This window comes from Thermaurantiacus sp., from assembly GCF_053487655.1.
The window spans coordinates 1-55684 of the sequence record NZ_JBRCLD010000098.1 but is presented as its reverse complement, the minus strand read 5'-3'; the positions used below and the strand labels follow the sequence as shown (position 1 = coordinate 55684).

The 55684-nt window shown below is 65.0% G+C and carries 56 protein-coding genes and 1 tRNA gene (1 of these 57 cut by a window edge); 24 read left to right on the top strand and 33 right to left on the bottom strand.

The window, feature by feature from the left end:
• The 4 genes from ACWIQA_RS09875 to ACWIQA_RS09860 all read right to left on the bottom strand — a co-directional run.
• Positions 1–1312, bottom strand: the start of a protein-coding gene (locus tag ACWIQA_RS09875) for a hybrid sensor histidine kinase/response regulator (protein WP_448582903.1). The gene continues 2009 nt to the left of window position 1, outside the view; only the first 1312 of its 3321 coding nucleotides appear in the window; it begins with the start codon at positions 1310–1312; its stop codon lies off the left edge, out of view.
• Between the two features lie 330 nt (positions 1313–1642).
• A tRNA-Pro gene (locus ACWIQA_RS09870) sits at positions 1643–1719 on the bottom strand.
• 55 nt (positions 1720–1774) lie between these two features.
• Positions 1775–3079, bottom strand: coding sequence for an FAD-dependent oxidoreductase (locus tag ACWIQA_RS09865; protein ID WP_448582902.1), 1305 nt, complete (start codon positions 3077–3079; stop codon positions 1775–1777).
• A gap of 63 nt (positions 3080–3142) precedes the next feature.
• Positions 3143–3979, bottom strand: coding sequence for a hypothetical protein (locus tag ACWIQA_RS09860; protein WP_448582901.1), 837 nt, complete (start codon positions 3977–3979; stop codon positions 3143–3145).
• A gap of 275 nt (positions 3980–4254) precedes the next feature.
• Here ACWIQA_RS09860 and ACWIQA_RS09855 point away from each other — a divergent pair, with 275 nt between their 5' ends.
• Entirely contained in the window at positions 4255–5316 is a 1062-nt protein-coding gene (locus ACWIQA_RS09855; protein ID WP_448582900.1) for a sigma-54 interaction domain-containing protein, read from the top strand.
• A 19-nt stretch (positions 5317–5335) separates the two neighbouring features.
• On the opposite strand, the gene ACWIQA_RS09850 is transcribed toward ACWIQA_RS09855, so the two are convergent.
• From ACWIQA_RS09850 to panC, 4 genes are all read right to left on the bottom strand, one after another.
• Entirely contained in the window at positions 5336–6508 is a 1173-nt protein-coding gene (locus tag ACWIQA_RS09850; RefSeq protein WP_448582899.1) for a M23 family metallopeptidase, read from the bottom strand.
• Positions 6509–6845: 337 nt separating this feature from the next.
• Complete coding sequence (locus ACWIQA_RS09845) at positions 6846–7307, bottom strand: peroxiredoxin (protein ID WP_448582898.1); 462 nt, start codon at positions 7305–7307, stop codon at positions 6846–6848.
• Positions 7308–7344: 37 nt separating this feature from the next.
• A complete protein-coding gene (glnE, locus tag ACWIQA_RS09840) occupies positions 7345–10083 on the bottom strand; it encodes a bifunctional [glutamate--ammonia ligase]-adenylyl-L-tyrosine phosphorylase/[glutamate--ammonia-ligase] adenylyltransferase (protein ID WP_448582897.1) in 2739 nt (912 codons plus the stop codon).
• A complete protein-coding gene (gene panC / locus ACWIQA_RS09835) occupies positions 10080–10943 on the bottom strand; it encodes a pantoate--beta-alanine ligase (RefSeq protein ID WP_448582910.1) in 864 nt (287 codons plus the stop codon). The genes glnE and panC overlap by 4 nt, the downstream gene beginning before the upstream one ends.
• 93 nt (positions 10944–11036) lie before the next feature.
• On the opposite strand from panC, the gene ACWIQA_RS09830 reads away from it, so the two are divergent.
• From ACWIQA_RS09830 to ACWIQA_RS09820, 3 genes are all read left to right on the top strand, one after another.
• Entirely contained in the window at positions 11037–11795 is a 759-nt protein-coding gene (locus ACWIQA_RS09830) for a division plane positioning ATPase MipZ (protein ID WP_448582896.1), read from the top strand.
• Between the two features lie 296 nt (positions 11796–12091).
• The gene (gene pgmG / locus ACWIQA_RS09825) at positions 12092–13477 is read left to right on the top strand and encodes a phosphoglucomutase/phosphomannomutase PgmG (RefSeq protein WP_448582895.1); all 1386 of its coding nucleotides are present in this window, start codon (positions 12092–12094) and stop codon (positions 13475–13477) included.
• 310 nt (positions 13478–13787) lie between these two features.
• Entirely contained in the window at positions 13788–14282 is a 495-nt protein-coding gene (locus ACWIQA_RS09820) for a phasin family protein (RefSeq protein WP_448582894.1), read from the top strand.
• A 13-nt stretch (positions 14283–14295) separates the two neighbouring features.
• Here the strand turns inward: ACWIQA_RS09820 and ACWIQA_RS09815 are convergent, their stop codons facing one another.
• The 10 genes from ACWIQA_RS09815 to ACWIQA_RS09770 form a co-directional block, all read right to left on the bottom strand.
• Complete coding sequence (locus ACWIQA_RS09815; protein ID WP_448582893.1) at positions 14296–15087, bottom strand: TlyA family RNA methyltransferase; 792 nt, start codon at positions 15085–15087, stop codon at positions 14296–14298.
• A 28-nt stretch (positions 15088–15115) separates the two neighbouring features.
• Positions 15116–17086, bottom strand: coding sequence for a 1-deoxy-D-xylulose-5-phosphate synthase (gene dxs / locus ACWIQA_RS09810; protein WP_448582892.1), 1971 nt, complete (start codon positions 17084–17086; stop codon positions 15116–15118).
• A 66-nt stretch (positions 17087–17152) separates the two neighbouring features.
• Positions 17153–17623 carry a Fur family transcriptional regulator gene (locus tag ACWIQA_RS09805; RefSeq protein WP_448582891.1) on the bottom strand — a complete coding sequence of 157 codons (471 nt, stop codon included), beginning with the start codon at positions 17621–17623 and terminating at the stop codon, positions 17153–17155.
• A gap of 10 nt (positions 17624–17633) precedes the next feature.
• Entirely contained in the window at positions 17634–18164 is a 531-nt protein-coding gene (locus tag ACWIQA_RS09800) for a hypothetical protein (protein ID WP_448582890.1), read from the bottom strand.
• A 27-nt stretch (positions 18165–18191) separates the two neighbouring features.
• The gene (locus ACWIQA_RS09795; protein WP_448582889.1) at positions 18192–19373 is read right to left on the bottom strand and encodes an RsmB/NOP family class I SAM-dependent RNA methyltransferase; all 1182 of its coding nucleotides are present in this window, start codon (positions 19371–19373) and stop codon (positions 18192–18194) included.
• Between the two features lie 33 nt (positions 19374–19406).
• Positions 19407–20891, bottom strand: a complete 1485-nt coding sequence (guaB, locus tag ACWIQA_RS09790; protein ID WP_448582888.1) for an IMP dehydrogenase — start codon at positions 20889–20891, stop codon at positions 19407–19409.
• A 12-nt stretch (positions 20892–20903) separates the two neighbouring features.
• The gene (locus ACWIQA_RS09785; protein WP_448582887.1) at positions 20904–22157 is read right to left on the bottom strand and encodes a tetratricopeptide repeat protein; all 1254 of its coding nucleotides are present in this window, start codon (positions 22155–22157) and stop codon (positions 20904–20906) included.
• An 88-nt stretch (positions 22158–22245) separates the two neighbouring features.
• Entirely contained in the window at positions 22246–22668 is a 423-nt protein-coding gene (locus ACWIQA_RS09780; RefSeq protein WP_448582886.1) for a hypothetical protein, read from the bottom strand.
• Positions 22665–23687 (bottom strand): phosphotransferase family protein, encoded by a 1023-nt coding sequence (locus tag ACWIQA_RS09775; protein ID WP_448582885.1) that lies wholly within the window; start codon positions 23685–23687, stop codon positions 22665–22667. The genes ACWIQA_RS09780 and ACWIQA_RS09775 overlap by 4 nt, the downstream gene beginning before the upstream one ends.
• Positions 23680–24774 carry a hypothetical protein gene (locus tag ACWIQA_RS09770; RefSeq protein ID WP_448582884.1) on the bottom strand — a complete coding sequence of 365 codons (1095 nt, stop codon included), beginning with the start codon at positions 24772–24774 and terminating at the stop codon, positions 23680–23682. Before ACWIQA_RS09770 ends, ACWIQA_RS09775 begins: the two co-directional genes overlap by 8 nt.
• 173 nt (positions 24775–24947) lie before the next feature.
• Here ACWIQA_RS09770 and nusB point away from each other — a divergent pair, with 173 nt between their 5' ends.
• The 3 genes from nusB (at position 24948) to ACWIQA_RS09755 (ending at position 28623) form a co-directional block, all read left to right on the top strand.
• Complete coding sequence (nusB, locus tag ACWIQA_RS09765) at positions 24948–25463, top strand: transcription antitermination factor NusB (protein WP_448582883.1); 516 nt, start codon at positions 24948–24950, stop codon at positions 25461–25463.
• A complete protein-coding gene (gene thiL, locus ACWIQA_RS09760; protein ID WP_448582909.1) occupies positions 25442–26404 on the top strand; it encodes a thiamine-phosphate kinase in 963 nt (320 codons plus the stop codon). Before nusB ends, thiL begins: the two co-directional genes overlap by 22 nt.
• 122 nt (positions 26405–26526) lie before the next feature.
• Entirely contained in the window at positions 26527–28623 is a 2097-nt protein-coding gene (locus tag ACWIQA_RS09755) for a sodium-translocating pyrophosphatase (RefSeq protein WP_448582882.1), read from the top strand.
• A gap of 72 nt (positions 28624–28695) precedes the next feature.
• On the opposite strand, the gene ACWIQA_RS09750 is transcribed toward ACWIQA_RS09755, so the two are convergent.
• Positions 28696–29163: an outer membrane protein assembly factor BamE gene (locus ACWIQA_RS09750; protein ID WP_448582881.1), complete on the bottom strand. Its 468-nt coding sequence runs from the start codon at positions 29161–29163 to the stop codon at positions 28696–28698.
• Between the two features lie 80 nt (positions 29164–29243).
• Between ACWIQA_RS09750 and ACWIQA_RS09745 the strand changes: the two genes are divergently transcribed.
• A complete protein-coding gene (locus ACWIQA_RS09745) occupies positions 29244–29753 on the top strand; it encodes a ubiquinol-cytochrome C chaperone family protein (protein ID WP_448582880.1) in 510 nt (169 codons plus the stop codon).
• Positions 29750–30280 carry a YceD family protein gene (locus ACWIQA_RS09740; RefSeq protein ID WP_448582879.1) on the top strand — a complete coding sequence of 177 codons (531 nt, stop codon included), beginning with the start codon at positions 29750–29752 and terminating at the stop codon, positions 30278–30280. The genes ACWIQA_RS09745 and ACWIQA_RS09740 overlap by 4 nt, the downstream gene beginning before the upstream one ends.
• Positions 30281–30556: 276 nt before the next feature.
• Here the strand turns inward: ACWIQA_RS09740 and ACWIQA_RS09735 are convergent, their stop codons facing one another.
• Positions 30557–30718 (bottom strand): DUF1674 domain-containing protein, encoded by a 162-nt coding sequence (locus ACWIQA_RS09735; RefSeq protein WP_448582878.1) that lies wholly within the window; start codon positions 30716–30718, stop codon positions 30557–30559.
• A 57-nt stretch (positions 30719–30775) separates the two neighbouring features.
• Between ACWIQA_RS09735 and ACWIQA_RS09730 the strand changes: the two genes are divergently transcribed.
• From ACWIQA_RS09730 to ACWIQA_RS09715, 4 genes are read left to right on the top strand one after another with little or no spacing between them, the layout of a single operon-like run.
• Positions 30776–31603 carry an SDR family NAD(P)-dependent oxidoreductase gene (locus tag ACWIQA_RS09730; protein WP_448582877.1) on the top strand — a complete coding sequence of 276 codons (828 nt, stop codon included), beginning with the start codon at positions 30776–30778 and terminating at the stop codon, positions 31601–31603.
• Between the two features lie 31 nt (positions 31604–31634).
• Entirely contained in the window at positions 31635–32549 is a 915-nt protein-coding gene (gene htpX / locus ACWIQA_RS09725) for a zinc metalloprotease HtpX (protein WP_448582876.1), read from the top strand.
• Between the two features lie 59 nt (positions 32550–32608).
• On the top strand, positions 32609–33793 hold the full coding sequence (locus tag ACWIQA_RS09720; RefSeq protein WP_448582875.1) for an RsmB/NOP family class I SAM-dependent RNA methyltransferase: 1185 nt from the start codon (positions 32609–32611) through the stop codon (positions 33791–33793).
• The gene (locus tag ACWIQA_RS09715) at positions 33790–34899 is read left to right on the top strand and encodes an esterase-like activity of phytase family protein (RefSeq protein WP_448582874.1); all 1110 of its coding nucleotides are present in this window, start codon (positions 33790–33792) and stop codon (positions 34897–34899) included. Before ACWIQA_RS09720 ends, ACWIQA_RS09715 begins: the two co-directional genes overlap by 4 nt.
• On the opposite strand, the gene rpmB is transcribed toward ACWIQA_RS09715, so the two are convergent.
• Positions 34823–35107 (bottom strand): 50S ribosomal protein L28, encoded by a 285-nt coding sequence (gene rpmB, locus ACWIQA_RS09710; protein ID WP_448582873.1) that lies wholly within the window; start codon positions 35105–35107, stop codon positions 34823–34825. The genes ACWIQA_RS09715 and rpmB overlap by 77 nt on opposite strands.
• Positions 35108–35294: 187 nt before the next feature.
• On the opposite strand from rpmB, the gene ACWIQA_RS09705 reads away from it, so the two are divergent.
• Positions 35295–35597: a YciI family protein gene (locus tag ACWIQA_RS09705; RefSeq protein ID WP_448582872.1), complete on the top strand. Its 303-nt coding sequence runs from the start codon at positions 35295–35297 to the stop codon at positions 35595–35597.
• On the opposite strand, the gene ACWIQA_RS09700 is transcribed toward ACWIQA_RS09705, so the two are convergent.
• Complete coding sequence (locus ACWIQA_RS09700) at positions 35545–36186, bottom strand: HAD family hydrolase (RefSeq protein ID WP_448582871.1); 642 nt, start codon at positions 36184–36186, stop codon at positions 35545–35547. The two genes, ACWIQA_RS09705 and ACWIQA_RS09700, sit on opposite strands and share 53 nt — an antisense overlap.
• Positions 36187–36209: 23 nt before the next feature.
• Positions 36210–36335, bottom strand: coding sequence for a type B 50S ribosomal protein L36 (gene ykgO, locus ACWIQA_RS09695; protein WP_448582870.1), 126 nt, complete (start codon positions 36333–36335; stop codon positions 36210–36212).
• Between the two features lie 114 nt (positions 36336–36449).
• On the opposite strand from ykgO, the gene ACWIQA_RS09690 reads away from it, so the two are divergent.
• The 7 genes from ACWIQA_RS09690 to ACWIQA_RS09660 all read left to right on the top strand — a co-directional run bounded on the left by ACWIQA_RS09690 (position 36450) and on the right by ACWIQA_RS09660 (position 41521).
• A complete protein-coding gene (locus ACWIQA_RS09690; RefSeq protein WP_448582869.1) occupies positions 36450–37019 on the top strand; it encodes a DUF4136 domain-containing protein in 570 nt (189 codons plus the stop codon).
• A 24-nt stretch (positions 37020–37043) separates the two neighbouring features.
• Positions 37044–38183 (top strand): M14 family metallopeptidase, encoded by a 1140-nt coding sequence (locus ACWIQA_RS09685; RefSeq protein WP_448582868.1) that lies wholly within the window; start codon positions 37044–37046, stop codon positions 38181–38183.
• Between the two features lie 10 nt (positions 38184–38193).
• Positions 38194–38880: a 2,3-diphosphoglycerate-dependent phosphoglycerate mutase gene (gpmA, locus tag ACWIQA_RS09680; protein WP_448582867.1), complete on the top strand. Its 687-nt coding sequence runs from the start codon at positions 38194–38196 to the stop codon at positions 38878–38880.
• A 59-nt stretch (positions 38881–38939) separates the two neighbouring features.
• Positions 38940–39413, top strand: coding sequence for a 5-(carboxyamino)imidazole ribonucleotide mutase (purE, locus tag ACWIQA_RS09675; protein ID WP_448582866.1), 474 nt, complete (start codon positions 38940–38942; stop codon positions 39411–39413).
• Positions 39410–40474 carry a 5-(carboxyamino)imidazole ribonucleotide synthase gene (locus ACWIQA_RS09670; protein ID WP_448582865.1) on the top strand — a complete coding sequence of 355 codons (1065 nt, stop codon included), beginning with the start codon at positions 39410–39412 and terminating at the stop codon, positions 40472–40474. The genes purE and ACWIQA_RS09670 overlap by 4 nt, the downstream gene beginning before the upstream one ends.
• 59 nt (positions 40475–40533) lie before the next feature.
• A complete protein-coding gene (locus ACWIQA_RS09665; RefSeq protein ID WP_448582864.1) occupies positions 40534–41106 on the top strand; it encodes a tetratricopeptide repeat protein in 573 nt (190 codons plus the stop codon).
• A gap of 64 nt (positions 41107–41170) precedes the next feature.
• Positions 41171–41521: a SnoaL-like domain-containing protein gene (locus ACWIQA_RS09660; protein ID WP_448582863.1), complete on the top strand. Its 351-nt coding sequence runs from the start codon at positions 41171–41173 to the stop codon at positions 41519–41521.
• Here the strand turns inward: ACWIQA_RS09660 and ACWIQA_RS09655 are convergent.
• Positions 41515–42588, bottom strand: a complete 1074-nt coding sequence (locus tag ACWIQA_RS09655) for a DUF2855 family protein (RefSeq protein ID WP_448582862.1) — start codon at positions 42586–42588, stop codon at positions 41515–41517. The two genes, ACWIQA_RS09660 and ACWIQA_RS09655, sit on opposite strands and share 7 nt — an antisense overlap.
• A gap of 96 nt (positions 42589–42684) precedes the next feature.
• Complete coding sequence (locus tag ACWIQA_RS09650; protein ID WP_448582861.1) at positions 42685–43152, bottom strand: Hsp20 family protein; 468 nt, start codon at positions 43150–43152, stop codon at positions 42685–42687.
• A 194-nt stretch (positions 43153–43346) separates the two neighbouring features.
• On the opposite strand from ACWIQA_RS09650, the gene alaS reads away from it, so the two are divergent.
• Both alaS and ACWIQA_RS09640 read left to right on the top strand, forming a co-directional pair.
• Positions 43347–46022: an alanine--tRNA ligase gene (gene alaS, locus ACWIQA_RS09645; RefSeq protein ID WP_448582860.1), complete on the top strand. Its 2676-nt coding sequence runs from the start codon at positions 43347–43349 to the stop codon at positions 46020–46022.
• A gap of 5 nt (positions 46023–46027) precedes the next feature.
• Positions 46028–47569: a Ppx/GppA phosphatase family protein gene (locus tag ACWIQA_RS09640; RefSeq protein ID WP_448582859.1), complete on the top strand. Its 1542-nt coding sequence runs from the start codon at positions 46028–46030 to the stop codon at positions 47567–47569.
• Here ACWIQA_RS09640 and rnd read toward each other — a convergent pair.
• Complete coding sequence (rnd, locus tag ACWIQA_RS09635) at positions 47463–48731, bottom strand: ribonuclease D (RefSeq protein ID WP_448582858.1); 1269 nt, start codon at positions 48729–48731, stop codon at positions 47463–47465. The two genes, ACWIQA_RS09640 and rnd, sit on opposite strands and share 107 nt — an antisense overlap.
• A 67-nt stretch (positions 48732–48798) precedes the next feature.
• Between rnd and aspS the strand changes: the two genes are divergently transcribed.
• Positions 48799–50613: an aspartate--tRNA ligase gene (gene aspS / locus ACWIQA_RS09630; protein ID WP_448582857.1), complete on the top strand. Its 1815-nt coding sequence runs from the start codon at positions 48799–48801 to the stop codon at positions 50611–50613.
• Between the two features lie 110 nt (positions 50614–50723).
• Here aspS and ACWIQA_RS09625 read toward each other — a convergent pair whose 3' ends face one another.
• The 7 genes from ACWIQA_RS09625 to ACWIQA_RS09595 all read right to left on the bottom strand — a co-directional run.
• Positions 50724–51161: a nuclear transport factor 2 family protein gene (locus ACWIQA_RS09625; protein WP_448582856.1), complete on the bottom strand. Its 438-nt coding sequence runs from the start codon at positions 51159–51161 to the stop codon at positions 50724–50726.
• A gap of 21 nt (positions 51162–51182) precedes the next feature.
• Complete coding sequence (locus ACWIQA_RS09620) at positions 51183–51788, bottom strand: thioredoxin family protein (RefSeq protein ID WP_448582855.1); 606 nt, start codon at positions 51786–51788, stop codon at positions 51183–51185.
• 10 nt (positions 51789–51798) lie between these two features.
• Positions 51799–53886 (bottom strand): protein-disulfide reductase DsbD family protein, encoded by a 2088-nt coding sequence (locus ACWIQA_RS09615; RefSeq protein ID WP_448582854.1) that lies wholly within the window; start codon positions 53884–53886, stop codon positions 51799–51801.
• 75 nt (positions 53887–53961) lie between these two features.
• Positions 53962–54447, bottom strand: a complete 486-nt coding sequence (rpsI, locus tag ACWIQA_RS09610; protein WP_448582853.1) for a 30S ribosomal protein S9 — start codon at positions 54445–54447, stop codon at positions 53962–53964.
• Position 54448: 1 nt separating this feature from the next.
• Entirely contained in the window at positions 54449–54922 is a 474-nt protein-coding gene (rplM, locus tag ACWIQA_RS09605) for a 50S ribosomal protein L13 (protein WP_448582852.1), read from the bottom strand.
• 95 nt (positions 54923–55017) lie between these two features.
• Positions 55018–55341 carry a divalent-cation tolerance protein CutA gene (gene cutA, locus ACWIQA_RS09600; RefSeq protein WP_448582851.1) on the bottom strand — a complete coding sequence of 108 codons (324 nt, stop codon included), beginning with the start codon at positions 55339–55341 and terminating at the stop codon, positions 55018–55020.
• Positions 55338–55684 (bottom strand): COX15/CtaA family protein (locus ACWIQA_RS09595; protein ID WP_448582850.1); only part of this gene is annotated, 347 nt, incomplete at its 5' end. The genes cutA and ACWIQA_RS09595, both read right to left, overlap by 4 nt.

The following is a 55684-nucleotide window of genomic DNA, read 5'->3' as shown; positions in this document are numbered from 1 at the left end:
AGAGGGTGTAGAGCCACACGAAGGCGCCACCGAGAATGCCGGCGTGCGCGGCACGGGGATTGTCGAGGCGGAACCACATCGAGGCGAGGAGCGCTGGAGCGAACTGGGCGACGCCGGCAAAGGCGACAAGGCCGATGGCAGCGAGGGTCTCCCGGTCATCGACTGCCTCGGCATAGAGGAAGGCGGCAGCGATGATGATGGCAATGACCGCCCGCCGCCAGAAGCGCATGCGCTGGCCAATGTCGGAACCGGCGCCGCGCCGCAGAAGGAGAGGGCCCAGGAGGTCGTTCGTCACCATCGTTGAAAGCGCGAGCGTTTCGGTGATGATCATGGCGGTCGCAGCCGAGAAGCCGCCGACGAAGGCAAGAAGCGCAAGGCCATGCCGCGCCTCGTCCATCGGCACGGCAAGCACATAGAGATCGGGGCTAACCGCTCCTCCCACGCCAGTGATACCTGCTGCCGCCAGTGGCAGAGCAACCAGGGAGACGAGCGCGAGGAAGCCAAGGAAGGGCCAGCGCGCGTTTGTGACCGCCTGCGGAGAGGGGGCTTCGACGAAGCCGACATAGAATTGCCGCGGCAAGCACAGGACCGCGAGTCCGGCCGCAAGCGTGGCAGCAGCGAAGTCGACACCTGGACCACCAGCGAAGGCGGGTTGAAGCGCTTCGACCGTGGTTTCGATCGGCGCCGGCGAAAGGAGAAGGAGGGCGAACAGGCCAAGGGCGGAGAGCGCCATGAACTTGACCAGCGATTCAAGAGCGATGGCAGCGAGCAGGCCCTCGTTGCGCCGTGCCACTTCGATGCGCCGGGCGCCAAAGTTGATTGCAAAGGCGGCAAGCAGCACGGCGGTTGCAAAAGCGACGCCAACCGTCCGCTCCTGGCCAGTCAAGACTGCGAAGCTCGCAGCGACCGAGCGGAGCTGGAGGGCAATGTAAGGGATCGACGCAACGAGCGCGACGATGGCAATGATGGCTGCAAGCCCGCGGCTTCTGCCGTAGCGTTGGGCGAGGAAATCAGCGAGCGAGAGCGCGCGTGCCTCGCGGACGGCGCCAGCGAGCCGGCGCAGGAACGACGGCAAGAGCAGGAAGACGAGCGCTGGACCAACGTAGATGGCAAGATAGGGCCAACCGCTGGTGGCTGCAGTGCCAACGGCGCCAAAGAAGCTCCAAGACGTGAAATAGACGGCGAGCGAGAGCGGATAGACGAGATGCCCAAGGCGCTCCGGAAGCCCTCGCCGATCGACATGGCGAGCAACGAGGACCAGCATGGCCCCGTAGCACAGCACCGTCAGTGCCGGCATCAGTGCAGCCGTCATCCCTCCCCTCCGGGCTCCCTTCCATTGCCCAAGCTGCGTCGTAACAGATGAGAGGTCAAGTCTTGGCAGGGCGGCTGCGGGTAGATGATGCCATCACCTCCTGTCGCGACGGTCTGGGATCCGGATATGCAGCCCCAACATCTGGGCGCGGCTGCCGAGGAGGCGGGCTTGCCGCGCCGACTTCCGGGAGAGCGCGTTTGGGGCTGCCTCGCTTTAAGGGGAAGGTGCGCCGGCTTCGGCGTTGGGGGGCGAACCGTGCGAGCCTCGGCCGCGCTTTCCCGGGCCGGTTCAAGGGAGGCCGCCAGGCGGCGCTGGGCCGCCTGCGGCCGGTGGTCGGGGAAAGAGGATTCGAACCTCCGGCCCCCGCCTCCCGAAGACGGTGCTCTACCAGGCTGAGCTATTCCCCGGACCCAGGGTGGCCAATAGGTGCCTGAGCGGGCGGGCGTCAACCCGCTTGCTTGCTCAGGCGCTGCACAATGCTCGCAGTTTGGCCATCTCGACGATCTTCTCGCGTGGTGCCCCTGGCCGCGCCGCCGCCACTTCCGCTCGGTCGATTGCTTCCCAGTCGGCAAAGGTCGTGGGCTTGATGCCGCGCTGTTTGAGCATAGCGAGAAGCCCAGCTCGCCCTGCCTTCCCGCTGGCGGGCAGACCTTCCGTCTTGATCCGGTCGATGACGGCAAAGCCATCTGGCCGGTTGGTGCCGATGGTGCCTGATGGCCCCCGCTTCGCCCAGCCGACGCACCAGAGCCCATCGTCGATCCGGCCGGCGTCGTTGGCGAAACGGCCCCCCCGGGTGTCGAAGGGGGCGCCTTCGAGAGGTGAAGACCGGTAGCCGACTGCGGCGATGACCAGCCCGCAGGAGAGGATCCGCTGCTCGCCGGTGTCGGTCGGGTTTCCGGCCGCGTCGACTTGGGTTCGTGCCACTTCGATGCCTTCCACCCGATTGGTTCCGAGGATCCGCACAGGTCGGTGGAAGAAGTCAAAGTGAATTTTCACCGGCTTAGCCGGGTCCGGGCCGGCAGCTGCGAACCGCCGCAGCACCTCGACCACTCGCCGCTGTCCGGTCTCGAGGGCGGCATCGCCTTCTGCATCCGGCAGGTCCGAGGGCTGGACTATGGGAGTTGCACGCTCCAGCTCGCCAAGCTCGCCGATCTCCTTCAGGGTAAAGCTGGCCTGATAGGGTCCGCGCCGCCCGAGGATGTGCACGTCCGTTAAGGCTGAGTTGGCGAGCGCGGAGAGGGCATGGGCTGCGATGTCGCTTGAGGCGAGCTCGGCCGCCGTCTTCGCCAGCACCCGCGCGCAATCGATTGCGACATTGCCGTTGCCGATGACGACAATGGTCGGGGTGTCGAGCGGTGGGGAAAGCTTGGCGAAGTCGGGATGCCCATTGTACCAGCCGACGAAGGCGCCCGAGCCGAAGACGCCAGGAAGCTCCTCGCCGGAAATGCCAAGCTTGCGGTCTTCGGGCGCTCCAACCGCCAGCACCACGTCATCGTAGACGCTCCGGACTTCGGAAAGCGGAATGTCCCGGCCGACTTCGACGCTGCCGATGAAGGTGACGCGCGGGTCCTTGGCGACTGCCTCATAACGGCGGGAGACTGCCTTGATTGACTGGTGGTCGGGGGCGACGCCGGCGCGGATGAGGCCATAAGGCGTGGGCAGCCGGTCGAGGATGTCAATCCTTACCTCCGGTCCGAAGGCCTTGAGGGCGGCTTCGGCCGCATAGAAGCCACTTGGCCCTGACCCGATGATGGCGATGTGGCGCACCCGTTTCTCCCTTGCCGTTTGGCAAGAGGCTCTAGCGCCAAAGAACGTGGGAGCAAGCAGCTGCTAGAGGCCGGGGAGGTTGAAGCAGGCCTCGAGGCAGCGGTCGAGAGTCTCCGACGTGGCGGGGGCGAGCTCGATGAAGGCACGACGCGCATCGCTGCGGTCTGGGCGTCTTGCCAGCATGCCGGTGTCGACCATTGTCTTGATCCATCGCAGCGCCGTCGTCGTCGGCACGGCGGCGGCGATGCAAAGTGACGAGACGGACACCGGCCGACCTTCCCGTCGCGCTGCGCCAAGGTCCAAGAGAATGTCCCATGCGGGATCAGCGAATAGCCCTGCCGGAAAGAAGCTTTCGCGCAATCGCCGGGCCTTGATGTGGGCCCGGATCCTGCTCGCGGTCACGGGTGGGGGTTGGAGCAAGTCCGTGCCGCGGGCCATGGCAGCGATGGCAGCAGTCATGCGCTCCACCTCCTGCCTTATGGCCTCAAGCCGCGGATCGAGCGGCCGGCTGGTGTCAGCGACTCCGGGGCCCGCTGGTGAAAGTGCGCCGTGCACGAGTGCCTCCAGTTCCGCAGCCTCGAAGTCAGGAGCGAGGAAGCCTGCAATGGCATGCCCGAGCAGCGCGCCGGCCGTGTCAGCGGAGTTGGCGTCTGCGATGATGATGAGCGGCACATCTGCCCATTCTGGCGCTTGAAGCCGGACCAGGTCCGCGCGGTCGAGGGCATCTGCGCGGATGATGGCGACATCCGGCCGTGAAGGCGGAGCTTCCCTGACGTCGCTGCGAAGGCAACGTGCCCGCAGGGCGAGCGATTCCGGGAGCGGAATGTCGCCCACAAGCAGCAGCAGCGGCGTGCTCTTGAGCGAAATCCGGTCCAGACTGGATAGATTCGGCCGGTTCATTGGCTCCTCGTGCAACCAGTTGACGAACCGATGGTTTCCTTGATGCCCGGCAAGCCTCAAAAAGGCCTGGCAGCAATGCCTCCACCGGTCCGGCAGCAGTTCGCAGCGACGCCCTCCGCAAGGCTGCTAGTCTGCAGCTCCGACCTTGGGCGCAAGGATGCAGGGCTTCGGTGCCTAGGTCAACGGTTGTCGAGAGAGCGGCTTGAGGGTGGCGTATGCAGCATAATCTCGAAACAGCGCCTGGCAGAACCGGTCGGCCTGGCCGCTTGCAGGCGTTGCCAAAGTCCTGCGCCGCCTATGCCCAGGATGTGCTCGGGTCTCTGCTGGTTGGTGACAGCCCGCCCATGGCCGAGCTGCGGGAGAAGGTTCGCCAACTGGCCGCATCGGCGGCGACTGTGCTCGTGACGGGTCCGACGGGCTCGGGCAAGGACAATGTTGCGCGCGCCCTCCATGCGCTTTCCACGCGTTCCCATGGTCCGTTTGAAGCCGTAAATTGCGGCGCAATCCCTACCCATCTTGCCGAGAGCGAATTCTTCGGGGCCGAGGCTGGCGCCTTTACGGGCGCATCCAAGCTCCGGCGGGGAAGAATTGAGGCAGCGTCGGGCGGCACCCTGTTTCTGGACGAAGTCGGGGAACTCCCGCTCGAAATTCAAGTCAAGCTCCTGCGCGTTCTGGAAAGCCGCCAAATTGAGCGGCTTGGCGGGCGCGGCGCGATCCCCGTCGATGTCCGGATTGTGGCTGCCACCAACCGCGATCTCGAAGCTATGGTGGCCGACGGCCGGTTCCGCGCAGATCTCTACTGGCGCCTGGCGGTGGTCTCAATCGATGTTCCACCGCTTGTTGCCCGCATGGCGGACCTGGTCCCACTTGTCAGCCATTTCGCGCGCGCAAGGGGCGCGGAGCTTGCGCTTTCGCCTTGCGCTGTCGCCGCGCTTGTCGCCCATGACTGGCCAGGAAATGTCCGCGAACTCCGGAACTTTGTCGATCGGGCCCTGGCCTTTGGCGATCTTGCCCCCGATGCGGCAGCTGTCGCGCGGCTGCTCAGTCCAGCGCGGCGGAGCATGGATAGCTGGCTTCAGAGCACAGCGCCTTCGGCTCCAGCCCAGCTTCGCTCCTGCGATACTGACCACCTTCCCCTTGTCCCTGAGGAGGAGCTGCGGCCGCTGGTCTTGAAGGCCCTGCTCGCAGAAGCCGAAGCTGCGATCATCCGCCAGGCGCTCTCGGCAAGTGGCGGAGCCGTTGCCAAGTCAGCGCGCATGCTGGGGCTCAAGCGGACCACGCTCGTTGAGAAGATGAAGCGCATGGGCCTGTCTCGCTCGGCCCCCGCCGGCACCTGAGCCCCAGCCGCCTTGCTTTCTAGTTTGCGCTGCTTTCCGCGGCGCTTGGCTGCATCGCCAGCACATAGCGGGCGGACTCGAGGAAGGGCCGCGGATTGACTGGCCGGTCGTCGATCCGGACCTCAAAGTGCAGGTGGGTCCCCGTTGATCGGCCAGTCGAGCCCATCCCGCCGATCCGCTGGCCCATGCGGACCTTGTCACCGACCTTCACGTCAATCCGCGACAAGTGAGCATAGCGGGTGAGGATGCCATGGCCATGGTCGATATCGACGGCAAGACCATAGGCACCGAAGTACTCAGCGCGCACCACCCGGCCAGCCGCACTTGCGCGGATGGGCTCGCCGTGGGCGCCGGCGAGATCGATTCCAGCGTGCATTGCTCCGCGGCCGGAGAAGGGGTCGTAGCGGAAGCCGAATCCGGAGGTGAAATTCATGCTTGCTGTCGGTGCGAATGCCGGGATCGCCGCCATTGCGGCCTCGAGATGGGAGACTCGCTGCCAGTTCATGTAAAGTTCGGCAAAGCGCGGATCGGCACCCTGGGCGCCGCCGTTGCTGAACGCGCTTGCAAGCGGGACGAACGGGCCGCCAAGCCCGGCCAGGCTGCTGCTCTGCTGGATGAAGCGGGCGGGATCAAGACCAAGCCGGCGCAGCAAGGCCTGGGCATCTCGCAGCCGCGTCTGTGCCGTTGCCGAGGCTTTCTCAAGCAGCGCAAATTGCTGGGCTTCGAGTTCGGCAAAGGGTGCAAGGACGCCAGCTTCCTGGGCAGCGAGCCCGGTCAGCCGGGCCCGGCCGGCAGGCGGCACCAGTTCCGCCAGTTCGCGGCCCGTCGCCTTGCCAGTCAGCAAAGCATCAAGGAAGCGCTGCCGCGCCTCGATACGTTCGGCGGTGGTCAGCACATGGCCCTTGAGCCTGGCCGTATCGGCCTTGAGCGCTTCGACCTGGGCAGTCATGCGCGCCATCTGAGCGCGCGCCAGCTCCTCGTCCCGAGATTCCCGGGACAATGAATTCGCAGCGCCAAGGCCGATGAAAGCGGCGGCGAGTGCCATCATGGAAGCTGCCATAATCTGCGTCCCCGTCCCGATCCGAAGCTCAACTCGGCGGTCATGGGTCCTGAGCTCCACATGCCAGTCCGGCACACGTCGCTTCAGCCATGCCACCCACTCGCCCGGGGCTCGCGCCCTCTCTTCATTCATTCTCTGACCCTCGGGAACTCGCCCGGCCACTGCAGCCGAACCATTAACCCTACGGAGGGCACCCCATGGCGAGCAGCAGGTCGAAGCGCCAAGGGGGGGATGGCTGTCTTTCGCCAGACCGGCCTTGGCCCGCGCCGAGCCGTTGAATGACCGCGTGCGCGGTGCAGACGGGGGCTGCAAGAAACCAGCGCTTGGAAGGGGCGCGGCCGCCGATTCGCTTGTCCCTTGTTATGAACCAGTGCTTGCCAACCGAAGCGGAGACCGCCTCGCTTGCAGCAATCCGCTCGCCGCTGCCCCGTCTTGGTGAGCTTCGTGCAGTTGCGAACCGCCGTCGTCGTCAGCCTAGGGCTTCCGCCCGTGCCAGCACGTCTTCCGCGTGGCCCTTGACCTTCACTTTGCGCCAGACCGCAGCGATATGGCCATCGCGACCGATCAAGAACGTGGAGCGGTCGATCCCCATGTAGGACTTGCCGTACATGCTTTTTTCAACCCAGGCGCCATAGGCCTCGATGGTCGTGCCATCTGGGTCGCTTCCGAGACGCACGGCAAGGCCGTGCTTGGCAGTGAAACGCTCGTGGCTCTTGAGACTGTCCTTCGAGACGCCGAGGACGGTTGTGTCCGTGGCTGCGAAGCGGTCGGCAAGCGCTGAGAAGTCCATGGCCTCGGTGGTGCAGCCCGGGGTGTCGTCCTTGGGGTAGAAATAGAGCACGAGTTTTTTGCCGGCGAAGTCGGCGAGGCGTACGGGCCCTTCGAGCGTCTCGAGCGTAAAGTCGGGTGCCTTGTCACCAACGTCGGCCATGGACTCACCTCCTCAGCAGTTGCCGACGGCCAAATCCTCAACGTCTCTGGCCGAATGTCTCCTCCCATGCCGCAAGAACCGCTGCCTTTGCCACCCCCAGATCATGACGCAGGGCCTGGATTCCGGATTTGCCGCAGGTGCGTGCCAAAAGGCTAGCCGCTGCCCGATCGGGTGCTGCTGCCGCCTTGGCCGGAAGGATGAGCCGCAACCCCATGAGGACGGACATGAACAGACGGTGCGCCGGAATCAGTTCAGGTGCGACGCGCGCGGCGGCGGCCTCGAGTTCGGTTGGAATCCTCGTTCCTGCGATGAGTGCCCGGGCTGCGATCACGAACTCGAGGTCAACGAGGCCGCCCTTCATGAGCTTGACATCGAACGGGCCCTGGGCCGGCTTGTGGGTTTCCATCAGCCGGCGCATCTCGATCGCACCCCGGCACACAGCTTCTGCCGGCCGTGGCGAACCAAGGAGGCTGGCAATCGCTTGCTTCACGCTTGCCTGCGCCTGCGGTGGGCCGGCGACCGGGCGCGCCCGAGTGAGTGCAAGCGTTTCCCAGATCTCGGCATCCTGCGACTGGTAGCGCACGAAGCTGTCGACACTGACGGCGAGCAGGCCCTGGGCTCCCGAGGGCCGAAGCCTTGTGTCGACTTCGTAGAGCGGCCCCGATGCCGTCGGCGCCGTCAAGGCCCCAATGAGCCGCTGGCCAAGACGGTTGAAGTAGGTCGAGGCACCGAGCGGAACTGGCCCGTCCGAGCGCCCCTCGTGGCTGCCCGAGAACAGCAAGACGAGATCAAGGTCGGACTGGTGGGTGAGTGCGCGTCCGCCAAACCGCCCGAGCGCAAGAACGACCAGGTCCTGGCCGGGGATGCGACCATGCTGGGCTGCAAAAGCGGCAGCAACTGCCTTCGTCAGAACCACGATTGCCGCTTCGGCCATGTCCGAGAGCTCGGCTGCCGCCTCAAGCACTTCGCGCCGGCCTTCCAGGATGTCGACTCCGATTCGGAACCGGCGCTCGGCAGTCCAGCGGCGGGTGCGGTCGAGCAGGGTTTCAAGGTCTGCCCGCCCAGCGTCGGCATAGGCCTCGAGCTCCTCGATGGCCATCTCGATCCTCGCAAGCGGCGGGGGCGGATCGATGACGACGTCGAACAGCTCGGGTCGTGCGGCGAGTGCGTTTGCAAGCAAGGGAGTCGCCGTCAAAAGCCGTGCCAGCAAGGCGGCAAGCGGGGGGTGGGCAAGAAGCAGGCGCCAGAACTGGACGCCCGAGGGCAGAGCGCCGATGAACTGGTCGAGCCGGACCAGGCCCGCGCGGCCGGCCCGGCCGGTGCCGACGGCGCGCACCAGCGATGGCGCAAGTGTCTCAAATGCTGCCCGCGATTCCGGTGCACGCAGGGAGCGCGGCCGGCCGCTGCGCCAATGGCCGGCTGCCTGCACCAGGACTTCTGGGTCGGCGATGCGGGCCTCTCGCGCCCACTGGCGGATATCATCGGGCCGGTCTGGCAAGCGTGCGCGCGGTTGGCGAACCTTGTCCGTATTGAGCAGCTCGTCGTAAAGCTTGGCGACGGTTTTCACATGGCGCTCCGTCGCCCGTGCCAGCGCATTCCAGCTGTGCGCGCCTGCCAGCCCGGCGACTTGGGCCCGATCTGCTGCCAGCCTTGGGATCCTGTGGGTCTGCTGGTCGTCGACCATCTGCAGCCGGTGTTCGAGCGTCCGTAGCGCCCGGTAGGCCCCGGCAAGCCGTGTTTGTGCATCACGCGTAATCCGGCCAGCTTCTGCGAGCGCCGCCAAGGCGTCGAGCGTGGCGGGCGCGCGCAAGGCGGGGTCTCGCCCGCCGAAGATCATCTGGTGCACCTGGGCGAAGAATTCGACTTCGCGGATCCCGCCGCGGCCTCGTTTCACATCGTAGCCGGGTCCGAAATTCTGCCGCTCATGGAAATGATCGCGGATCCGGAGCGTGATATCGCGGATTTCTGCCAGCGCCGAATAATCGAGACTGCGTCGCCACACGAACGGCGCGATGGTGGTCAGGAAAGCGCTTCCCATGGCGCGATCGCCAGCGACAGCGCGAGCCCGGATGAACGCCGAGCGCTCGAACGCGAGAGCCTGGCTCTGGTAATAGGCTTCGGCTGCTGCGAGGCGCAAGGAGGGTGGCGTTGCATCGGGGTCCGGACGAAGGCGCAGGTCAACCCGGAGCGCATAGCCCTCGGCGGTTCGTTCCGACAGCAGGGCGCCCATGCGGCGGACGAGCCGGGCGGCTGCTTCATCTGGATCTTCAGCGCGCATGCGCGGCAGCTGCGCAGGATCATGGAGCACGATGAGATCGACATCGGATGAATAGTTGAGCTCCCGGCTGCCGAGCTTGCCGAGACCGAGGATGGTGATGCCACGCCGGTCTTCGCTTGGTACGCCGACGGCAGCAAAGGCGGCATCAAGCGCCCGGTCGATTGCGGCATCTGCAAACTCGGAAAGGGCAGCGGTGACTTCCTCAAGACTCCAGGCGCCGGCAAGGTCTGCAAGTGCCACGACAAGCGCCACACCCCCACGCGCCCGCCGCAGCGCGACCGCTGCGTCTTCATGCACAAGCCGGGCCGCGGCTTTGGCCAAGGCGCCGCTGAAATCTCCATCACGCACCTGCCCGACGAGCGCGTCCTCGTTCCGGATGAGCATCCGCAGGAAGGGGGAATGGCGTTCGGCCCTGGCGAGTGCCTCGGCGATGGCGGTTACAGCATCCATCCCCCCGCAGCCAGTGCGGCTGTTGCCGAGCGGGTCGGGCATGGTCATTCGTGGCAGCCGTCCGGCTCCGGGCGGACTTCGAGATTGTCGATAAGGCGGGTCGTGCCCAGTCGCGCGGCTGCAAGCAGCCGGGCAGGCCGGTCAAGCACCAGAAGCGGTGCGAGCGTCTCCGGGTCGACGAGGGCCACATAATCGACTGCTGTAAAGCCGGCAGTCCGCATGGCCCGTTCGGCCTCGGCCAGAGCGTCGCTGACTTCGCGGCCAGAGGCGATTGCAGCGGCCGCCTTCGCGAGCGCATCCGGAAGGGCGCCTGCGACCTCCCGTTCGGTGGGCGTCAGATAGGCGTTGCGCGACGACATGGCGAGACCGTCCGCTTCCCTAACGGTCGGGCCCGAGCGGATCTCGACGGCAAGGTTGAGATCGGCGGTCAGCTGGCGGATGATCGCCAGCTGCTGCCAGTCCTTTTCGCCGAAGATGGCGACATCGGGTTGGACCATTCCGAACAATTTCGTGACCACGGTTGCAACCCCGGCGAAGTGCCCCGGCCGTGCCTTGCCCTCCAGCCGTTCGGAAAGGTCGGCGACTGTCACTTGTGTTCTGAAGCCGGCTGGATAGACCGTGGCGACCGAGGGTGCGAAAAGGAGGTCGCATCCGGCCTGCTGGAGGAGGTCGCGATCGCGTTTCTCGTCGCGCGGGTAGCGGGCGAAATCCTCGTTTGGGCCGAACTGGGCCGGGTTCACGAACAGTGAGGCGACGACGAAACCGGCATTGGCTCTGGCAAGAGCCACAAGCGAAAGATGGCCTTGGTGGAGGGCTCCCATGGTGGGTACCAAGGCAATGCGCTTGCCTGCTGCCCGCGCGGCTGCGACTTGCAGGCGCAGCTCGGCCACATCGCGGACAAGCGCCAAGTCGGTCATGCTCGCCCTTGTCTTGGTGCCATGATTGCGAATCCCCCCGCCTGTCTGCAAAGGAGCAGTCTCAACACCCGCAACGGGGGCAGCATGTCAACGCGCCCGATCATTGTGGTCTTGGCAAACGAGAAGGGCGGAACTGGCAAGTCCACGGTGGCTGTGCACGTGGCCGTTGCGCTGGCAGCCCATGGGCGCCGCGTGCGGCTTTTGGACCTGGACCATCGCCAGCGCACGTCTGCACGCTATCTTGAGAATCGCGCTGGACATGCCCGGAAACACGGCCTCGACGTGCCGCAGCCGGCCTTCGACGTGCTCGCCGAGGGGAGCGACCCGGCAGCGGCAGTCGCAGCGCAGGATGCTGATGTCGTGATCCTTGATACGCCAGGCCGGGATTCTGCCGAAGGTCGCCGTGCCCTCACGCTTGCGGACATCGTGGTCACGCCGCTGAACGACAGTTTCGTCGACTTCGACCTCATCGGTCGCGTCGATCCAGAGACCTTCCGGCTGCAACGTCCCTCCTTCTATGCTGAGACCATCTGGAAAGCCCGCCAGGCCCGAGCGCGCCTTGACGGCGGCAGCGTGGACTGGGTGGTGTTGCGCAACCGCTTGTCAGCGCTTGAAGCTCGCAACCGCCGGCGTGTTGGCACCGCGCTTGCGGAACTTGCGCCCCGGGTCGGCTTTCGCGTGGTGCCGGGGCTTTCTGAGCGAGTCATCTATCGGGAATTGTTTCCAAGTGGCTTGACCTTGCTCGATCTCGCCCACATCGACGGGCCGTCGATGAGCCACGTGGCAGCACGGGCCGAGCTGCGCGACCTGCTTGCCGCCCTGTTTCCCAATCAGCACGCGTGATTGCGATGCACGAGCTTGTGAGCGAGGACCTGGTCCTTGAAACCCCGTTGCTTGGGCTTGGCGCGAAGCCCCTCTCCTGCCAGCGCAAGCGCGTCGGCCAAAGGCGTCAAGGCTTAGCACGGGCGTCCTTGGTGGCTGAAGACGCGCCCGCCCAGAGGATCCAGCTTGCCGATTGCAGCCGCGTCGTCCAGGTCCAAACAGGTGACAAAGGCGAGCTCGCTCGCCTGGTCAACGCGCCCAGATATGATGCCCGCGGCCATTCTCGCAATGATTCGTGAATGCTAAAGGACAAGTAAATGGAACGACATTGCTTTCCGCCCTCGAGTCTGCGTGAATATGACATCCGCGGGATTGTCGGGGAGACGCTTGGCGAGGCCGATGCGCATGCTCTTGGCCGCAGCTTCGGGAGCGTGGTGCGGCGTCGGGGGGGCTTGTCAGTTGCCGTCGGGCGGGATGGCCGGCTATCGTCGCCGGCGCTCGAGGCAGCACTTGTCGACGGGCTGATGGCGGCGGGATGCGACGTCATCCGGATCGGGCTGGGGCCAACGCCCATGCTCTATTATGCCGTAAAGGCGCTCGCAACTGCTGCTGGCGTGATGGTGACCGGAAGCCACAACCCCCCCGACTACAATGGCTTCAAGATGACGCTTGCTGACCGGCCGTTCTGGGGCGAAGACATCCGGGCGCTTGGTGCTCTGGCCGCGTGTGGCGACTGGGAGCAGGGTGCGGGCACTTGCCGCGATGCGGATGTCAAGGCGCGCTATGTTGCCCGCCTGCTCGAGGATGTCCGGCTGCCAGCGCTCAAGGTCGGCTGGGATTGCGGCAATGGTGCAACAGGCGAAATCGTCGCCGAGCTGGTCCAGCGCCTGCCGGGCACGCACCATGTGCTGTTCGCCGATATCGATGGCCGTTTCCCCAACCATCATCCTGATCCGACGGTCGAGGCCAATCTTTCTGACCTCAAGGCCCTTGTCTGTGCCCAAGGGCTCGATCTCGGCTTTGCCTTCGATGGTGACGGTGACCGGATTGGCGCTGTTGATGGCACGGGGCGGGTGGTCTGGGGCGACCAGCTGCTTCTCATCCTTGCAACTGCGTTGCTGCGCCAGCTGCCCGGCGCGTCCGTCATTGCTGATGTCAAGGCCAGCAAGGTCTTGTTCGATGGTGTCCAAGCCCTTGGTGGGACGCCCATCATGTGGAAGACGGGACACTCGCTCATCAAGGCGAAAATGCTCGAAACCGGAGCGCCGCTCGCAGGGGAGATGAGCGGGCACATCTTCTTTGCACACCGTTGGTACGGATTTGACGATGCGATCTACGCTGCCCTGCGCCTTCTCGAAGCACTGGGTGATCTCAATAGCTCGCTTGCCGATCTCCGCAGTGCGATGCCAGCGCTGGTCAACACGCCGGAACTCCGCTTCCCCTGCCCGGAAGAGCGGAAGTTTGCAATCGTGGCTGAAGTCCTCGACCGGCTCCGGGCTGAGGGTGCAGACGTGGACGCAACCGACGGCGCACGCGTGACCACCGCGGATGGCTGGTGGCTTCTGCGTGCATCCAACACCCAGGCCGTTCTGGTTGCACGGGCGGAATCTTCGACGACGGCAGGGCTTGAGCGGCTGGTCGCTGAGATCGACTGCCGGCTGGCTGCCGTCGGGATTGTCCGGGCTGAGGCAGCGCACGGCTAGGAGCAGCCGCTCGCGCTGCTGCCGATTCCCCCTTGCACTCCGGGCCCGGAACGCTTATGTTGCACTGCAGCAAGAACGGTTGGTGCAAGCCGACATGGTTCTTGCGGCAGGCATGTCCTGCGTAATTGCCGAGGAGTTCGGACCCGTGAAAGATTCGTCCGACACGAGAGAGGAGCTGCGCACGCCGGTTGCCGTGCGCCGGGGCAAGGGTTCGCGGGCCGCGTCGTCGCCGCGGGCGTCTGCTGCGACTGCGGCATCGACTGACATCGATCTCGCGACCATTCCTGAAACCATCCGAAAGGAGATGTCCATGAACGCTGAAACCGTCCTGAAGTCGCTTGAAGCCATTACGCCGGCGGTTGAGAAGGTGACTGCTGATGCGCTCGCGCAAGGCAAGGCTAACCTCGAAACCGTGGTCGAGAAGGGCCAGGAGCTTATGGGAACTGCCGTCAAGTCGGTCACGGAAATGTCGGAATTCGCCAAGGGCAATGTTGATGCCCTGATGGTGTCTGCCAAGGCGGCGACCAACGGCTTTGAAACTCTTGCGAACCTGCTTGTCGAGCATTCGAAGAAGAGCTTTGAGGAAGCCACCACGGCGATGAAGTCGATGGCGGCGGCCAAGTCCCCTGCCGAGCTGTTCCAGCTCCAGAACGACTTCGCCAAGGCCCGCTTCGACCATGCGGTGTCCATGTGGTCGACCATGTCTGAGACCATGCTCAAGGTGGCAGGCGAGATTGCCCAGCCGGTTTCCACCCGGGTGGCGCTCGCTGGCGAGACCATGAAGGGTCTGGTTTCGGTCAAGTAAGGGCCGAGACCCCTCATCCTTTGCCGGCAGTTGCGCCGGACATGGGAGGCGGTGGAGCTGGCTCCGCCGCCTCCACGCTTTTTCTGGCAGCGAGCAGAAACTCGACATTGCCGTCAGCGCCTGTGATAGGAGAGGGTAGGGTGCCAAGATGGGCCCAGCCATGGGCGGCAATCCATGCTGCCGCTTGCGCGCAGACGCGCGCTTGGACTTGTGGATCGCGCACGATGCCGCCTTTGCCGACTTCGGCACGCTCGGCTTCGAACTGTGGCTTGATGAGCGCAACAAGAAAAGCCCCGGAGCGGGCAAAGCGCAGGGGCACCTCGAGCACCTTGGCAAGCCCGATGAAGCTTGCATCGCACACGATTCCGGCCACTGGCTCCGGAATGTGGGCGGCCGTCAGGGCACGCGCATTCACCTTCTCAAGAACCACCACGCGCGGGTCGCACCGAAGCTTCCAGGCCAGCTGGCCAGTGCCGACATCGACAGCATAGACCCGCTCGGCCCCACGGGCGAGGAGCACATCGGTGAAGCCACCGGTGGCGGCGCCAACGTCCATCCAGGCCCCTTCTGGTGCGATTGCAAAGGCATCGAGTGCGGCGGCAAGCTTGAGCCCGCCGCGCGAGACCCAAGGATGGTCACGCCCGCGGACATCAAGGGGGGAGGTGTCTGCCAGCATTTCGCCGGCCTTGGCCACTCTGCGCTCGCCCGAAAAGACAAGCCCCGCCAGGATGAGCGCCTGCGCTCGCGCTCGGCTTTCGACAAGACCCCGGGCAACGAGCAACTGGTCGGCCCGGACTTTTGCCATCAGCCCGCCCTCGGGCGAGCAGCTGCCCTCACGCCCGCGCGCCCTCGCTCACTTCGACATTGTTATGGCGAAGTGCAGTCAGGACCGTCTTTACGATCCCGGCTGCGTCAAGCCCTGCTTCCGCATATTGCCTCTCGGGCTTGTCATGATCCTGGAAGATGTCGGGCAGGCGCATGGTGCGGACCCTAAGGCCGGAGTCGACCCAGCCTTCGTCGGAGGCGAGAGTCAGCACATGGGCCCCAAACCCGCCGATTGCACCTTCCTCGATGGTGACGACGACCTCATGGGTTGCGCACAGCCGGCGGATCAGATCCTCGTCCAGCGGCTTGGCGAAGCGCATGTCGGCAACCGTTGTGGCAAGGCCTCTTGCATCGAGCTCGTCAGCCGCCTTGAGCGCCTCCTGCAAGCGCGTGCCAAGCGAAAGGATTGCAACGGTCTTGCCTTCGCGCACGATTCGGCCCTTGCCGATTTCAAGACGCATGGGGGTTTCAGGAAGCGGCACGCCGACTCCTTCGCCCCTCGGGTAGCGGAAGGCGATTGGCCCACTGTCATGGAGCGCTGCTGTGTGGGTCATGTGGATGAGCTCTGCCTCGTCGGCAGCTGCCATCACAACAAAGTTGGGAAGCGTTGCAAGATAGGTGATGTCAAAGGCGCCGGCGTGCGTGCAGCCATCTGCCCCCACCAGCCCAGCGCGGTCGATTGCGAACCTGACTGGCAGGTTCTGGATCGCAACATCATGGACGACCTGGTCGTAGCCCCGCTGCAGGAAGGTCGAGTAAATGGCACAGAAAGGTCGCATGCCCTGGGCAGCAAGACCGGCTGCGAAAGTGACGGCGTGCTGCTCGGCAATCCCGACATCGAACGTCCGTTCGGGGAAGGCTTCGGCGAACTTATCGAGCCCAGTTCCAGATGGCATCGCTGCTGTTATCGCAACAATGCTGTCATCGCGCTTCGCTTCGGCAATAAGTGCCCTTGCAAAAACGGACGTGTAGCTCGGAGGGCCGCCAGGTGCCGGCTTGTGTTGCTTGCCAGTGACAACGTCGAACTTGACAACACCATGATATTTGTCAGCGGCAGCCTCGGCCGGGGGATAGCCCTTGCCCTTCTTGGTGACCACATGCACCAGACAAGGGCCTTCGGCCGCATCGCGAATATTCTCAAGGATGGGCACGAGATGGGTGAGATCATGCCCGTCGATTGGCCCGACATAGTAGAACCCGAGCTCCTCGAACAGCGTGCCACCAGTCGCGAGCGTGCGGAAATATTCATCCGCCCGCTTGGCCGGCTTTTTCAGCTGCTCGGGCAGGGCCTTCTTGGCCAGCTGGCGGACTGCATCGCGGAACTCGAGGAAGGTGTTGGACGAGTAGATCCGGGCAAGATAGGCTGAAAGCGCACCAACGGGCGGGGCGATTGACATGTCATTGTCATTCAAGATGACCACCAGCCGGTTGCCAGCCTCGCGGGCATTGTTCATTGCCTCATAGGCCATGCCGGCGGACATCGCGCCATCGCCAATGACGGCGATGGCCTTGCCTTCTGCGCCCTTTAGCTTGTTGGCAATGGCAAAGCCGAGTGCAGCCGAGATCGACGTGGAGGAATGCGCAGCCCCAAACGGGTCGTAGACAGATTCCGACCGCTTGGTGAAGCCGGACAGCCCGCCCCCTTGGCGAAGGGTCCGGATGCGGTCGCGGCGGCCGGTCAGGATCTTGTGTGGATAGGCCTGGTGACCCACATCCCAGATGAGCTTGTCGTCAGGCGTATTGAACACATAATGGAGTGCAACGGTGAGCTCGACCACGCCAAGCCCAGCACCCAGATGACCTCCTGTCACACTCACCGCATCGACAAGTTCTGCCCGCAGCTCACTAGCCAATTGAGGAAGCTGATCATGACGCAGCTTGCGCAGATCTGCAGGAACACTGACCTGATCGAGAAGTGGTGTTTCCGGCCGTCTGGCAGGAGTCTTTGGCGCCTCGGCACCGGGGATAGTCGATGTCATAGCCAGTATCTAGCGGCCTGGCGTGAAGGTGAAAAGGCGCAAACCATCTCCCATCTGCCAGGCCGGTCAGCCGTTGCAGCGGCGGCACAGACCTTCGAGTTCGAGCACGGTCCGGCTGGCAATGAAGCCGCGGCTGGTGGCATGCGTGCGCATGGCTTTGGCAAGCTGGTCATCATCGAGATGGTCGATTGCACCGCAGCATGAACAGATCAGAAAAATGCAGTCATGCTGACATTCCGGGTGGATGTTGGCGACATAGGCGTTGCGGCTTTCGATCCGCTTGGCGAGATTGTAGGCAACGAAGAGATCAAGAATACGGTAGACGCTGTTGGCAGCGATCCGCCTGCCAAGCTGCTGCGAGACCGCATCGCTCACCTCATAGGCAGACAGCGGGCGCTTGGCCTCAGCAAGGCTCTGGAATATCGCGGCGCGAAGCGCAGTCCACGCAATCCCCTGGCCTGTGAAAGTGGAGGAGGCGGCAAGTTGCAGACCTTCCGCGCCCGGGTGGGGGTGCTGATGGCTCAAGGATGCGTCCATCGTTGTGCGATCACGGCTTTGCTGGCGCAGGCCGGGCTCGGGCTTCGACCATGGCTGGAGCTGGTTCCGCAAGCGCTGACTGCAGACGATTCACTGCCGGACATGGGGCAGCACAGATCTGGCGCAGCCTCTCGAGATTGGCTTCCGCGCGAGCCCGAGCGCCCCGGTCGATGAAGGCCAGTCCCTGGCCTTCAAGAGCTGCAACATTTGCAGGGTCGATCGACAGCGCTTCCCGGTAGAAGCGAGCGGCCTTGCCCGGGAGCCCCTCAGCGCGGGCAACGGCTGCCAGCCCGAGATAGGCCGCAACATTGCGCGGATCGACTGCAAGCGCCGTCTCAAACCGATCGGTTGCCGCCATGAGCTGCTTCTGGGCCAGAAGCGCTTCGCCCTTGGCCACCAGCGCAACCGAGAGGCTGGCAAGTTCCGAGTCAGCTGTCCCGCGCAGCTTCTGGCCGGGTCGCGCCCCTGCCGCCCCAGCGAAGACAAGCGCCGCCACCAGAATCGCTGGCACCGTCAAGCCGTGCCCAAATCTTGTTCGCATCCGCTCCCTCTTGCTCACATTTCAACCCTAGCACGGCATTTCAAAAGTCGCGATAAAAAAGCCGTCGCAGCCATGAATATGGGGGGAAAGCGCCAGCGTGCGAGCAGGGGCAATCCCGGTTTCCCTGTGCCAGGCGCGGATGATGTCTGGGCCTTCCGAATCAAGAACAGAGCAGACTGCATAGATGAGCCGGCCACCTGGCCGAACGAGGGCGGCGCCGAGCCGCAGGAGGCGCGCTTGCAGCGCCCATAGGCGCTCCAGTCGGAAGGGTGTCAAGCGCCAGCGAAGCTCCGGGTTGCGGCGCCAAGTCCCAGTGCCCGAGCAAGGGGCATCGATCAGCACCACATCCGCTTGGCCGGCCCAGTCGGCAAGCTGTGTTGCTTCACGCCCCGGGTCGAGCAGGCGGGTCTCAATCATGCCGAGTGCACCGGCACGGCGCGCGCGCGGCGCAAGCGCAGCAAGCCGAGACCTGTCAGTGTCGGTTGCAAGGATTCGTCCCGCACCACCAAGAGCAGAGGCAAGGGCCAGGCTTTTGCCACCGGCACCTGCACACAGATCAACAACCGCCATTCCCGGGCGCGCGCCAGCAAGTTCGACAACTGCCTGGCTGCCAGCGTCTTGCACTTCAATGGCGCCGGTCTTGCGCAGCGGATGCCCCTCGAGTCGCGTTCCCGCCGGCAGCCGCAGCGCATCCGCAAGCGTCAGTCCGGCAACATGGACAGGCTCGGCAGCACAGGGCAGCCGTGCTGCCACTTGTGCGCGTGTCATCCCCGTCAGCCGGTTTACTCGGATGTCGAGCGGCGCGCGCGCGCTCAGAGCTGCAAGGGCTTGGGGCAAGTCGTTGCCGAAACGGGCCTCAAGCACGGGGAGAAGCCAGGCTGGTGCAGCCGTAGCGGGAGTTTGTGGCTCCCCCTCCTCCACAGGGTGAGGGGCATGGTCAGAACCGTCAAAGCTGCTGAGCGCTTCAGGGGCAGAGGCCAAAAGATAGCCAAGAAGCGCTGCCCGGCCGGAGACAGGCCGCTCGCCGCTGTGACGGATCGCAGCCCAGACCAAATCGCGGATGGCGGCGCGATCCTTGGCGCCGATGAATCGCCGCGACCGCAAATAGGCCTGGAGGATGGAGTCTGCTGCTGCGCCGCCGTCTCTTGCGGCGGCAAGGACGCCATCGAGGACTTCAATTGCCGCCTGGAGCCGGGCCGGGGGCCGCATCAGCCCCGCCTGCCGGCGGCCGGCACCTGATAGTCAGCGCGTTGGATAGTTGGGGGCCTCGCGGGTGATGGCGACATCATGCACATGGCTTTCGCGCAGGCCGGCATTGGTGATGCGGATAAAGCGCGCCCGGCGACGAAGCTCATCCAGGGTCGAAGCGCCGAGATAGCCCATGGCAGCCTTGAGGCCTCCGACCAGCTGGTGCAAGACGTCCCGGGCTGGCCCCTTGAAGGGCACTTGCCCCTCGATCCCCTCGGGTACCAGCTTTAGCTGGTCTCGGATGTCCTGCTGGAAATAGCGGTCAGCTGAACCGCGGGCCATGGCGCCGACCGAGCCCATACCGCGATAGCTCTTGTAGGCGCGGCCCTGATAGAGGAAGGTTTCCCCAGGAGCTTCTTCGGTGCCAGCCAGAAGCGAGCCGATCATGACGCTTGCTGCCCCTGCGGCAAGCGCCTTGGCAATGTCGCCGGACGTGCGGATGCCGCCATCGGCGATAACAGGCACGCCCGCCTTATCAGCTTCTTCAACGCAATCCATGATGGCTGTCAGCTGGGGCACGCCGACGCCGGCAACGATGCGAGTGGTGCAGATGCTGCCAGGCCCGATTCCGACCTTGATGGCATCGGCCCCGGCGTCGATGAGGGCACGAGTTGCCTCAGCCGTTGCGACATTTCCGGCAACCACCTGGACAGCATTTGAACGCGTCTTGATCCTCTGGACGGCCTCGCTCACCTGGCGCGAGTGGCCATGGGCAGTGTCGACGACAAGAAGATCACATTCGGCATCGATGAGCGCCATGGAGCGCTCATGACCTGCCTCGCCGACGGTGGTGGCGGCGGCTACTCGCAGCCGCCCTGACCCGTCCTTGGTGGCATCCGGGTAGGTGACGGCCTTCTCCATGTCCTTGACGGTGATGAGACCGATGAGCCGGCCGTCATCGTCGATCACGAGCAACTTCTCGATTCGCCGCTGGTGGAGGATCCGCCGCGCTTCCTCCTGGGTGACGCCAGCCCTGACAGTTGCCAGGTTCTGCGAAGTCATCAGCTCGGCGACAGGCTGGTTCAGATTCTCGGCAAAGCGAACGTCCCGGTTCGTCAGGATGCCGACAAGCCGTCCTGGCACACCAGGCGGCGCTGGCTCCACGATCGGAATGCCCGAAATTCCGTGCGAGCGCATGAGGTGGAGCGCCTCGCCCAAGGTCTCGTCTGCCCTCATGGTAATGGGATTGACGACCATCCCGGACTCGAAGCGTTTGACTTGGCGCACGGCCTCGACTTGTTCGGCAATCGAGAGGTTGCGGTGGAGCACACCAAGGCCGCCGGCCTGGGCCATGACGATCGCCATCCGGCCTTCCGTGACTGTGTCCATCGCCGACGACAGCAAGGGGATGGCAAGCTGAATGTCACGCGTCAGCCGTGTGGCGGTCACCGCCTGTGAGGGCAAGACTGCCGATTCTGCCGGCACCAGCAGAACATCGTCGAAAGTGAGGCCGAGGGGAATCGGCGCCTGGTCTCCCATGCGACTGGTCAATCAGCCGCGCTGGCTTGTCCAGATCTGCCAGTAGCGGGCAAGCTGGTTGCGCGGTGACCCCTTGACCGCAGAAAATGCGGCCTCTGCACCAGCCTTGTCGCCCTTGCGCGCAAGCGCGATTCCGATCCGCGTGTTGACGACGTCGGGGTCGACTCCGCCTTTCTGGAGGGCGAGTCGATACATTTCGACTGCCTTGTCATATTGGCCGTAGCCGAGGAAGGCGTCGCCCGTGCCAAGGGCCGGGCGGCCATTCTTGGCTGTCCGCGATTCTTTCTCGGCCACGGGCAGCCCGGCCTTGTCGGCACCAACCCGGCTGGTCGCGGCGGTATTGAGCTCGCGAATGACCGGCTTGGAGAGCTGGAGTGCACCTGCTGCAACCCCCTCGTCGATGACGGCCTTTGCCTCGCCTGGAAGCCCGCGCATCGTCGCGGTTTCGGCAAACTCGAAATAGTCACGCTCGCCAGCAAGCGCCTTGGCAACCCGGGCAAGCCGCAACGCATCGAGGTTGGTCTGGTCGTCAAGGCGCTGGGTCTCGCGAAAGATGAGAAGAACGTCACGCCAGTTGGTCGGGTTTGGATAGGCCTTGACAAGGGCCTCGCTCGCCGCGACGATCTGCGCTCCAAGATTGGCGTCATAGGCAATCGCCAAAGTGCGCCGATACCAGCTTTCGTCTGCCTTGGCGCCCGACACTCGCTCCTTGGTTGCAATGGCCTTCTGGAGGGTTGCGACTGCCCGCACATTGTCATTGGCCCGGCGATGCAACTCTGCCGTCTCGGCCATGACGTCAGCATCCTCTGGGTTCATGGCAAGATAGCGGTCGAACTGCTGGGCTGCCTTGGCGTTGTCGCCGCGCTGTAGCGCAAGGCTGCCAAGGTTACGAATGAACTTGCCCTGGTCTTCGGCAGGGACTCGTCCAGATGCCAGCGCCTGCTCAAGCCCCTTTTCAATGAGGGCATTATCGTTGGTGCCAAGGCCGGAATTGATGCGAAGCATGCCGATCATGTAATTGTCATCGGCGTTCTTGTTTGGCGTGGCGTCCGCCTGGTTCAGGAAGCCGATCGCCGCTGCATGATCATTGGCTTGCTGCGCCTTCTGGGCCTGGGCAAGCAGCGGTTGCACGTCTTTTGAGAACTTGAATCTCTGTGCTGCTGACCCTTTCTGCTGGCGCTGGGCTGCAACTGGCTCGAGCGCTGCACCGGCACTGGCCGCAAGCAGGAGCGCTGCTGCGGCTCGGCCCATCCAACGGATCATCATGCCCTCTCCCGAACTGCCGCGGCCCTAAGGGCCCCATCACTGGCGCGCCCTTTCCACCGCGGCCCACGCGCGTCAAGCGCCCGCGGGCTCAGGCCGGAAGCCCAGGCGGGTCGAGCCGCTCTGCGGCCGCGAAATCGAACAGGAACTCAAGGCAGGCTCGGGCAAGTTCCGGGTCGCGGGCGTCGGCAAAGGCATGGAGCACCTCCAGCCCACCGAGCAGATGATCGAGACGATCGTCGAGCGGGAGGGACTCGACCCGGGCAAGGAGCGCAGCGAGATCGGCCCTGAGCGTAATGTCGTCAGGCGCGGCATCGGCAAGCAATTGGTGCAGCCGGTTGCGGAAGGATGCCCGCCTTTCAGCGTAGAGCACAACATCGCTTGCAGCAAGAAGCAGGATGGCAGCGATGGTCCCGGCGGTCTTGCCTGCATAGCTTTCACCCAGGGCCGGCGCCACCAGCAGTGCCTGTCCCAGCGCCAAGTTGCGCAGAAGATCTGCAGGTGGAATGTTCATGCCGAAACAGCCTTCAGCATGGCAGCAACCTGGTGATTGTGGAAGCGGTAGGGATAATAGGCTGAAAACGCGAGCACAGGATCGACAGCACGAAGACTTGCAACTTCGAACCCGCTTGTGAGCCAAATGGTAAGACCCTGGAAGCCAGCGAAGATGCGCCACCAAGTCCAGCTCGCCTTGTCAAACCGGCGCTTGGAGGCGCGCTCCCAGCACCCGATCGCAGCATCCAGCGGCAGCAGGGCGCCGGCGCGGCCACCATCGCCAAGGCCCCGCTCCCCGTGGCTCCACAGCGGATCAGCCGCCCAGGCGAGATCGGCCATCGGGTCGCCAATATGCGCCATTTCCCAGTCGAGGAGTGCGAGCAGCCGACCCTCCTCGCTGACGAGGAAATTGCCGGAGCGGAAGTCGCCATGGACGATCGCCGGCGGGCCCGATGCTTCGGGGCAATGGGCCCGGAGCCATCGCAGCGCTGCCCGTGCAATCGGCTGCGGCCGCAGCGCGTGGGCTTCGAACTCTGCTGCCCAATGTTCGAGGCGGGTGCGCGGATCCTGCACTGGCAGCATGGCCATGTCTGCAGGCGTGGGGACGAGTGCATGCAGCTCGCCAAGGGCCGTGAACAGCGTTTCGCCTAGCCGCTGCGCGTGGGCGCCGTAGGGGTCGGTTTCAAACAGTCCCGCAGCACGCCCGCCCTCCACCAGCCGCATGAGGAAGCCGGGTGCGCCCAGGCGCTCGCCAGCGGCGTCGAGGAGGAGCGGCTCGGGGACTGGAAGGCCGGCAGCAAATGCGCGGTTTTGCACATAAAATTCCGTCGCACGCGATGTGCGCACGAGGCTGGCAACGGGGTCGCGTCGCATCACCAGCCAGTCGCGACGGTGTCGACCCTCAGCACAGAAGCGCCAGGTCTCCCGCGCGGCACCGCCATGGAAGCGGAACAGGTTGCGGATACGGACATCCTCATTCCAGGCCGCCGAGAGCCATGCCGCCAGGCGTCTCTCGATTCCCTCAAGCCCCTCAAGCAAGGTCGAAAAGCCCGCCAAGACCGGTTGGACGGTGGGGTCCGATCAGCAGCTGTTCGAGCACTCCGCGCCCATGGAGGATCGGCTGCCCCTCCTGGTGCAGTTCGGCCCGGACCAGCGCTTGCACATGGGCGTTCGCTGGCACCGCCGGATCAATGGCGGCCGTCTCGATCCGCTCGCAGCAAACCGAGAGCTCGCCGTGAAAGCTGCCGTGCCCGCGCGTCGGGTGCCCGTAGCCGAGCCCGGACATCTGGAAATGCGTCTCAGGCTGCAACCGCACCTCGAGGGCACGGCCATCTGGCAAGCTGGCGTGAAGGACGCATGCGGCTGCGCGCCGCGTCCCGGGCGCAAGGCGGAGCTCGAACCTTGGCGCGCGCAGGGCGAGAGTTCTGCCGCTCGCATGATCAACGAGAGCGGCGGCACGATTCCAGGGCTGGCCTTCGCCATCCTCATTGGTGTGGGCGAAGAGTGACTGGCCGCCGAACTGGACTGGCGCCCACAGCCAGAAGAACTGCGGTTCCATGGCTGGCGCATGGGGCTGCGGATCAGCGGCACCGATGGGCCGCACTCCCCAGCTTCGATCCCGTGTGCCAATAGAGCCGTGGACATCGCGCGCCTTGCCTTCAACGGTGACAGCGCCTTCCCAGCGGACATTCTGGGTCATGCGGGTGACATCCATGAGCGTGCGCGTGCCCACCCGGCGGAAGAAGCGGGGCTCCTCGATGGGAGGATGAAGACCCGTTGCCAGGAGGTCGGCGCTGATCCCCTCGGTCAGCGCAAGGTGCACGCGCAGCCGCTTGAGCGGTTCCACCACGTCGACGGCAATCGGCCCGACGCGGGTTGCCATCCGCTCATAATGGAGGATGCGCGACGCAAAGACCGATCGCTGCACGCCTTCGGAAAGAACGCTGAAGGCGGCATCGATCACGTTGAGGTGCGGATAGACTCCAAGTGCTGCGGCAAAGAAAAGCTGTCCGTCCGCGCTCTGGCCATTGAAGAAGTAGCGGTCATAGAAGTTGCGATCGGTCCCGGCGAAGGCGATCGGCTCACTGCGCTGGTGTAGCGGATAATCATCACCGGCCGTCAGCACGGCGCAAACTCCCGTCGCGATCTGAAGCGCCTCCCGCGCTGGGTCCGAAGATAGCTTTACGCCTTCTTGGCGCAGCTTGCAGCTGTCGGCAAGGGCCCGCCTTGGCGGCATGCATCTCGGCCGGGCGCAGCCACGCTTGTGAGGCTGCATGGGTCGGCCTATGGCCGCTTGGCATGGCAAATGAGACGACAACCAGCGCCTGTGACCGCGCGCACCATCGCCAGCGCCGGTCGGCAGCGCGGCTGCGCGCGGTCCAGGCTCTCTACCAGCGTGCCATGGCCGGCACACCCGTTGATCGGCTTGTGACCGAGTTTCACTCCCATCGCCTCGAAGCGGACGACCTCGAAGAGGAGGTTGACGGAGGCACGATCGCCTCGGCGGAAGTGGCCTTTTTCGATGATCTCGTGCGCGGAGTCTCGGCGCGACAAGACGAACTGGACCTGCTCTTGGCGCGCTACCTTGCCCCAGGCTGGACACTTGCGCGCCTTGATCCGCTGCTGCTCCAGCTCCTTCGCGCTGGCGCCTACGAGCTTGTCGCGCGCGCTGACGTGCCGCTCGCGGCCATCATCACGGCCTATGTCGATATCGCCCATGCCTTCGTTCCTCGGCAGGAAGCCGGATTCGTGAACGCACTCCTCGACCGGCTCGGCCATGCAGTTCGGGGCGGATCCGAACGGGGCGCTGCCTGACGGGCGCGGCATCCGCGGGGCTGGAGGAGCGGCTGCTTGCCGCCCTGCGGGAGGCAGGCGCGCCAGCGGCCGCGCTGGGATTTGCCGATGATGCCTCCGTCCTGCCCTGGCCGCTTGGGCTTGATCTCGTTCTCACCCATGACATGCTGGCAGAGGGCGTCCACTTTACGTCCACTTGTCCTCCAGCAGATGTCGGCTGGAAGCTTGTGGCCGTCAATCTTTCCGACTTGGCCGCCATGGGCGCACGGCCAGTCGCCGTCTTGCTCGGGGCGGGAATTGCAGCCAGTCGGGACCCCGAGTGGGCGTGTTCGCTGCTCTTGGGCGTCCGCCAGATTCTCGACCGGTTCGGCGGTGTGCTCGTGGGTGGGGATACGATTCGGTCGGGTGCAGCGAGTGTCCTTGCGCTGACGGCACTTGGCAGCCTGCCTCCCGGTGCTGCCCTTCGCCGCAGCGGTGCACGACCAGGAGACGATCTCTTTGTCTCTGGCACCATTGGTGATGCTGGGCTCGGCCTTGAGATCGCCCAAGGCCGGCGCGCGGCGGACGCCTTCCTGCTCAAGCGCTACCGCCGCCCAACGCCGCGCCTTGCGCTCAGTCAGGCGCTAAGAGGGGTGGCCCATGCGTGCATCGATGTCTCCGATGGCTTGCTGCGCGATGCGTCCCGCCTGGCTGCGGCCTCGGGGCTTGCAGCCAAAATCGAGTCTGCGCGGATCCCCCTTTCTCCCAGCGCGCGCGCATCCGGCGTTTCTGTGGCAAGGCTTGCAGCCATGGGAGATGACTATGAATTGCTGTTTGCAGCACCTGCAGCGGCGCGACCGGCCGTCGCAGCAGCGAGCCGTGCCACAGAAACGCCGGTGGCGCGGATTGGCTGCCTTGTCGTCGGCGAAGGCGTGACGCTCGATGGCGCGGTGCCTGCCGACCTTGGCCACCTGCATCGCTGAGCCTTTCGCCAAGGGGCGCCTGCCAGAAGACTTCATTGGTCGGGGTTGCACTGGGGGCCCTGCTTTGCCAAAGGCCCGCGCCAACCGGCCCACGCCTCGGGCTCAGAGTAAAAGGGGTTTGCATGGATTTCGTGCTGGTGGCCATCGCGTGCGGCCTTGCGGCCGTGCTTTACGGGGTGCTGACCTCGCAGGCGGTTCTCCGCGCTTCTCCGGGGAACCAGCGCATGCAGCAGATCGCGGCTGCCATCCAGGAAGGGGCGGAGGCCTATCTCGCCAAGCAATATTCAACCATCGCCATCGTCGGCGCAATCGTCGCAGCGCTGGTGTGGCTGTTCCTTGGCATGTGGCCGGCGCTGGCCTTTGTTGTCGGTGCGCTGCTCTCGGGTCTTACGGGGTTCATTGGCATGACCATTTCCGTGCGCGCGAATGTGCGCACGGCCGAGGCTGCGCGTCGTGGCCTGCAATCTGGTCTCACACTCGCATTCCGCGCCGGCGCCGTCACCGGGCTGCTGGTTGCTGGCCTTGCTCTTCTTGCGATCGCTGGCTTCTACTGGTTTCTCACGCATGCCGGCTTCACGCCGGCAGGCGAGGACCGTGTCATCATCGACAGCCTCGTCGGGCTTGCCTTCGGCGCTTCGCTCATCTCGATCTTCGCGCGGTTGGGTGGCGGGATCTTCACCAAGGCGGCCGATGTCGGCGCCGACCTTGTTGGCAAGGTGGAAGCGGGCATCCCCGAGGATGATCCACGCAACCCCGCTGTCATTGCCGACAATGTGGGCGACAATGTCGGGGACTGCGCCGGCATGGCTGCTGACCTGTTTGAAACCTATGTGGTGACAGTCGGGGCAACCATGGTCTTGACTGCGCTTCTCGTCGGCGGGGACTATCTTGGCAATCTGATGGTGCTGCCCATGCTCGCTGGCGGCTTCTGCATCCTTGCCTCTATTCTTGGCACCTTCTTCGTAAGGCTTGGCAGCAGCAACAGCATCATGGGTGCGCTCTACAAGGGCTTTATCGCAACTGCGCTCACAGCGGTGCCCTTGCTTTATGTGGCGACGCGGCTGCTCTTCCCCGACATGGGGACGACACTTGGGGAGACGGGCGGTGTCGCCTTCAACGCACTCGACCTCTTCCTTTCGATGCTGGTCGGACTTGTGGTAACCGGGATCATCGTCTGGATTACCGAATATTATACCGGCACAGGCTATCGCCCGGTTCGCTCCATTGCGAAGGCCTCAGTGACCGGCCATGGCACCAACATCATCCAGGGTCTCGCGATCGGGCTCGAGGCGACCGCGCTTCCCACGCTCGTCATTTGCATTGGAATTGCGGTTGCCTATGGGCTTGCCGGCATCATTGGGGTCGGCTTTGCGGCAACGGCAATGCTGGCGCTCGCTGGAATGGTGGTCGCGCTTGATGCCTATGGCCCTGTCACGGACAATGCGGGCGGCATTGCCGAAATGTCCGGGCTCGAGGGGGAGGTGCGCGAGCGCACAGATGCGCTTGATGCTGTCGGCAATACGACGAAGGCCGTGACCAAGGGCTATGCCATTGGCTCAGCAGGGCTTGGCGCGCTGGTGCTTTTTGGCGCCTATACGACGGACCTTGCCAAGTTCTTTGGCGATGTCGATGTCGATTTCACGCTCGCCAACCCCTATGTCGTTATCGGGCTTTTGCTGGGAGCACTTCTTCCCAACTTGTTCGGTGCGCTCGGCATGACTGCGGTGGGCCGCGCTGCGGGATCCGTGGTGGAAGAAGTGCGCAGCCAGTTCCGCAACAACCCCGGCATCATGGAAGGCACCGCCAAGCCCGACTATGGCCGGACCGTGAGCCTTGTGACGGGTGCCGCCATCCGGGAAATGATCGTCCCCTCCCTTCTCCCCGTTCTCGCACCTATCCTCGTCTATTTCGTTGTCGCAGCGGTCGCCGGGCAAGCAAATGCTTTTGCGGCGGTTGGTGCACTTTTGCTCGGGGTCATCGTCGGCGGGCTCTTCATCGCCATCTCAATGACGTCAGGCGGCGGCGCCTGGGACAATGCCAAAAAATATATCGAAGATGGCAACCATGGCGGCAAGGGCTCTGAGGCGCACAAGGCGGCAGTCACTGGCGACACGGTCGGGGACCCCTACAAGGATACCGCCGGACCTGCAGTCAACCCGATGATCAAGATTACGAATATCGTGGCGCTCCTCCTGCTTGCGGCCCTTGCCGCGCACTGAGGTGAACCCGGTTGGAGGGGAGGACGGGCCCCGGCGCTAGGCGCCGGGGCCACTTCCGTCTGCGAACGGTCGCTAGCGCGGCCGGCCGCCTGCCGGATCGCTGGCAGGAACACTGCCGAAGCTGCCGATGTTGCCAAAAATGTCCTCAAGCAGGGTGCGTTCGCGGCCGAGCGTTGGCGTCTTGTCGGAATTGGGGCTGATGTCGGCGACCTTCTCAAGCCCTCTGCGCTCCACGCTTGCGACCGTTCCCTTGTCGTCGAAGCGGACGATGAGGATGCTCTGGCCAGTGGGCGTGGGGCGCAGGAATGCCCGTTGCCCAGTGTTGCGCGAAACATAGTACCAGACATTATCCGCCCATTGGGTCACCATTGTCGGGCGGCCGAGCGCCTTGGCGACGGAGTCGCGATTGTCGACGCCAGGCTGCACGCCAGCGATCAGCTCCTCGTCGACAATGTAGCCCATGGTGTTGGGGATGCGGGCACATCCTGTCGCGGCGAGGGCGAGAAGGGCGACTGCGCTTGCGGTAGCGAAGCGGCACATGGGCATTTCTCCGTCGGGGCGCCTGCTTGCGGGGGCCACAGTTGCACTCCATATGCGGGGGGGCTCATCCGGAGGCAAGAATGTCGCTGCTTTCGCGTCTGCTCACACCAAGAGAGCCACCGATGGCAGCGCTGTGGCGCCGGATTACGGCCCTGGCCCGCACGCCCGAGCTCTACGCTCGCCATGGGGTGCCAGATACGGTCGATGGCCGGTTCGACATGGTGGCACTCGTTGCCTCGCTTGTGATGCTGAAGTTCGAGGCGGCAGGTGCCAAGCGCGAAGGCGTCCTCCTGACCGAGCGCTTCGTCGATGACATGGATGCGTCCGTGCGCGAACTCGGCATCGGGGACTTGGTCGTCGGCAAGCATGTCGGCAACATGATCGGCGCGCTTGGCGGGCGGCTGGGGGCATACCGCGCTGCGCTGGCATCCCCACAACCCCGCCAGGCCCTTGCCCAGGCGCTTGCCCGCAACCTGTTCCGGGGCAGCGGGGCTGGGGATCCGGATGCCGTCGCCTGCTGGGCGATCGACCTTTACGAGCGGCTCAAGTCTGCACCCGTTGCCGAGCTGGTCGAGGGGCGTGGGCTATGACTGAGACCGTGCCGGAATTCAGCCATGGGCTGATGGTCGATCGCATCGCTGCAAACGGAATGGTCCTCTATCTCGAAGCGGGTGCGGATTCGCGTTTGCAGCTGGCGGCGCGGTTCGGCCTTGTTGCGCTCGACCGCCTTGAGGCCGATCTTGTCGTCACGCGCGATGCCCGTGGTGTCACGCTTGCCGGCCGGTTCGCAGCCGATGTGATCCAGGCCTGTGTCATATCAGGTGAGCCAGTTCAGGCGCGGATTGCCGAGGAGCTTGCGCTGCGGTTTGAAGAGCTTGCCGAGCCCGTCCCCGACTGCGAGGTCGAATTGTCGCACGAAGCGCTCGACCTGCTCCCAATCGAGGATGGCGCGATCGACGTGGGAGAGGCGCTCGCCCAGTCTCTGGCGCTGGCACTCGATCCCTATCCAAGGGCCGGACCCGAAGTGCTGGCCAAAGCACGGCGGCAGTTCGCAAATGCACAGAAGCTTGCCGAACGCTGCCAACCAAGCCCGTTTGCGATCTTGCGTCAGCAGTGACAGGACGGCCTCAAGTGCCGAGCAGTCTGTCACATCGGGCAGGGTCGGTTCTCGCCGTGCGCGACGCGGGTGACCTTGCGCGGGGACTCCGGGACGCGGAGGGGGCTCAAATGGTTCTGGCCGCCGCCTGCCATCGCGTTGCGGTGCCCCATGGCCATGCATGGGATGCGCAGTCTCGAGCCGAGAGCTGCGGGCGCGCACCACCCGGCGCGTCTGCCAAGGCAGTCCACCCGATCCGATGCTCGCCTTCACGAGGGCCCGGCGCGCCGCGCTCGTTTAGAAGTCGGTACAGACCCCGTTGACTTCCCAGTCGCCGTAGCGCGTGGGTTCGGCGCCGCCGCGTCCGCCGACTTCGGGCACAGCAGGTGGGGGCGCACGGTCCTTGCGCTGCGCCGAATGCGGTTTTTCTTCGCGGATTGCGGGCTTGCGCCTTTCCATGTGCTGGACCTAGGGGCTGTGGGCAAAGAGCGCAAGCGTAGGAAGTGGAGGGACGAATTGGCTGGGCTCGAAGGCGCGGTCATTGCCGTGACCGGAGCGGCAAGTGGCATCGGCCGGGCGCTGGCGCTTGGCCTTGCCCGCCGCGGGGCCCGGCTGGCGCTTGCCGATCGCGATGCCAAGGGTCTTGCCGAGACCCTCGGCTTCATCGGCAACTATCCCGCCATCACGCGCGTATTCGATGTCACGGACCATGCAGCGCTCCGCGCCTTTGTCGAAGATGCTGCAAGCGAATGGGACGGTCTTGACGGGATGATCAACAATGCTGGCCTCTCCGTCGTTGCCCCGTTCGTTGACTGCCCGCGCGCCGATTTCGACCGGGTGATGGCCGTCAATTTCGATGCCGTCGTCGAAGGGACTCGCCTGGCGCTCCCCTACCTGCGGGCGCGCGGGGCCGGCTGGATTGTCAACATCTCCTCCGTCTTCGGGATGATGGGCTACCCGACCCAGAGCGCCTACAATGCCTCGAAATTCGCAGTGCGCGGCTTTACCGAGGCGCTAGCGCTCGAACTGGCCGTGACTGATCCTGCGATCTGCGTCATTCGAGTCCACCCCGGGGGTGTCAGGACCAATGTCGCCCGAAATGCGAAACTGGTCGCGCACCTTCCCGGAACGCCTGCCGACATCGACAGCGCAGCCGAGTTCGAGAAGGCAGCGCGCACCACGCCCGAAGCGGCTGCGGAGGCCATCATCCGGGGCATGGAAAAGCGCCGTCATCGAGTCCTGATCGGGCCCGATGCCCGCTTCATCGACTGGATGGTGCGGCTCTTTCCGGAAACCTATTTCCGCCGCATTGGACTCTTCCTCGGAGGCGGTTCCGCCCGTTGAAATCGGCGCCAGGTGGACCACATTGGTGGCCATGAACCGCACCCGCACCTTCATGCTGATGGCGGCGCTCGTCGCCCTGTTCATGGGCTTCGGCTTCCTGCTGGGTGGCCGCAGCGGCGCCCTCCTCGCTCTCGTCATGGCAGCCGGCATGAACGCCTTTGCCTACTGGAACGCTGACAAGCTGGTCCTGAAGATGCACGGCGCCCGCGAAGTTGGCGCCGACCACCCGCTCCACCGCATGGTTGCCGGCCTTGCGCGCAATGCCGGGATGCCGATGCCCAAGGTCTATCTGGTTGACCAGGCCCAGCCGAATGCCTTTGCAACTGGCCGCAACCCGGAGAATGCGGCGGTCGCGGCAACGACGGGGCTTCTGCAGGCGCTGGACCGGGACGAAATCGAGGCGGTGATGGCACACGAGCTCGGCCATATCCGCAACCGCGACACCCTCATCATGACGATAACAGCGACCATTGCCGGTGCCATCTCCATGCTGGGCAACATGGCGCTGTTCTCGAGCGGAGGGCAGAACCGCAACCCCATCCAGGTGATTGCCGCCGTCGTTCTTGCCCCCCTTGCAGCTGCGCTGGTGCAAATGGCGATCAGCCGCACGCGCGAATATGGGGCGGATGCTGCAGCGGCAGAGATTTCGGGCAAGCCCTTGAAGCTTGCAAGCGCGCTTGCCAAGCTCTCGCAGGCGGCGGCGCGCATTCCCAATCCCGTGGCCGAGCGGAACCCCGCAACAGCACATCTCTACATCGTCAAGCCCGGTGCCGGCGGGGTTGCCGACAGCCTGTTCTCCACGCACCCAGCGCCCGCCAACCGGATCGCTGCACTCGAGGCCATGGCAGGTTCGACCGGGCCAAACCTTTCTGCCCCCGCTGATCCCTGGCCGCGCCGGCGTGGGCCAAGCGCACTCGGTCTTCCCCGTTCTGGCTCCGACGCCTGACCGGCCTTGGCACAGGCCGGGCCGGTGCGCCCTCCTCTGATCCGAATGGACAGCCGGGCGTGGCCGCGCGCGCGGCTGCCGTCCGTCTTCTGCACGAGGTGCTCACCCTTGGGCGAAGCCTAGACGAAGTGTTCGCACGGCAAGTGCAAGCGCTTGCGCCCCCGGACCGTGCGCTTGCCCATGCGCTTGCTGCCCAGGCATTGCGTTGGCTTGTTGACCTCGACCGGCTGATCGACAGCGCCTCAGCGCGCCCGCTGCCAGCCGACGCGCGTGCCCGACAAGTCCTGAGGATTGCGCTTGCCGGCCGGCTTCGGCTCAAGACTCCAATGCATGCGACAATCGCAACCGCGCTTGCCTTGCTTCAAGGAGGACCCCGGCGGCTGTGCCATGCAGTGCTCGCCCGGCTCGACCGCGAGGGCGCCACGCTGCCCGAGCTGCCGACACTGCCAGTGGCTTGGGCGGAGCGCTGGGAATCAAGGTTCAAGCCTTCTGCGCTTGAGGCGATGCGGGCAGCGCTTGGGACAATCCCGCCGACCGACCTTTCGCTGCGCAACCCGGATGAGACGACAAGCTGGGCCACGCGGCTTGCCGGCCAGTCCATCGAGCCCGGTCATGTGCAGATTGCCGGCTCTCAGCGCGTGGAAGCGCTGCCCGGGCTTGCCGAAGGCGCTTTCTGGGTCCAGGACTTGGCTGCTCGGCAGGTTGTCCGCCGGCTGGGGGATGTTGGCGGGCGACCAGTGCTGGACCTTTGTGCTGCTCCTGGCGGCAAGACCTTGCAACTGGCAGCAGCCGGTGCGCACGTGACGGCAGTGGACCGCGCAGCCTATCGCATGGCACGTCTTGAGGCCCATCTCGCGCGGACCGGCCTTTCGGCTCGCACAGTCGTTGCCGATCTCCTCGAATGGGAACCGGACCAGCTTTTCGGCTTCATCCTGCTTGATGCGCCCTGTTCGGCAACAGGGACATTTCGCCGCCATCCGGAAGTGCTTGCCCGACGCCATCCGCGCGAACTGCCGGGCCTTGCTGAACGCCAGCGCCAGATGCTGGCGCGCTCTGCGAACTGGCTCGCGCCGGGCGGACGACTGGTCTACGCGGTCTGCTCGCTCGAGCCCGAGGAAGGCGAGGAGGTGGTCGAACGCACCGCAGGCCAGGGTCTTGCCCTTCTGGCAACCGAGCGGCTCCTACCTGGCACAGGGCCTGGAGACGGTTTCTTCATCGCAACCTTCGCGAAGGCTGGCGCATGACCCATGCCTGGTTGTGGCGACTGCTGCCGCAGGCGTTCTTTCTGGCCGCCTTCGTGGCCGGAGCCGCTTATGCTGCCTATCTGGTCGGTCCTCCGATAGCGGAAGGCGCGATTCGAGCGATTGCGATTGCAACGCATGCCGTGCCACTCGATCGCCGTGAGCCGGAGCGGACCGACTTGGGCCGTCTTCGCTATCTGGGCGGGCTTTCCTTGACTTCGAAGGACAAGGCGTTCGGCGGCCTCTCGGGCCTGTTATTTGAGCATGCCTGCGGTCGGTTGCTGGCTGTCAATGATGTCGGAAGCTGGCTCATCCTGGAGCCGGAAGAGCAAGGCGATCGTCTGGTCGGGGTGCGCACTGCCATCGTTGCTCCGATCCTCGATCCGTCAGGGAAGCCGCCTCCCAGGAAATATTTCGCCGACGCCGAAGCAGTCATGCGGGATCCGGCAACGGGCGATACCCTGGTCTGGTTCGAGCTCGATCACCGTGCCCAGCGGTATCGCGGCGTCTCGGCCTGTAAACCTGCAAGTCTGGCCATGGCTGCACATGCTGTCGAGCGGCCACAGGCCATCCAGAGGTGGAGATCAAACAAGGGAGTAGAAGCTGCCGCCCCAGATGGCCAGGCCATCCTCCTTCTTGCCGAGGGGCAACCGGAAGGGGCTGAGCACATCGCTGCTGTCCGGATTGCGGGTGGCACGGTCACGCACTTCCGCTACCCTGCGGCCGAGGGGTTTCTTGCCACTTCGCTTGCTGAGCTCGCACCGGGCTTGCATGTGCTGTTGCAGCGCTCAAGGTCACCCACGGGCGGATTCTATGCCAGGCTCAGTCTGTTGCGTGTCGCAGCTGAAGGCACCACCGAGCGGTTTGAGGTCGCCCGGCTGGCGCCGCCACTTGTGGTCGATAACATGGAAGGAATAGCGGTTCGCCGCGAGGGCAGCCGAACCTTCCTCTACATCGTGTCGGACAACAATTTCCTGCCGACCCAGCGCACCCTGCTCATGAAGTTCGAGCTGCTGGCCGACGATTTCGGCATCAGCCAGCCGCCTTTTTCTCCAGTTCGCGCTTCAGCCGACGGGCCTTGGGGGAGAGCTCGCAGTCCCGAGTCTTGAGAAGCCAGGAGTCAAGTCCGCCGACATGCTCAACTGAGCGCAGGCCATGCATGGAAACCCGCAGCCGGATCCGGCGGCCGAGGGCATCGGACATGAGGGTCACATTCTGCAAGTTCGGCAGGAAGGTGCGCTTGGTCTTGTTGTTGGCGTGGCTGACATTGTGGCCGATCTGGCGGCCCTTTCCGGTCAGTTCGCAAATGCGCGACATCTCAGCTATCCTCAAGAGATTAGGCGGGTCGCAAGATCGCCCGCGAGAGCGGCGGCCGTAGCGACCGCGCGCACGAGCGTCAAGATTGGCAGGGCCGAGACCCGATGGTGTCAAGAAGGCTTTCCGCTTGCGGGTACGCGCATGCGCTTGCTGGACCTTGCCGAGAGCGAAGTCTAGGGACTGCCAGGTGCCAATCTATGCGATTCACTGCATCGACAAGCCCATGCAGCAGGCCTTGCGCGCCAGCACGCGCGAAGCGCATCTTGCCTATGTGCGGGAACGGATGGACCAACTCCTGGTTGCCGGCCCGCTGCTCGACGAGGCGGGAGAGCCGATCGGTTCGATGCTGCTGATTGAGTTCCCTGACTATCGGTCCGCAGTCACCTTTGCTGCGAACGATCCCTATGCCAGGGCCGGCCTGTTCGCCAGCATTGCGGTTACGGCGTGGCGGCAGGTGCTTCCACCTCGGGAAGAAAACCAAGCCGGCTGAGCTCGGCTTCGAGGCGCACGCAGTCCGTGAAGCGATGGCCGAGCCAGCCTGCAGCTTGAGCGGCGGCCACGTTGGCGGGCTGGTCGTCAACGAACAGGGCCTCCCCGGGGCCGAGCCCGAAACGTGTTGAGGCAAGCGCGAAGATGGCGGGATCGGGCTTCATCAGCCGCTCTTCCCCCGAGACGATGATGTCTTTGAAGTGGTCGAAGACGGGCGCGGTGGGGCGAAACATCGCCCAGAACTCGGCCGAGAAGTTGGTGATGGCATAAAGCGGCACGCCCGCATCGGCGAGGCGGAGCACAAGTTCCGGCATGCCCGGCACTGGCCCTGGAATGGTTTCAAGCCAGCGCGGGCCATAGGCCCTTATCCGTTCCGCCTGGTCGGGGAATTGTTTGACAAGCTCGGCACTGGTCTCAGCAAAGGGGCGGCCGGCATCATGCTGGACGTGCCAGGCGCGGGTGACGACATTGGCGAGGAACCAGTCGAGTTCGGCTGGGTCTGAAATCAGCCTCGCATAAAGGTGGCGGATGTCCCACTCATAGAGCACATGGCCGACATCAAAGACAACCGCGCACGGGCGAGGCGACACAGGAGCCACCCGCAGCGCCAATCTCAGCCCTGGCGGGCCTTGAAGCGCTTGTTGGTCTTGTTGATGACGTAGGTTCGGCCGCGGCGCCGGATGACGCGATTGTCGCGATGCCGCCCCTTCAGCGACTTGAGGCTGTTGCGAATCTTCATGACCGTGAACCCTTGGATGCCGGCGCGCCGGGAGCTGCGGCCCGTAACTGCCGGGCGATTGGAAGTCAACGCCAGGAGATGACGAGCGCTATGGTCCCGGCTATGGACTCCTGCATGACCCGTCTTCTTGCCCTTCTCCTCCTGCCGCTGCTGGCAGCATGCGCTTCCAGCCGCTTTGAAGCGCGTGTGACTCGCTTTCACTTGGGCGCAGCACCGTCGGCAACGACAGTCGCCGTCGTGCCCCTCGATTCGGCGCAGGCTGGAAGCCTTGCCTTCCGGGCCGATGCCGATGCCGTTCTCCCGGCACTTGTTGCTGCAGGTTTCAAACCGGCACCAGCGGAGACGGCCGAAGTTCTGGCGCTCGTTGGCTCCAGCAGGCAGGTGAGCGAAAGAGTCGCCTCGCCTCCCGTCTCGGTCGGGATCGGCGGGGCGACAGGCGGCAATGTCTCGGTTGGTGGAGCCCTGCGCATTCCGATCGGGCGCGGCCGTGTCCTTGAGACCGTTGCATCCGAGATGCAGCTGGTGCTCCGCCGCCGCGCTGACAACGAAGTGCTCTGGGAAGGCCGGGCACGTGCGACGCAGTCGGGCCAGTCGGCATCCTCCAGTTCCGCGCTCCTCGCTCGCGCCCTGCTTGATGGCTATCCTGGCAAGTCTGGCCAGACGGTGCGCTGGGTGGCGAAGTAGCATCGCGGCTGCTAGCCGCGCGCCATGTCGGCCAGCATCGCAAGCGCATTCGATTCGGGGAATATTCGGGTTCTGCGCCAGGATGGGCCGAGCGCCTTCACGCTTTCGATCGTGCCCGACGCCGGAGGCGAATTCTTCCAGTGGTTCCATTTTCGCCTTTCAGGTGCGCGCGGGCAGGAGGCGTGTCTGCGGATCACCGGTCTCAACCGGTCCGCCTATCCGCTGGGCTGGCCGGGCTACAGGGCGCGCATATCTGCCGACCGGCAGATCTGGCGGGCAGCTCCCACAAGCTTTGATTCAAACGAGGAGGAAGGCACGCTCACGATCCGAGTCACGCCCGAGTCCGACCATCTCTGGATTGCCTATTTTGCGCCCTATTCGATCGAGCGTCACCATGACCTTGTGGCGCGCATGGCTATTCTGCCGGGCGTGCGGGCGCGGGTGCTGGGCAGCAGTCTTGATGGCCAGCCGATCGACTGCCTGGAGATGGGGGAGGGTGAGCGGGAAGTCTGGTTCTATGCCCGCCAGCATCCCGGCGAGACCATGGCCGAGTGGTGGATGGAAGGCGCGCTTGAAGCGCTCACTGACCCAGGCTTTGCCCCTGGCGCCCGCCTCCTGGCTCAGGCGCGGTTGCATCTCGTGCCCAACATGAACCCGGATGGCTCTGCCCGTGGCTATCTGCGCACCAATGCCGCTGGCGCCAACCTCAACCGGGAATGGGCGAACCCAACCGCTACCCGCTCGCCGGAGGTGCTGGCGGTCAGGTCTGCGATGGAGGCAACGGGAGTCGATTTTGCGCTCGATGTGCATGGCGACGAAGCCCTGCCGCATGTGTTCATCGCCGGGTTTGAAGGCGTGCCCGGCGTAACAGAGGGGCAGTTGCGCGGGCTGGAGCGCTACAAGGCCCTGCTGCTTGCCCACAGTCCTGATTTCCAGACCAAGGTGGGCTACCCCCCGTCGGCACCGGGCAAGGCCAATCTTTCCATGTCGACAAACCAGCTCGCCAGCCGCTTTGGCTGCATTGCCGCCACGCTTGAGATGCCGTTCAAGGATTGCGCCGACACGCCGACACCTGAGACCCAATGGTCTCCCGAGCGGTCGAAGACGCTCGCCCGGGCCTGTCTTGCAGCGCTTGCCGACCTTTTCGACGAAACCCGCATCTGATGGGAAGCCCATGCCCCAGCTTGTCCTCCTCCGCCACGGCCAGAGCGCCTGGAACCTCGAGAACCGCTTCACCGGCTGGTGGGATGTCGGCCTCACGGACAGGGGCGTGGAGGAGGCGCGAGCTGCCGGCTTTGCGCTCGCTGCTGCCGGCTATGATTTCGACACCTGCTTTACCAGCGTCCAGAGCCGCGCCATCAAGACGCTCCACCTCGTCCTCGAAGCGATGGACCGGCTGTGGCTTCCGGTTGCCAAGCACTGGCGGCTCAATGAGCGCCACTATGGCGGCTTGACTGGGCTCAATAAGAACGAGACTGCGGCCCGCCACGGTGAGGCGCAGGTCCGCATCTGGCGGCGCTCCTTTGCGGTTCCGCCGCCGCCGATGGAGGCTGGAAGCCCCTTCGATGTCAGCAGCGACCGCCGCTATGCTGGCGTGGCAGTGCCGCGGGCCGAGAGCCTTGAGGACACGATCGCACGCGTGCTGCCCTTCTGGGAGGCTGCCATTGCCCCAGCGCTTCGCAGCGGTCAGCGCGTGCTGGTGGTCGCACACGGCAATTCCCTGCGCGGCCTTGTCAAACATCTGTCCGGACTGTCCGATGAGGAGATCCTTGCCTTCGAGATCCCGACCGGCACGCCCATCATCTATGATCTTGCAGCAGATCTATCGCCTCGGGCGCGGGCATTTCTTCCCGTTGGCTGACAAGGTCGCTGCTTGTCGGCTTCCCATTGCGGCCCTTTGCCGCTAGGCGCGGCGGCTTCATGGCAGTGGTCGGCATCATCATGGGCTCTGCATCCGATTGGGAGACGATGCGCCACGCTGCCGAGGTGCTCGCAGCACTTGGCATCGACCACGAAGTGCGAGTCGTCTCGGCGCATCGCACGCCCAAGCGCATGGTCGCCTATGCCGAAGCGGCAGTTGGACGTGGCCTCAAGGTCCTCATCGCTGGCGCCGGCGGGGCGGCGCATCTTCCAGGCATGGTCGCAAGCCTCACGCGCCTTCCCGTGCTCGGTGTGCCGGTTGAGTCGCGGGCGCTGAAAGGCCTCGACTCGCTCCTGTCCATCGTCCAGATGCCTGGCGGCGTGCCGGTTGGAACACTTGCCATTGGCGAGGCTGGGGCGCGCAACGCAGCGCTGCTTGCAGCGGCAATCCTTGCTCTTGCCGACCCGGTGCTTGCCGAACGGCTCGAAGCCTTCCGGGCGGCCCAGACCGGAGCAGTGCCGGAGGCGCCGTGATCCTGCCCGGAAGCACGATCGGGATTCTCGGCGGTGGCCAGCTGGGGCGGATGCTTGCCATCGCTGCAGCCCAACTCGGCTATCGGGCCCATGTCTACGCGCCCGAGGCAGAGCAGCCCGCAGCCGATGTCGCCTTTGCTGCCACCTCGGCTGGCTATGAGGATAAAGCAGCACTCGAGGCCTTTGCGGCTCAAGTCGATGTCGTCACATGTGAATTTGAGAATGTGCCGGCCAAGTGTCTGGCGCTGCTTGCCGCGCGGGTTCCTGTCCGGCCCGGGCCTCGCGCCTTTGCCATTGCCCAGGATCGTCTCGCTGAGAAGCAGTTCGTCGCCGGGCTCGGCGGCAAGCCGGCCCAGCATGCCGCAGTTGACGATGCTGAAACGCTGGCGGCAGCGCTTGCAAGGCTTGGCACGCCAGCGATCCTCAAGACTCGCCGCTTCGGCTACGACGGCAAGGGCCAGGTCCGGATCGAGCGACCCGCCGAGGCTCCCGCAGCCCTCGCCGAGCTCGGCGGCGCTGCCCTGGTGCTCGAAGCGCAAGTGCCGTTTGCAAGCGAATTCTCGATCCTGGTCGCGCGCGGGATGGATGGTAGCGAAGTGCATTATCCCCCCATCGCCAACCGGCATGAGAGCGGGATTCTGGTCGAGAGCGTGGCACCAGCGCCGCGCGTTCCTGCCGCCCATGTGGAGGAGGCAGTCGCACTCGTCATCCGGATTGCCGATGCGCTCGACTATGTCGGGGTCCTGGCGTGCGAATTCTTCGCAACCGCAACGGGCCCCGTCTTCAACGAAATGGCGCCACGGGTCCACAACAGCGGTCACTGGACCATCGAGGGCGCCGAGACCTCCCAGTTCGAGCAGCATATCAGGGCCATTGCCGGCCTGCCGCTGGGTTCTCCGGCGCTGCGCGTACCTGTGGTCTCGATGCGCAATATCCTTGGTAACGAAGTGGCAGGCGCCCATGCGTTCCTCGCCGATCCCCACGCCCGTCTCCACCTCTACGGCAAGCGCGAGGCGGCGCCCGGTCGCAAGATGGGGCATGTGACCTTCCTTCGCGCTTAAATCCGAACTGCGGCCATGCTACGCCGCTCCCCGGTTCTAGGGCAGGACGGGAGAATCGAATGCACAAGTCCCGCGTTGCCGTGGCGGTCCTTGGGGCACTGCTGGTGGCAGGAACCGCCAAGGCGGCAATGACGATCGTTGGCGGTGGCCTTGGTCGCGAATGCTATCTTGCTGCCGAGTTCAAGCGTGAGACCTCAATGAGCCTTGATGTCTGCACGCGCGCACTCCAGCAGGAAACGCTCTCCCGGCGTGACCGGGCAGCAACGCTCGTCAATCGCGGCATCATCCACATGCAGGCCAAGGACTTCGACCGGGCGCTCGCTGACTATGACGCCGCGCTGAGAATTGATCCGCGCCTGGCGGAAGCGCATGTGAACCGGGGCATTGCGCTTCTCTACCGCGGCGGGGCCGATCGCGAGGCCCTAGACGCTCTCTCGACTGGCCTTGCGCTTCGCCCATCGCGCCCTGAAGTTGCCTATTATTCCCGTGCCGTTGCCAACGAAATGCTCGGAAACGTTCGCGCGGCCTACGAGGATTACCAGGCCGCAGCCGCAGCCAAGCCAGGATGGGAGGAGCCGGTCGAACAGCTGAAGCGCTTCTCCGTGGAGCGGCGGCCCGTGAGCCGGGGCTGACCTGCGCCGTCATCGCCCTGTCGCCTGCGGCTGTTGTTCGGCCTAGGTTTGCAGGGAGGGTGCCATGGACGTTCGCGAGATTGCCGAGCATTTCGCCGAACTCTGTGCCGAGGGCCGGCTCGAGGAGGCGGCCGAGACCTACTGGGCCGACGATGTCGCAACCTACAGGGCAGCGCCCGGCGACTATTGGGAGACCCACGGCAAGGCCGAGGCACTGGCCAAGGCCGCCTGGTGGGCGGAGAATCACGAGGTGCACGAATCCGAGGTGGAGGGCCCGTTCGTCAACGGCGACCAGGTCATCCTGTGGTGGGAAATCGAGGTCACGCCAAAGGGTGGCGCACGGGTGGAGATGGAGGAAGCGGTCCTCTACACCGTAGGCGACGGGAAGATCGTCGAGAAACGCTATTTCTACTGAGGCCGCCACACGCCGGCCGTGGCGGGATCAGCGCTGCCGGTAACGAGGGGGTCAAACGCGGCGGCAAAGCCGTCTGGGCCCCGATGCTCGGCGACCGTGAGCCAGGCGGCGGCGCTGGCTGAGAACTGCGCCATCCGCTCGGCAAGGGCCGCCTGAAACGCCGACGAGCCCATGCGCGCGGACAGTTCCGCCATAGTGGTCGGAGCAAAGAACAGCGCAGGTGTGGGGCCGGGAAGCTCCCGGGCAGCCGGGGCCTGCCAGTCGGTATCGCCGACCATGTAGCTCGCCTGCAAGGCGCGCAGGTGGCTGTGGAGGCGCTGCATGGTCGCCCCGTTTCCAGCGAAGTCAACCAACACGGTCGGGCGGTCCGCTGGCAAAGCCTCGATGTCAGCATAAGAGAGGACCTCGTCATAGAGGCCGGTCCGCTCGACAAATGGCCGGTTCGCGGCCGATGTGAGACCGACGACCCGGTGGGTGCCGCGCTCTCTCAGGCACCAGGCCGTGCCCAGCGCGGTCTTGGAAGAAGCGCTGGTGAAAAGGAAGGTATGTGCGCGCGCTGCCGCCTCGGGATCGCCAGCAAGTGCTGCATCGAGTGCGAAGGCAGTGCCAAACAGCGGGCGGAACAGGGCGGCCATCGCCTCGCCCGACCCGGTTTCGGCAACCGCCCGGGCGGGAACATAGTGGTTGTAGACTTGGGCCATCGGCGCGCGGTGCGCGGCCGTGTCGGTGAAGCCGCCGCCGCCTCTTGCCGCGGGCCGCAGCCGCAGATGCGAGGCCGACGGCCAGTAGCCATAGATGCGCAGGCCTTCTGGAACACCATCTGCGCACGAGGCCGTGATGGTGGCAAAGCCCCACAGCGGCACGACCAGCCAGTCTGGTCCAGAGGCGGGGAAGAAATCGCCGTAGTGAAGCGGCGGGCCGTGGTGCACGGCATAGGTCACGTTGTTGGAAGTTATAGCGGCAAGATCAACTCGAGCAATGGCTTCACTTGGCCCGGGGTCGAGCAACTCTGCGTGCGTTTGGTGGCGGGTCAGCTCCGCCTTCGCTGTCTCGATTCGGAACCCCATCCCTTTCTCCCTCGGGCAGCGCCCTAGCGGGGAGACGGTCATGCGAAAAGGGGCCGACGCTGCCGCCGGCCCCCTGGTCAGTTCGTCGCTCGAAGGTCAGGCAGCGGCCTTCTCGCCTTCGATTGCGGCAGTGGCGTTGCCGATCTCGACCTTGCGCGCCTTCTTGTGCTCTGGCACCTCGCGTACGAGCTCGATGTTGAGAAGCCCGTTCTCGAACGTCGCGCCCGTCACCTTGATGACGTCAGCCAGCTGGAAGCGGCGCTCGAACGCCCGCTTGGCGATGCCGCGATGCAGGAAGGTCTGGCCTTCCGTCTTGGTTTCTTCGGCTGCCCGGCCCGACACGATCAGACTGTTCTCCTGGACCGTGATGTCGAGCTCGGAGCGATCGAAGCCAGCCAGCGCCATCGTGATGCGATAGCGGTCTTCGCCCACTTTCTCGATGTTGTAAGGCGGGAATGCCGCATCGGCATCCGTCATGCGGGTTGCAAGGTCAACGAGCCGGCTCAGGTTCTCAAAGCCAATCGACGACCGCAGCAGGGGGGTGAAGTCGAAAGCAGAGCGCATAGTCCATCCTTTCCTAAGCAATGGGTTTGCAGGTCCCGCCCTCGTCCGGGCCGGGGCATCGGCCACCGGCCCCACACGGGCACCGGCTGCCGCCCCTATGAGATAGGAGAGGCCTTCGGCGCTTCAAGGGGCCGCCTTGCAAGGCATTGCGCCCCCGCCCTATGGAATGGCCGCAGCATTGGTCTGGACAGCGGATGACATCGACCGACGACATCAGGCGGGCTTTTCTCGACCATTTTGCAAGCGCAGGCCACGAGGTCGTGCCCTCGGCGCCGCTGGTGCCGCGCAACGACCCGACGCTCATGTTCGTGAACGCCGGGATGGTGCCATTCAAAAATGTCTTCACCGGCGTCGAGCAGCGCCCCTACCGGACCGCAGCCTCCTCGCAGAAATGCGTGCGAGCCGGCGGCAAGCACAATGATCTCGACAATGTCGGCTACACCGCCCGCCACCACACTTTCTTCGAGATGCTTGGGAATTTCTCCTTCGGCGACTATTTCAAGGAGCAGGCGATCCACCTTGCCTGGGACCTGCTCACTCGCACCTTCGGCCTTCCCGCCGAGCGGCTGATGGCAACCGTCTACCATGACGATGATGAAGCGTTTGCGCTGTGGCGGAAGATTTCCGGGCTGCCCGAAGACCGCATCATCCGCATCGCAACTTCGGACAATTTTTGGTCAATGGGCGAAACCGGCCCCTGTGGCCCCTGTTCCGAAATTTTCTACGATCATGGCGCGCATCTTTCGGGCGGCCCGCCTGGCAGCCAGGATTCAGATGGCGACCGGTTCGTCGAGATTTGGAACCTGGTCTTCATGCAGTATGAGCAGCGGGACCAGGCGACCCGAGTGAAGCTGCCGCGGCCCTCGATCGACACCGGCATGGGGCTTGAGCGGATCGCAGCCGTGCTGCAGGGAACCCACGACAATTTCGCAACCGATACCTTCCGCCTGCTGATTGCCGCATCAGAAGACCTGACTTCGATCAGCGCCAGCGACCCTATCCACGCCGCTTCACACCGCGTGATTGCTGACCATCTGCGCGCTAGCGGATTTTTGATCGCTGATGGCGTGCTGCCAGCAAACGAGGGCCGGGGCTATGTGCTCCGCCGGATCATGCGCCGTGCCATGCGCCACGCCCATCTCCTGGGCGCGAAGGAACCGCTCATGTATCGGCTGGTGCCGGCGCTCATCCGGGCGATGGGGGCTGCCTATCCGGAGCTCACGCGCGCCCAGCCCCTCATCGAGGAAACCCTGAAGCTTGAGGAGACTCGCTTCCGGCAGACGCTCGAGAAGGGGCTGAAGCTTCTCGACGACGCGACTGCGGGTCTGGCGCCGGGCGCTGCACTGCCAGGCGAAGTCGCCTTCCGTCTCTATGACACTTACGGCTTTCCCCTCGATCTCACCGAAGATGCGCTGCGCGCGCAGGGCTACGAGGTCGACCGGGCTGGGTTCGAAAGAGCGATGGCCGAGCAGCGCGTGCGCGCCCGCGCGGCCTGGGCAGGATCGGGTGAGCGCGGTTCGGATGCAGTCTGGTTCGATCTTGCCGAGCGTCTGGGTGCGACCGAGTTCGTCGGCTACGCGACCACAGAGGCCGAAGGGGTGATTGTCGCCCTGCTGCAAGACGGCAGGGAAGTGGCCGAAGCCAAAGCGGGCGATCGGGTGATGCTGATATCGAACCAGACGCCCTTCTATGGCGAATCCGGCGGCCAGGTCGGGGATCGCGGCCTCATCTTGAGCGACGGCGGGCTCCGCATTGCCGTTGAGGACACGCTGAAACCGCTTGGTCGGCTTCATGTCCACGAGGGCGTCGTCGAAGCTGGGCAAGTCAAAGTCGGCCAGCCAGTGCGGCTCCTGGTCGACTCCGAACGCCGCGCTGCCATCCGCGCCAATCATTCAGCAACTCATCTTTTGCACGCAGCGTTGCGGGATGTCCTTGGGCCGCATGTCACGCAGAAGGGCTCGCTCGTTGCACCCGACCGGCTGCGCTTCGATTTCTCGCACCCGAAAGCGCTCACAGGCGAGGAACTCGCCGCTATTGAGGATCTCGTCAACGCCGAGATCCGCGCCAATGTGCCGGCGACGACCCGGCTGATGACGCCACAAGCCGCCATCGAGGCCGGCGCTCTTGCCCTTTTTGGCGAGAAATATGGCGAGGAGGTCCGCGTGCTCGGCATGGGGCGGCCGCGCGCGGAAACGGGCAGGCCCTTCTCGGTCGAGCTGTGCGGCGGCACCCATGTTGCAGCCACCGGCGACATCGCCCTGTTCCGGATCGTTTCGGAATCGGCGGTCGCTGCCGGGGTGCGGCGGATCGAGGCCATGACCGGCGAGGGCGCGCGGCGCTTCCTCCTCGCGCGCGAGGAAGCGCTGAAGCGCATTGCCGCCACCCTCAAGGTTGCGCCCGATGAGGCCGAGGCGCGGGCAGCTGCACTTGCCGAGGCCGTGCGCCGGCTGGAACGGGAGCTTCAAGATGCGAAGAGGGCGCTCGCACTTGCGCGCCCGGCAGCGGCAGCTTCCAACTCAATCGAACGGATCGGCGCGGCAGGGTTTCTTGGCCAGATCCTCACTGGTGTCGAAGCGCGCGCGCTCAAGGGACTGGCGGATGAGGCGAAAGCTCGGCTCGGCTCGGGTGTCGTTGCCTATGTCGCAACCGCGGACGGCAAGGCGAGCGTGGTCGTCGGCGTGACCGATGATCTCGTCGGCACCCTCTCCGCTGTTGACCTCGTGCGGCAAGCCGCAGCAGCGCTTGGCGGTCAGGGCGGTGGTGGCCGGCCCGACCTCGCCCAGGCCGGCGGCCCGGATGCAGCCCGCGCAGGTGAAGCGCTGGAGACCATTCGCGCCCACGTCCGCTCGGCACTCGGCGTGCCGGCCTGAAGCCCATGGACGCGCGGCTCGCGGGTGTCGACGAGACAAGGCCTGGCCTTCTCGGCCAGGCAGCGGCACCCCGGATCGCGATTATCGACATCGGCTCGAACTCGATCCGGCTCGTCGTCTATCAGGGCTTGTCCCGCGCTGCTTCCGTCCTGTTCAACGAGAAAGTCATGGCTGGGCTTGGCCGGGGCGTTGCTGCAACGGGCGCCCTTGCGCCTGACACGGTTGAACTGGCGGTGGCAGCGCTCAAGCGGTTCGCAATCCTTGCGCGCGCCATGCAAGTCGACAGCCTTCGTGCCGTGGCCACCGCGGCCGTCCGCGAAGCGTCCAATGGCCCTGCCTTCGTGGCCCGGGTCCGGCAGGAGACGGGTCTCGACGTCGAAGTAATCGACGGCGAGACCGAAGCTCGGGCGGCCGCCTTTGGCGTGATTGCCGGGATTCCCGAGGCCGATGGCGTAGTCGGTGATCTTGGCGGTGGGTCGCTCGAATTGGTGCAGGTGGCTGGCGGAGAGCCGAGGGAGCGCGTCTCCCTCAAGCTCGGCACGCTCCGGCTTGAGGGCGCACGGCGCAAGGGCGGTGCCCGCTCGCTTGCCCGGTTTGTTGCTGATTCGCTTGATGCTGTCGACTGGGAGGCGCTTGGCACCGGCCGCCCCTTCTACGCTGTTGGTGGAAGCTGGCGCGCGCTTGCCCAGCTGCACATGCACCTCAATGATTGGCCGCTTCCCGTGATCCATCACCATGTCATGGAGCCGGAGAGCCCCGCGCGACTGGTGCGCACGCTTGCGCGTATCTCGCTCAAATCGCTCAGGGATGTGCCAGCCATCTCCTCTGCCCGCGTGCCACAGCTTCCCGGCGCTGCCCATCTTCTTGCCGCTGTCACGCAAAGACTGAGCGCAAGCGCCATCATTGCGTCGGCCTATGGCCTGCGCGAGGGGCTTCTCTACCTGGCGCTCCCGCCCGAGGCCAGGCGCGAGGATCCGCTGCTTGCTGCAGCGCGGGCCGAGGCGCACCGCTCGGGCCGTTTTTGCGATGGCAGCGATGCCGAAGTTGGCGATCGGCTGCTTTGCTGGACGGATGGCCTGTTCAGCGAGGAGGCAGCGGCGCTGCGCCGGATCCGCCATGCGGCCTGCCTGCTCGCTGATGTCGCCTGGCGTGCCCACCCGGATCTGCGCGCCGAGCGCGGCTTCGATGTCGCCCTCCATGGCAATTGGGTCGGGATTGATGCTGCAGGGCGCGCGACACTTGCGATGACGCTGTTCGTGCTCAACGGAGGTTCGGTGCCGCACCCGCTCCTTGCCAGCCTCAGCCGGCTTGCGAGCGATGAGGCCCTGGCGCGCGCGCGCCTGTGGGGTCTTGCCATTCGCCTGGCCCAACGCTTGGCTGGCGGAACCGCGGATATCCTTGCCAGGAGCGCAATTGCGATATCTCCCGAAGGCCTTGTTCTCAGCCTTCCCCAACGCGAGGATGCACTCTACGGCGAGGCCGTGGCGCGGCGCCACCGGATGCTGGCGGATGCGCTCCGGCTGGAGCCGGTTCTGCGCTTGCAGTAAGGCGCGTCGCGGGAAGCATTCGAAGCTTGCCATTCTCGACCTGGAAGCAAAGTCGCCCTTCAACGAGGGCGAGTGCATCTTCCCCGAACAACGCGCGCCGCCATCCCTCGAGAATGGGCAGACCCTCGCGCACACCAGCGGCAAGCGCTTCCACGTCCTCACTGCGGGCAAGGAGCCGGGGTGCCACTCCGACTTCCTTGGCCCGCATCTTGAGCAGCAGCTTCAGCACATCTGCCACGAGCGCGGCATTGCCGGCCAGGCCGGGGCGTGTCTCGCGCGGTGGCGAGTCCGCAGGCGTAAACGGGGTGGCAGCAGCGAGCGCCGCCATCAGCCGTTGCCCGATTGCGTTGGTCTGCCAGGCCGGGGAAAGCCCCCGCACACGCGCAAGCTCCGCCTGACATGACGGCGGGTGGGCAGCGAGATCAAGCAGGGTTTCGTCCTTGACGATCCGGCCGCGAGGCACATTCTTGTCCATCGCCTCGAGTTCACGCCAGCGCGCCAGCGCTTTCAAGCGGCCCAAAAGCTCCGGCTTGCGGCTCGGTATTTTCAGCCGCTGCCAGGCCGCGTCAGGGTCGATGCGGTAATTCGTCGGGTCGGCAAGGCGGGCCATCTCGTCATCCAGCCAGGCCCCGCGACCAGTGGTGCGCAGCTCGGCAAGCATGCGCGGGAAGAATTCGGCAAGATAGGTCACATCGCCAATGGCATAGTGAAGCTGCCGCTCGGTCAGCGGGCGGCGGGCCCAGTCGGTAAAGCGCGCGCCTTTGTCGAGCGTGTGGCCAGAAAAATGGGCCACAAGATGAGCGTAGGACGCCTGTTCCCCAAGACCAAGGGCCATTGCCGCCACCTGGGTATCAAAGAGCGGCTGTGGCACCTGGCCAGTTAGGTTCCAGAAGATCTCGATGTCTTGCGTTCCGGCATGCACGACCTTGAGGATCGCCGGATCAAGCAACAGGTCGAGCAGAGGCTTGAGGTCGAGACCCTCTGCCAGGGGATCGATGACGGCTGCGTCTTCGGCCGTCGCCACCTGGATGAGGCAAAGCTCCGGCCAATAGCTGTTCTCGCGGATGAACTCGGTATCAACCGCAACAAACTCGGCCGTGCGCATCCGGTCCATAAGCGCGACGAGCTCGTGCTGGCAGGTGATCAGCGGATGGATCTGCACAAACTGCTTCCTAGCTGCCTGGCAAGCGCTTGACAAAGCCGACAGGCGCCTCCTTGAAGCCCGGCCCATGCCTTCGTCCCCTGCGCGACTGCCACCCTACCGGACGCACCATTGCGCCGAACTTCGCTTGTCGCACGTCGGTCTAACCGTGCGGCTGTCGGGCTGGCTTCATCGCCGCCGCGACCATGGCGGCCTGCTGTTCATCGACCTTCGAGATCATTTCGGCCTGACCCAGCTTGTTGCCATGGCAGGTTCAGATGCGCTTGCTGCACTTCAGCATCTGCGCCTCGAATCGGTGGTGACTGTCACCGGCGAGGTCGTCGCTCGCACGCCAGAGACCGTCAATTTGGCGCTGCCTACGGGCGAAATTGAAGTCCGGGTGCGCGAAGTCGAGGTCCAGTCCGAGGCGGCGGAACTGCCGATGCCGGTTGCGACAGAGGCCGACTATCCAGAGGACATCCGGCTCAAATACCGGTTCCTGGACTTGCGGCGCGAGCGGCTGCACCAGAATATTCTTCTGCGCTCAGCCGTTATCGCATCGCTCAGGCGGCGGATGATCGACGCTGGCTTCACGGAGTTCCAGACCCCCATCCTGACCGCGTCAAGCCCCGAAGGCGCGCGCGACTTCCTGGTGCCCTCGCGCCTCCATCCAGGCAAGTTCTACGCTCTCCCGCAGGCGCCACAAATGTTCAAGCAGCTGCTCATGGTCGCCGGCTTCGACCGCTATTTCCAGATCGCACCCTGCTTTCGCGATGAGGACGCGCGGGCCGACCGGTCTCCAGGCGAATTCTACCAGCTCGACTTCGAGATGAGCTTTGTGACGCAAGAGGATGTGTTTGCAGCCATTGAGCCCGTGCTTGCCGGTGTATTCGAGGAATTCGCCGGGTTCCGGCGGGCGAAGCCGTGGGAGGTGACGCAGCCACCTTTTCCCCGCATTCCCTATGCCGAGGCGCTGCTCTCTTACGGCAGCGACAAGCCCGATCTGCGCAATCCCCTCATCATCCGGGACGTCAGTGATCATTTCCGCGGTTCCGGCTTCTCCCTCTTTGCGCGCATGGTGGAAACCGGCGGCGTGGTGCGTGCCATTCCTGCGCCCAACACCGCTGGCCAGAGCCGCAAGTTCTTCGATGACATGAACGAATGGGCACGCAGCGAAGGCTTTGCTGGCCTTGGCTATGTCACTTGCAGGGGCGGCGTCTTCGGCGGGCCGATTGCGAAGAACCATGGCGAAGCAGCGATGGCTGCCCTCTATGACGCAATCGGTCTCGGCCCGGATGACGGCTGCTTTTTTGCCGCCGGCGACGAAGCCCAGGCTGTGAAACTCGCTGGCCTTGCGCGCACCCGTATCGGCACCGAGCTTGGACTTGTCGAGCAAGGGGCCTTCCGCTTCTGCTGGATTGTCGACTTCCCGATGTATGAGCAGAACCCGGACACGGGCAGAATCGAATTCTCCCATAACCCCTTCTCGATGCCCCAAGGGGGGCTTGAGGCTTTGGAGACGAAGGACCCCCTCTCCATCCTTGCCTATCAGTATGACATTGTCTGCAATGGCGTTGAGCTTTCCTCCGGTGCAATCCGCAACCATCGGCCCGACATCATGTTCAAGGCGTTCGAGATTGCCGGCTACAGCCGCGCCGATGTCGAGCGGGCGTTTGGCGGGATGCTGAATGCGCTGCGCTACGGCGCGCCGCCGCATGGCGGGTCCGCACCGGGCGTGGATCGGATCGTCATGCTGCTGGCTGACGAACCCAATCTTCGGGAAGTGGTGGTCTTCCCCATGAACCAGAAGGCCGAGGACCTGATGATGGGGGCGCCCGCACCCGTTTCCGAGCGGCAGCTCAAGGAGCTCTCGATCCGGGTGGTGGCACCAGCCCGCAGCTGAACCCAACCGCAAGGCACACCAGCAATACCCGTTCTTCAGAGCTTGGCTGAACGGCCGGCGAGAGGCAATCGCTCCTTCCCCTCACAGGGTCTTACGACCAGGAGTTGGCCTCAGCCGGCCGCCAGCTTCGAGAGCTGTTCGGCCATCAGCCGGTGGAGCAGGTTGATCGCCTTCAGCGGCCGGACCATCACCTTGAAATGGATGATCTTTCCCTCGGCATCAAAGCGGATCATATCGACTCCGTTGACGACGAGGCCTTCCACCACATTGGCGAACTCGAGCACCACGCTGTCTGCATTGCGCCATTCCCCAACATAGGTGAAGCCTGGCCCGCCGAGCACCTGGTCGGCACTGGTAAGGTAGCGGAACACGATTTCGCGCCCGCGCTGTGGCGTGTGGACGACGGGGCTTTCGAACACCGAGTCCTTGTGCAGCCAGTCCCACAGGATCGCATGATCATGGCTTGCGACATAGGCGCGCCATTTCGCAACAAGCCAGTCAAGATTGGGCACGGCACGCACATGCACGCCCTTGGTCTCAGGCAACACGCCCAGAAGTGCCAGGTGGCCCTAGTATTTCACAGAGCAGCCATAGGGCCGGCTGGTCGCCGTTGCGACTGGCCGCCCGGCCTGCAGGTCCGCAAGCGCTGCAGTGACGAAATTCCGTGCCTTGGCGATGTCGCTGCTGTTGGCCGACTGGATATCGTCAATCCCGCCTGCATAGACCAGCATGCCCTTGGGATCGATCACAAACATGTGGGGCGTCGTCCGGGCGCCATAGGTGCGGCCGATCGTGCCCGAGGGGTCGGGAATATAGGCAGCCGAGGCAATCCCATTGGCGCGGATATAGGCATTGGCCTGCTCAGGGCTCAGATGTCCTTGCTTGCCGGGTGCGCCGCTGTTGATGGTCAGCCAGACGACACCGGATTTGGCAGCATCCGCCTGGAGCTTCTGCATGGCGCCGGGCTGGTAGAATTTCTGCACAAACGGGCACTCGGGGTTGAACCACTCCAGCACCACGGTGCGGCCGCGGAAGTCCGCAAGGCTCAAGCGCTTGCCGTTGCTGTCTGTGGCCGTGAAGGCAGGTGCTGGCTGGCCGATGATGGCAGAAGCCGCGACGGGGCCAGCGGCGGCAAGGGCGGCTGCAGCCGCCAGGATTGTGCGCAGTTTTGACATCCTTCTCTCCCTAGACGGCCTTGGATGAACTGGAGTTTGCAAGGCCAGTAAGCATCTCAACGGTCAAGATCTGCGGCAATTCGTGAACGGTGCCGTCAGAACTGTAGAAAAGGTAGAGAGGGATGCCAGCGCGGCCGCGGGCTTCGAGGAAGCGGGCGATCTCCGGATTGGGCCGAGTCCAGTCTCCGACCATCACGGTCACGCCTGCCTTACGGAAGCTTTCCACCACACGCGGGCTTGAGAGCACCCCCTTCTCGTTGACCTTGCAGGTGATGCACCAGTCCGCGGTGAAATAGAGAAAGGTCGGCGCTCTCTGCTCGATTCGCTCAGCGAGCGCCTGTGGTGAGAAGGCCACACCAGCAAGACCCGCTGGCACGGCCGCTGTGGCGGCAGCCCCGCCAGCGGCAGCAAGGCGCGGCAGGAGGAGAGGTCCGGCAACCGCCGCGAGGATCGACAGCGCAACCGGCAGTGCTGCCGGCGCCAGCCGGGACTGGCGCAGCCCGACCCACCACAGGCCGAGGGCAACCAACAGCGCTGCGAGCAGGCCAAAGGCAAGGGCATTCACTCCGGCCTGCCGACCCAGCACCCAGGCAAGGGCCACGGCCGTCAGCAGCATCGGTATGGCGAGGAAGCGGCGGAAGGTCTGCATCCATGGCCCCGGCCGGGGTAGCGCCCGGCGCAGCGCTGGCACCAAGCCGATAAGCAGGAAGGGGAGGGCAAGGCCCAGCCCGAGCCCGGCGAAGACAGCAAGGCCCGCCGCTGTCGGCAGCAGGATGGCAGCCCCAAGCGCGCCGGCCATGAACGGTCCAGTGCAGGGCGTTGCGACGAAGGCGGCGAGCATGCCGGTGCCAAACGCGCCCTGCGCCCCTGGCCTGGCCGCGAGGCCGGCGCCGAAATTGGCGCTCCCGACGCGAAATTCGAACAGGCCGGCGAAGTTGAGGCCGATCGCGAGCACCAGCAGGAGGAGCAGCAGGATGACGCGCGGGTCCTGCAGCTGGAAGGCCCAGCCAGCGCCTTCGCCGGCGCGGGCGAGCGCGATGGCGACTGCGCCAAGTGCCATGCAGGAGAGGACGACGCCGGCGGTGTAGGCCAGCCCCTCGGTGCGCGCTGCCTTCGGCGAAGTTCCGGCTTTCGCGAGGCTCATCGCCTTGAGGCTCAAGATCGGGAAGACGCAGGGCATAAGGTTCAAAAGCAGGCCGCCCAGCAAAGCAAGGCCGAGCGCCGACCAGAAGGTCGTGGTGCGCACAGGCCCCGGATCGAGCGGCCGCCCCGGAGGGACCGCACCCTCGATGAGGTTCAGGTCGAAGCCGAGCACGGAGCCGTCGGCCCTCTCGACCCTGAGGACCCCCCGGGCGAGCGACTCCCGTGCGCCGGGATTGGCGGGCGCGTCCGTTTCGATGACGAGCGCGCCGTCGTGCACGCCGAGCCGCTGCGGCGCCGACTGAGCCAGAAGATCATGGCGCAGCGCAAAAAAGTGCGCAGAACGCACGCCTTCGGCTGCGATCGGGGCCTTCATGCGGAACCGGCCGTCCGCCAGCTGGAAGGTGCCGGGCTCCTCGAGTGGCTGCGGCAGGGCAGCCTCGGCTGCTGCAAACCGGGCGGCGACCCCCGGATCGGGCGCGCCATCGCCGATGGTAAGTGGCAGCAAGAGTTCGGCAGATTCGGGCACGCAGACGCTGTCGTCACACACCAGCCAGTCGAGCTTCACGCCTATCGGGAAGGCGCCACGCGCATCAGCGGGGACAGCGACATCGGCAAGGAGCACGGCCTCGCCCTCGAACACATGGTTCATGATCCCGCCGACGAGATAGGTTTTCGGAACCGGGTAGCGGAAGGCGGACACGCTTGCGCCCGCTGGCACCTGCCATTGGGCGCGGGTCTCGATTCCAGCCTCGCCCGGGTTCACCCAGTAAGTGTGCCAGCCCGGCCGCGCTGTCATGGCAACGGCGATTGTCAGCGTTTCCCCTGCGCGCGGGGTGCGCGATTCGGCGAGTAGCTCCACTCGGGTGTTGGGCTGCTGGGAGACGCTGGTTGCCACGGCGGGACCATGGCCGAGCGGCGCGAGCAGCCCAAGAAGGATCAGCAGGCGGAGGACCATCGCGCGCCCACATAGGCCCCCGCGCGACAGCGGCCAAGAGCCCGGTCGCTCCCCCTCCAGCCGCTCGGCGCGCGCCTAGCGCTTCGAGAACTGGAAGCTGCGGCGCGCCTTGGCCTTGCCGTATTTCTTCCGCTCGACCGTGCGACTGTCGCGCGTCAGGAAGCCAGCCTGTTTCACCACGGACCGAAGCGCAGGCTCGTAACGAGTGAGCGCCTGGGCGATCCCATGCTTGACGGCCCCGGCCTGGCCCGACAGCCCGCCACCAGAGACGGTTGCCACCACGTCATACTGGTCCCGACGTCCAGCCACGTCGAACGGCTGGTTGATGATGAGCCGCAGCGTGGGCCTGGCAAAATAGACCGCCTGGTCGCGCCCGTTCACTTCGATCCGGCCAGAGCCGGGCTTCAGCCAGACGCGCGCCACCGCATCTTTCCGGCGCCCCGTTGCATAGGCGCGGCCGAATTTGTCGAGAATCTGCGGGCGCAGCGGACTGGTCTCAGCAGCCGGCCCCGAGGAGTCGGATGGAAGCCCGGACAGGGACGTAAGGGTTTCCTCGCTCATGTCAGATGCTCACCTTGTTCTTGCGGTTCATGGCCGCAACATCGAGCAGCTCCGGGTTCTGGGCGGCATGCGGATGCTCCGGCCCCTTGAAGACCCTGAGGTTACGCATCTGTGCCCGACCCAGTGGCCCGCGCGGGATCATGCGTTCAACGGCCTTTTCGATGACTCGCTCGGGAAAGCGGCCCTCGAGCAGCTTGTCAGCCCGAACGGCCTTGATCCCCCCCGGATAGCCCGTGTGGCGAAAATAGACTTTCTGCACTGACTTGCGGCCGGTAAAGCGGACCTTCTCGGCGTTGATCACGATGACATTGTCGCCGCAGTCCACATGCGGGCTGAACTGCGGCTTGTGCTTTCCGCGCAACCGGTTGGCGATGATGGAAGCCAGCCGCCCGACGACCAGGCCGTCCGCGTCGATCAAGATCCACTTTTTGGTGACTTCCGCAGGTTTCGCGGAAGCCGTGCTTCGCGTGAGCATGTCGTTCTCTCGTCCGTGTGAGCTGGCCGCGTTAGCTCTTGCTTCTGGCAAGGTCAAGAAAAACGGACCTCAATCTGCTGGGGTAATATGTTACCTCAGGCGGAGCCGCTCTCCTGGCGAACCCAGGCCGCATAGGCTTCCAGCGCCCGGTCAACTTGCCACACGGTAATGGCCGGCACCTCGTAACTGTGCCGGCCAGCAATGGCTTCGATCAGCGCTTCCGCGCGCTCGGCGGTCACCTTGAAAATTGCGGGGACCTCTTTGGCCTCCTCAATCTGCCCCTGCCAGCGATAGACCGAGTGACAGGTCCCAAGAATGTTGGCGCAGGCAGCAAGGCCTTCGCCCACCACCTCGCGGGCGATGCGCTCGGCCTCCGTGGCGTTTCCAAAAACAGCAAAGACCGAGACGAGCCCGCTCATGCCGTTGGCTGGCGACCGCAGGCATGAGCTGCCCAGGCAGAGGTCGCCACCACAAGCGCGCCCACGCCCTGGTGGGCAGCTGCCGCCCACAACGGCATGGCCAGCATCACGGTCGCGATTCCCAGCAGCACCTGCACCCCGAACGCCGAGTGGAGCGCAACCGAAGCGGCGCGGTCGCCAGCGGCCCGGGCGCGGCGGGCAAGCACCACCAGCGCCGCGACTGCCACGAACGCCCACCAGCGATGGAGAAAATGGGTGAGGAAGGGATCATCGACAAAGGTGCGCCAGCCAATCCACGTGACGCCTTCGGGGAAGAAGGACCCGTTCATGAGCGGCCATGTCG

Bases quoted from the DNA above. Each gene is read 5' to 3' on its own strand.
- ACWIQA_RS09860 (WP_448582901.1), bottom strand. From the start codon at position 3,979: ATGAACCGGCCGAATCTATCCAGTCTGGACCGGATTTCGCTCAAGAGC.
- ACWIQA_RS09850 (WP_448582899.1), bottom strand. From the start codon at position 6,508: ATGAATGAAGAGAGGGCGCGAGCCCCGGGCGAGTGGGTGGCATGGCTG.
- ACWIQA_RS09845 (WP_448582898.1), bottom strand. From the start codon at position 7,307: ATGGCCGACGTTGGTGACAAGGCACCCGACTTTACGCTCGAGACGCTC.
- glnE (WP_448582897.1), bottom strand. From the start codon at position 10,083: ATGACCATGCCCGACCCGCTCGGCAACAGCCGCACTGGCTGCGGGGGG.
- ACWIQA_RS09830 (WP_448582896.1), top strand. From the start codon at position 11,037: ATGTCAACGCGCCCGATCATTGTGGTCTTGGCAAACGAGAAGGGCGGA.
- pgmG (WP_448582895.1), top strand. From the start codon at position 12,092: ATGGAACGACATTGCTTTCCGCCCTCGAGTCTGCGTGAATATGACATC.
- ACWIQA_RS09820 (WP_448582894.1), top strand. From the start codon at position 13,788: ATGAACGCTGAAACCGTCCTGAAGTCGCTTGAAGCCATTACGCCGGCG.
- ACWIQA_RS09815 (WP_448582893.1), bottom strand. From the start codon at position 15,087: ATGGCAAAAGTCCGGGCCGACCAGTTGCTCGTTGCCCGGGGTCTTGTC.
- dxs (WP_448582892.1), bottom strand. From the start codon at position 17,086: ATGACATCGACTATCCCCGGTGCCGAGGCGCCAAAGACTCCTGCCAGA.
- ACWIQA_RS09805 (WP_448582891.1), bottom strand. From the start codon at position 17,623: ATGGACGCATCCTTGAGCCATCAGCACCCCCACCCGGGCGCGGAAGGT.
- ACWIQA_RS09800 (WP_448582890.1), bottom strand. From the start codon at position 18,164: ATGCGAACAAGATTTGGGCACGGCTTGACGGTGCCAGCGATTCTGGTG.
- ACWIQA_RS09795 (WP_448582889.1), bottom strand. From the start codon at position 19,373: ATGCGGCCCCCGGCCCGGCTCCAGGCGGCAATTGAAGTCCTCGATGGC.
- guaB (WP_448582888.1), bottom strand. From the start codon at position 20,891: ATGGGAGACCAGGCGCCGATTCCCCTCGGCCTCACTTTCGACGATGTT.
- ACWIQA_RS09785 (WP_448582887.1), bottom strand. From the start codon at position 22,157: ATGATGATCCGTTGGATGGGCCGAGCCGCAGCAGCGCTCCTGCTTGCG.
- ACWIQA_RS09780 (WP_448582886.1), bottom strand. From the start codon at position 22,668: ATGAACATTCCACCTGCAGATCTTCTGCGCAACTTGGCGCTGGGACAG.
- nusB (WP_448582883.1), top strand. From the start codon at position 24,948: ATGGCAAATGAGACGACAACCAGCGCCTGTGACCGCGCGCACCATCGC.
- ACWIQA_RS09755 (WP_448582882.1), top strand. From the start codon at position 26,527: ATGGATTTCGTGCTGGTGGCCATCGCGTGCGGCCTTGCGGCCGTGCTT.
- ACWIQA_RS09750 (WP_448582881.1), bottom strand. From the start codon at position 29,163: ATGTGCCGCTTCGCTACCGCAAGCGCAGTCGCCCTTCTCGCCCTCGCC.
- ACWIQA_RS09745 (WP_448582880.1), top strand. From the start codon at position 29,244: ATGTCGCTGCTTTCGCGTCTGCTCACACCAAGAGAGCCACCGATGGCA.
- ACWIQA_RS09740 (WP_448582879.1), top strand. From the start codon at position 29,750: ATGACTGAGACCGTGCCGGAATTCAGCCATGGGCTGATGGTCGATCGC.
- ACWIQA_RS09735 (WP_448582878.1), bottom strand. From the start codon at position 30,718: ATGGAAAGGCGCAAGCCCGCAATCCGCGAAGAAAAACCGCATTCGGCG.
- htpX (WP_448582876.1), top strand. From the start codon at position 31,635: ATGAACCGCACCCGCACCTTCATGCTGATGGCGGCGCTCGTCGCCCTG.
- ACWIQA_RS09715 (WP_448582874.1), top strand. From the start codon at position 33,790: ATGACCCATGCCTGGTTGTGGCGACTGCTGCCGCAGGCGTTCTTTCTG.
- rpmB (WP_448582873.1), bottom strand. From the start codon at position 35,107: ATGTCGCGCATTTGCGAACTGACCGGAAAGGGCCGCCAGATCGGCCAC.
- ykgO (WP_448582870.1), bottom strand. From the start codon at position 36,335: ATGAAGATTCGCAACAGCCTCAAGTCGCTGAAGGGGCGGCATCGCGAC.
- ACWIQA_RS09690 (WP_448582869.1), top strand. From the start codon at position 36,450: ATGACCCGTCTTCTTGCCCTTCTCCTCCTGCCGCTGCTGGCAGCATGC.
- ACWIQA_RS09685 (WP_448582868.1), top strand. From the start codon at position 37,044: ATGTCGGCCAGCATCGCAAGCGCATTCGATTCGGGGAATATTCGGGTT.
- gpmA (WP_448582867.1), top strand. From the start codon at position 38,194: ATGCCCCAGCTTGTCCTCCTCCGCCACGGCCAGAGCGCCTGGAACCTC.
- purE (WP_448582866.1), top strand. From the start codon at position 38,940: ATGGCAGTGGTCGGCATCATCATGGGCTCTGCATCCGATTGGGAGACG.
- ACWIQA_RS09665 (WP_448582864.1), top strand. From the start codon at position 40,534: ATGCACAAGTCCCGCGTTGCCGTGGCGGTCCTTGGGGCACTGCTGGTG.
- ACWIQA_RS09660 (WP_448582863.1), top strand. From the start codon at position 41,171: ATGGACGTTCGCGAGATTGCCGAGCATTTCGCCGAACTCTGTGCCGAG.
- ACWIQA_RS09655 (WP_448582862.1), bottom strand. From the start codon at position 42,588: ATGGGGTTCCGAATCGAGACAGCGAAGGCGGAGCTGACCCGCCACCAA.
- ACWIQA_RS09650 (WP_448582861.1), bottom strand. From the start codon at position 43,152: ATGCGCTCTGCTTTCGACTTCACCCCCCTGCTGCGGTCGTCGATTGGC.
- alaS (WP_448582860.1), top strand. From the start codon at position 43,347: ATGACATCGACCGACGACATCAGGCGGGCTTTTCTCGACCATTTTGCA.
- ACWIQA_RS09640 (WP_448582859.1), top strand. From the start codon at position 46,028: ATGGACGCGCGGCTCGCGGGTGTCGACGAGACAAGGCCTGGCCTTCTC.
- aspS (WP_448582857.1), top strand. From the start codon at position 48,799: ATGCCTTCGTCCCCTGCGCGACTGCCACCCTACCGGACGCACCATTGC.
- ACWIQA_RS09620 (WP_448582855.1), bottom strand. From the start codon at position 51,788: ATGTCAAAACTGCGCACAATCCTGGCGGCTGCAGCCGCCCTTGCCGCC.
- ACWIQA_RS09615 (WP_448582854.1), bottom strand. From the start codon at position 53,886: ATGGTCCTCCGCCTGCTGATCCTTCTTGGGCTGCTCGCGCCGCTCGGC.
- rpsI (WP_448582853.1), bottom strand. From the start codon at position 54,447: ATGAGCGAGGAAACCCTTACGTCCCTGTCCGGGCTTCCATCCGACTCC.
- rplM (WP_448582852.1), bottom strand. From the start codon at position 54,922: ATGCTCACGCGAAGCACGGCTTCCGCGAAACCTGCGGAAGTCACCAAA.
- cutA (WP_448582851.1), bottom strand. From the start codon at position 55,341: ATGAGCGGGCTCGTCTCGGTCTTTGCTGTTTTTGGAAACGCCACGGAG.